Source organism: Stenotrophomonas sp. STEN056 (assembly GCF_056759635.1).
This window is the reverse complement of record NZ_JBRRDL010000031.1, coordinates 1-48,119: the sequence shown is the minus strand read 5'-3', so window position 1 is coordinate 48,119 and position 48,119 is coordinate 1. Positions and strand designations below refer to the sequence as shown.

The window sequence follows — 48,119 nt, the reverse complement described above, 5'->3', positions numbered from 1 at the left end:
CCTCACCCCAACCCTCTCCCGTGAACGGGAGAGGGGGTAAAGCTGGAGCAGAAGCAAAAGCACAAGCAAAAGCAAAAGCAGAAGCAAAAGCAGAAGCAGAAGCACAAGCAAAAGCAGAAGCAGAAGCAGAAGCACAAGCAGAAGCCAGAGCCAAAGCCAAAGCCAAAGCCAAAAACCAAAGCCAAAAACCAAAGCGACCGCGCTTCTTCCGGATCCTTCCCTGCGCTCAGCGCAAAGAAAGGAAACCCAACGTGCGGATCACACCAGATGCGCTTACTTCTTCGCGCCTTCCAATGTCACCTTGTCGCCGTCCTTCAATTCGTCCGATGGGCTGATGACCACCGTCTGCCCGGCACTCAGGCCGGACACCACCTGCTTGTCCTTGGACATCGTCTGGCCCACTTCCAACGCCTGCAGCTTCACCTTGTCGTCGGCCTGCAACACGAACGCCACTTGTTTGCCGTCGCGCTGGACGATGGCAGTCGCCGGTACACGTACACCCTTCGGTGCTTGGGCACCTGCCGGTGCGGCCTTTTCCAGGAAGCTTACGCGCACACCCATCTCCGGCACGATGCGCGGGTCCTTCAGGCCCAGTGCGACGCGCACTTTCACCGTGGCCTTGCCACGGTCAGCAGTGGGAATGATGGCAATCACTTCGCCGGGAATCTTCCAGTCCGGGTAGGCGTTGAGTACGGTTTCCACCGCCATCTTCGGCTGCACGCGGCCGATGAAGGCTTCGCCGACTTCCACTTCCACTTCCAGCGAATCCATGTCCACGATGGTGCCAATGCCGGTGCGGGTGAAGCCGCCGCCGGCCGACAACGGCGAGACGATCTCGCCCGGCTGCGCGGCCTTGGCGGTGACCACGCCGGAGAACGGCGCACGCACGATGTTGTTGTCCACGCCCAGATCGGCGATGGCCAGCGCGTCCTGCGCCACCTTGGCGTTGTGTTGGGCGGTCAGCAACTGCGCGCGCAGGCTGTCGCGGGCGGCCACGGCCTGGTCGTACTGCGAGCGTGACACCAGCTGCTGGCCGACCAGTGACTGCAGGCGCGTTGCTTCGGCCTCGGTCTGGCGCAGTTGTGCCTGCAGGCCGCCGATCTGGCTGCGCGCGGCATCCAGTTGCGCGGCGTTGAGGCTGCGCTGCGCATTGGCATCAATCGGGTCGAGTGTGGCCATCACCTGGCCTTCCTCCACGCGCATGCCTTCTTCGATCATCACCTCGCGCACCTTGCCGGTGATCTTGGCCGACACCGTGGCCATGCGCCGGGCGACCACGTAGCCGCTGGCGTCCAGCACCGCGTTGCTGCCGGCACCGGCCTGGGCCATGGCCACCACGGGCGCGGTTTCCACCGTGATGTCCGGCTTGCGGCTGGCAAGCATGCCGATCACCAGCGCCAGCAGCAGTGCCAGTACCAGTCCGATCACTACCCACAGCCAGCGGCGTGAGGGCGATGGGCCACGCGGAGGCGGGGCGGCCGAGCGGTCGATGCGGAGTTCCTTCAGCAGTTCAGCAGATGCATTCATGTGGAAGAAGACGGCGTGGGAAGGGAAATGTGACCGAAGGTATCGCAAAACTACGCTTCAGGAGGTCAGCAACAGGGCCGATGATAGGCAGGCATCGGCGTGGGCGCAGGTGACAAGCGTCACCTGCTTTGCCTGACCGGCGTGACTGCAGTGCCGTGTGCAGCGCTTCTAAGGTGGCGCCATCCCACCTGGAGGTGATCGTGATGGAGCAGCGCAATCAGGTAGTGGCCAGCCTGCGTGGCGTGTACAAACGCTACGGTATGTTGCCTGCGCTCGATGGCGTGGACCTGGATCTGCATGCAGGCCAGGTGCTGGCAGTGTTGGGCCCCAATGGCGCCGGCAAGACCACCACCATCGGCCTGTTGCTGGGCCTGCTGCAGGCCGATGCCGGGCAGGTGCAGGTGTTCGGGCGCGACCCCCAGCAGCTGGACGCGCGCCGCGGCATCGGGGTGATGCTGCAGCATGCCGAGCTGCCGCCCACGCTGAAGGTGGGCGAGCTGCTGCGGCTGACCGCCAGTTATTACCCGGCGCCACGTGCCCTGGCCGAAAGCGCGGCCATGGCCGGCATCGACGACCTGCTCGGTCGCGCCTACGGCAAGCTCTCCGGTGGCCAGCAGCGGCGCGTGCAGTTTGCGTTGGCCCTGTGCGGCCGGCCGCGTCTGTTGTTCCTGGACGAGCCCACTGTCGGCCTGGATCTGCCCGCGCGGCAGCGTCTATGGGCGACGGTGCGGCGCCTGGTGGGCGAGGGCACCGGCGTGGTGCTGACCACGCATTATCTGGAGGAGGCCGAGCATCTGGCCGACCGCGTGTGCGTGATGTTGCGCGGGCGCATCGTCAGTGACGGCAGTGTCGATGCCCTGCGCGCGCGCGTGGCCAACCGGGTGATCCGTTGCCACAGCGCGCTGGATGTCGCCCAGGTCGCGGCTTGGCCCGGGGTGCACCAGGTCGATCGCGCCGGCGCGCGCCTGCAACTGAGCAGCAATCAAGTGGAAGCGGTGGTGCGGCGCCTGCTGGATGCCGACCCGCAGTTGTCGGCCTTGGAAGTACAGCCGGCCGGCCTGGGGGAAGCCTTCACCGCGCTGACCGATGACTGCACCCCCGGCAACCAGTGCGAGGCGGCCTGATGAACCTGATGACTTCCCCGCTTGCGCCCGGCATGAGCGCCCGCCGCGTGCTCGGTGCCTATCTGCAGGAGATCCGCGCGGAGTGCCTGCGTTACCTGCGCAGCCCCTCCTTCATGCTGCCGTTGATGTTGTTCCCGGCGGTGTTCTACCTGATGTTTGCGGTAGTGCTGGGCGCGCGTCAGCCGGCTGAAACGCCGCGCTACCTGCTGGCCGCCTATGCGACGTTCGGAGTGATGGGGCCGGGGCTGTTCGGCTTTGGCATCGCGTTGGCGATGGAGCGCGAGAACGGCCTGCTCACGCTCAAGCGCGCCCTGCCGATGCCGCCGGCGGCCTACCTGATCGGCAAGATGGTGATGGCCGTACTCACCGCACTGATCATCGTGCTGTTGTTGCAGACGCTGGCCACCCGGGTGGCTGCGGTATCACTGGCGCCGCAGCAGATGCTGCAGCTCGGCCTGGTCTGCACGCTGGGCGCCGTGCCGTTCTGCGCGCTGGGCCTGCTGCTGGGCACGCTGGTCAAGGGCAACGGCGCGCCGGCGGTGGTGAACCTGCTGTATCTGCCGATGGCCTTCCTGGCCGGCCTGTGGTTTCCGCTGTCGATGATGCCGGGGGGTCTGCAGCAACTGGCACCTGTGTGGCCCAGTTATCACCTGAACGCACTGGCCCAGGCCGCGGTGGGTTTCGATACCGGCAGCCCGTGGCCGCATGTGCTGTGGCTGGCTGTGTTCACCGTGGTGGTGTGCGCCATCGCCGCGCGCCGTCTGCGCCGTCATGGGTGATGGCATCATGTGCCGCATTGAACCCGGAGCCCGTTGTTGATGAGCCCGCATCTTCCCGCCTGGCTGCAACCGGCCCCGGATTCGGTGGTGGCCGACAACATCAAGCTCGGCAAGTGGCCGTGGATTGATGCGGTGCATCTGCTGTGGACGATCTGGGTGTTCATCACCCCGATGTTCGGCAACGGCTACAGCTGGCACTGGGCATTGATCACGCTGTGGTCGTACCCGCTGTTCATCCTGTTCTATGTGATGACCCTGGTGTCGTCGCGGCGCAATGCACCGCTCTTCGCGCTGGCCATGATCGTGCTGTCGATGGCGCTGCTGCGCAGCTATCCCTCGGGCATGAACTACTTCGTGTTCGGTTGCGTGATGCTGCGCACCAACCGTTGCATCAGCATGCGCCAGTACCTGCTGGAACTGGCACTGCTGAATACCGGCTTCGTCCTGCTGGCGTGGTGGATCGGCTACCCGTGGCAGGTCACGGCCTGGATTCCCGCATTGACCGTGGTCATCGGCCTGATCGTCAACGTCGAGCGCTCCAGCAGCGAAAAGGACGCCGCCTTGCGGCTGTCGCATGAAGAAGTACGACGGCTGGCCGCCACTGCCGAGCGCGAGCGCATCGGCCGCGATCTGCACGACCTGCTCGGTCACACGCTGTCGCTGATCACGCTGAAGATGGAGCTGTCGCGCAAGTTGTTCGAGCGTGACCCGGAACGCTCGAAACGGGAGTTGTCCGAGGCCGAGCAGATCGCCCGTGATGCGCTGGCGCAGGTGCGCAGTGCCGTCACCGGCTTCCGCGCCGCCGACCTGGTCGCCGAGCTGGCCTCGGCGCACCTGTTGCTGGAATCCTCGCGGGTGCACCTGCGCTATGCGCCGCCGCCGCCGATGCCGGCATGGATCGAATCAGGGCTGTCGATGGTATTGCGCGAGGCTGCCACCAACATCGCCCGTCATGCCCAGGCCAGCGAGGCGATGATCGCCATCCACGCGCTGCCGGGCGAAGTGAAAATGGACGTCGTGGATGACGGCCGCGGCGGTGTGTCGGCCAATGGCAACGGCCTGGCGGGCATGCGTGAGCGGGTGCTGGCGATGGGCGGCAGCCTGCAAATCGACTCCCCCAGAGGCCAGGGCACGCGGCTGCAGGTGCGCATACCTGTACCGGAACCGGCGGCAGATCCGGCCGCGGCATCGCTGGCGCCGCTGGATGAGGCGCAGCCCGCACGGGAGCTGCGCGCATGATCCGCATCCTGTTGGCCGAGGACCAGGCAATGGTGCGCGGTGCGCTGTCGGCCCTGCTCAATCTGGAAACCGACCTGCAGGTGGTGGGCACCGCGGCCGATGGTGAGGTGGCATGGCGCGAACTGCAGCGGCTGGCGCCCGATGTGCTGGTCACCGACATCGAAATGCCCGGCCTGACCGGGCTGGAACTGGCCCAGCGCGTGCAGCGCCATCAACTGCCGGTGAAGGTGGTGATCGTCACCACGTTTGCGCGCAGCGGCTTCCTGCGGCGCGCGTTGGATGCCGGTGTGCAGGGTTATCTGCTCAAGGATTCGCCTGCCGAAAAACTGGCCGAGGCCTTGCGCCAGGTGCAGCGCGGTGGCCGCGCGATTGATCCGCAGCTGGCGATGGAAGCCTGGTCCGAAGCCGATCCGCTCAACGACCGCGAGCGCCAGGTGCTGCGGCTCGCCGGCGAGGGGCGTTCGGCCAATGAAATCGCCGAGCAACTCGGCCTCTCGCACGGCACGGTGCGCAACTATCTGTCCGAATGCATCGGCAAGCTCGGCGTGGCCAACCGCATCGAAGCGTATCGGCTGGCGCGGCAGAAGGGCTGGCTGTAATTCGTAGGAGCGGCCAAGGCCGCGAAGCGGGTAGAGGCTGGAAGACCCCCATAACCGGAGTCACCCAGCGTGCGGTGTGATGTTGGTGCGGATGCCCACGGGTTTGGGGCAGGGCTGCATGCTGCCTCAAGTTGCAACATGGCTGGCCGATATGCGGGATTGGCATACTGACCGATAGTCGAATCCAAGGAAGGAAGCAAAATGCGCTACCCGGGGTATGTGATCCTGCTGCCATTGTGGGCGGTAGGCCTGATTGTATTTATGGGGCCTGTCATCCTGCTCCCGATTGTGCTGGGGCTGGTTCTCTTCAGCGCTGTGGCGTATTTCATCTATTACTTGATATATCGAGACGCTCATCTCGAAATACTGGCGCGTATCGCTCTTGCGCTGTTGGTGATGCTGCTTGGGCTGATTCCGATCATTGGATGGCTGATCATTATTTGTTTCGTCATCTATAACCTTGTTCGTTCATTTCAGGGGCTGCTTTCCCTGCTGCCTGACGCCATGGTCAGCGTGGTGATCTATGCACTGTTGATGGCGCGGGTTCTGTTTGACGATCAGGCGCCGGAAGGCATGGTGCCGGCATTGACCGCTGCATATGCGCTGGTCACCTTCCTGTATGCCAACTATTTGCGTCGAGTTCCGGTTCGCGAGGCGCTCTTCAAACTGAGTGTGATGTGGTTGTCGATCCCCTTGATGGCGATCATTGTTGCGACCATCGTCTCCAGTCTGAGCAACCTCATCCGTTCGATAACTTCGGTCGTCAGTCATCCTGTGCAGCTCACAGAACATGTCCGCGGCCATACGCGGGCAGGAATTGAGGTCAGTGCATACACCCGCGAGGTCGTCCGTACCGCAAGTGAGAGCGTGACCACCTACGTGCCGGATGTGGGGGTGCTGACGTCGGCAGTTGCGCCGGCGGTGGCTGGCCTTGTCACATCCGAAAAACCTGCAACAGCAGAGAACGCGACCTCGGCCCCGCCGCAGCTGCCATCTCCCCGGCACTGAGCTTCCTTCCGCAAAAAAAAGCCCCCGCGGTATGCGGGGGCTTCGGACCAACTAAACGCTGGCTTCCTCAGCCGGCGTAACGCGTCTTCAACATTGCCCAGGCCGAACGCAGCGCCAAAGCTTCGCCACCGGCCGGGCGGCCCGGGCGTTCGCCGTCGTTCCAGGCGTAGACGTCCAGGTGCGCCCACACCTGGCCTTCGTCGATGAAACGCTCCAGGTACAGCGCAGCGGTGACCGAGCCGGCCATGCGTGAGCCGGAGTTGGCCAGGTCGGCAATGCCGCTGTTGAGGTAACGCAGGTACGGGTGCCACAGCGGCATGCGCCACAGCGGATCGCGGGTGGCATCGCCGGCCTGCAGCCACTGGTTGGCCAGCACGTCGTTGTTGGAGAACAGCGCCGGCAGGTCCGGGCCCAATGCAATGCGCGCCGCGCCGGTCAGCGTGGCGAAATCAATGATCGCTTCCGGCTTCTGCTCGCTGGCGTAGCTCAATGCGTCGCACAGGATCAAACGGCCTTCGGCGTCGGTGTTGTCGATCTCCACCGTGATGCCCTTGCGCGTGGTGATCACTTCACCCGGGCGGAAGGCATCCGGGCCGACCGCGTTTTCCACCGCCGGCACGATCAGCGTCAAACGCACCGGCAGCTGCTGCGCCATCATCAGGCCGGCCAGTGCGATGGCGTGCGCCGCGCCGCCCATGTCCTTCTTCATGTTGCGCATGCCGTCGGCCGGCTTCAGGTCCAGGCCGCCGGTGTCGAAGCACACGCCCTTGCCGACCAGCGCCAGATGCGGTGCATCTTGCTTGCCCCAGCGCAGCACGATCAGGCGCGGCGCGCGGTGCGAGGCGCGGCCAACGGCGTGGATGGTGGGGAAGTTCATTTCCAGCAGTTCATCACCGGCAATCACTTCCAGCGCGCCGCCATGGGCGTCGGCCAGTTCGCGCGCGGCGTCTTCCAGCTGCTGCGGGCCCATGTCTTCGGTGGGCGTGTTGACCCAGTCGCGCACGCGCAGGCAGGCGGTGACCACGTCCAGCACTTCCTGCGACGGGCTGGCCAGCAGCTGCGCCGGCGCCCGCGCAGGTTTGCGGTAACGGGCGAAGCGGTAGCTGCCCAGGCCCCAGCCCAGCTGCAGGTTGGTGGCGCTGACCGGGTCCAGCGGGTTGGCGAGCTTCCACGTGGTGCCGGCCGGCAGTGCAAACGGGGCGTGTGCGTAGGCGTAGGCATCGGCGCGGTCACCCACGCCGATCACCGCACCGGCAATGCCGTCGGCACCTGGCAGCAGTGCAACGGTGGTGTGCGCGGCGGTGAACTGCTGGCTGGCCAGCCACGCTTGAATGGCGGCCGGCTGCTGCGCGTTCCACGCGGCAAAGCTCTCGCGATCAAGCACGTACAGCGGCAGGGCATTGCTGGCGTCGGAGGTGAAACCGTTGAGGGGCGTCATGATCTGCATCTCGTATCTGAAAGTGACCGTGGGTTCAGCGCTGTGCCGATGCGTTGGCATCAAGCCAGTCGGCCAGCCCGGTCAGGGTGTCGAACTGCAGGTCAGGCTGCAGTGCAGGGTCGGTCCATGTGTGTGATTCGCGGTTGATCCAGCAACCACGCAGGCCCGCGCGCATCGCACCGGCCACATCCATTTCGGCATGGTCACCGACGTGCAGTACCTGCGCGTGGGCAACGCCGAGGCGCTCGCAGGCAGCGTGGAAGATGCCCGGGTCCGGCTTGGCCGCGCCGAATTCGCGCGAACCCAGCTGGAAGGCAAACAACTCGCCAATGCCAATGCGCTGCAGGTCGGCATTGCCGTTGCTCACCGCAGCCACCGGCACGCGCGCGGCGATGCGGCGCAGCGCATCCAGTGCGTCCGGGTAGAACTCCACCTGGTTGCGCGCGGCATAGAACGCCTCATACGCCGGCTCCAGCAGGTCGCTGCTTGCCCCGCTGTTTTCCAGTGCTTCGGCCAGCGTCAACCGGCGCAGTGCGCTCAGGTCGTAATGCAGGTGGGGGTTGTCGCGGAACGAACGCTCACGCAGTTCACGCATGGCCGGCACCGGGTACATCGTTGCGGTGGCGGGGCTGTGCTCGAGCATCCAGTCGTGCAGCACCTGGTCAATGCGGGCGCCGATGGGCGCGAATGGCCAGAGTGTGTCGTCCAGGTCGAGGGTGATGGCTAGGACAGGAAAATTCACCCGGGCATTTTACGGCAAGCCGCCGCCGGCCGTCGGTGCTGACCATGGCCAACGTGAACGGTGCAGGCTTATTCCAGCAGTTTGGCCCAGCCCTGCATGCCGTCCAGCCGGCTCAGTACCAGCTTCACGCAGACCAGCAACGGCACCGCCAGCAGCAGGCCGACGATGCCCCACAGCCAGCCGAACAGCATCAACGCCAGGATCAGCATCAGCGGCGATATCGCCATGCTGCGTCCCAGCACGATGGGCGTGACCAGTTGCCCCTCCAGCGTGTGCAGGGCCAGGTAGCACAGCGCCGGCAAGGTGGCGGTAAGCGGGTCGCGGAACTCGACAAAGCCCACCAGCAGCATCAATGCAATGCCGATCAACGGCCCCACGTAGGGCGCGAAGTTCAGCAGCGCCGCCACCGTGCCCCACAACAGCGCGTCGGGCAGGTCGATGCCCAGCAGCATCAGTGCCCCGGCCAGCACCAGCCCGAGTGCGGTGTTGATCACGGTGATGGTCAGCACATAGCGCGATATCTCGCGCTCCATCGAGCGCAGGATGTCGGTGGTGAAGCGCTTCTGCTGGCGGTTGGGCATCAGCGCGATCACATGCCGCTGCAGGTTTTCGCCGTAACTCATGAAGAACAGCGTCAGCAGCACCACCGCCAACACTGAGGCCGCCAGCTTGGGCGTGCGTACCAGCGCGCCATAGGGGTCGTCCAGCTGGGTACGGATTACCTGCACCTTGCGGTTGTCGTCACCGCCGGCCGCACGGGCAAAGCTCTCGGCGGCCTGATTGGCCTGCCGGACAGGTTTGACCAGAGCCTGTACCTGGCGCGATATCTGCCGCATCTGCTGCGGCGCCTGCTGCACCCATTCGGTGGCCGGCCCGGCCAGTTGCACCGCGAGCGCGGCGGATGTGGCCAGCCCGCCCGCGACCACCAGCAGGGCGGCCAGCAGGCGTGGCAGGTGCAGCTTCTGCAGCAGGCGGATGATGGGGTTGCCGACCAGCGCGAAGAACATGGCCAGCAATATCGGCAGGATCACGCTTTGCGCGGCCCACAACGTGTAACCGACAGCCAGCGTGGCCAGCACCACCAGCGCCATCGGTGCGCGCGGGCGCGGTGGCAGGGGTGCCGGTTCGCTGGGGGGCGGCGTTGTTTCAGTCAGCGGCGAGGACATGCGCAGGCGCCCCAGGGTGGGAAGGCGCATGTGCGCCGTGCTCAGGATTCTGACAGTTCCGTGGCCGCCTCGGCGGCGCGTGGCTGCACCGGCGTTGCCGCAGCGGTGCTGTGCTGCTCGGCCGCCGGCCCCGTTGTTGCTTCTTCGGCCGCGTGTTCGGCGTCATCGGCGGCTTCGTCGGCCTGGCTGGCGGCCATGCCGGCGGCCGCGGCAGCGAACGATGCCACCGACGCCTGCGCCGAGGCGACCAGCCCGGACACCGATCCGATCATCTGCAGCCAGCGGGCGCCACTGAACGCCCCGCCCGGTTCCAGCTTGCCGGCCAGAAAGCCACCGGCCAGGCCGGCGATGACGATGCGCCCGGGGGTCCAGGCGCTGCGCCATACGCTGTTGAGCGCGGTCCATTGCTGCGTGGTTTCTTCGCTGCGGATCTGCACCACGGCTTCGGCGCGGCGGACGCGGCGTTGCAGCGCGTCGAAATTCATGGCTTTTCCCGCTCTGGAATGTTCACCTCGGCATCGGGGTCTTCCGCACTGGGTTCATCGAACAACCCCAGCCGCGACAGTTGCCGCCGCGTGGCATGCATGCCGGTGTGGTGGAAGAAGTAGGACACCCGCCACACCGCATAGCCGGTGATGGCAAGGCTGGTCACCGTGGTGATCAGCAGCGCGACAAACAAGGACAGGCCGATGTACTGCAGGAAGGCGATCAACGTGGCCGCCAGCAGCAGCCATGCCGACGCGCCGAACACAATGGCCACCCCGCTCCAGGCCAATGCCCGGCCAAAAGCGCTGCGTGCCAGGGCGATGTCGGCCGAGGCCAGGCGCCGCAGCGAGCGCAGCGTGTGGCTGGCCGCGTCCAGTGTCTGCCGGCCGGCCGCGCCTACCTGGCGGATGCTCTCCTCCAGCCCCGGCGCCTGGCCGGGGTTGGTGCCTTCCTGTTCGGGCGGTGTCGCGTTTTCGCTCACGCCGATCAGTCGTTGCTGCGGGCGAGCTTGGCGATGATCCAGCCGGCCGCGAAGGCCACGCCAAACGAGGCCAGCGGACGCTCACGGATGAGGTCGGCGGCGCTGTCGATCAGGTCCTTGCTCTTGTCCATCAACGCATCCATCTGCTCCTTGGCAGCGGCACCGGACAGTTCGGCGGCAGCCAGGCCGGACAGCGCGCTGTCGGACAGTTCGGCCTTCAGGTTGGCCTTGCCCAGGCGCAGTTCGTCGGCAGCAGCGCCGGTGGCGCCCTTGACCGCACTGCCGGCGGCGGAAGCGGCGGACTTCAGGTGTGCGCCGGCCTCGCCCAGATGTTCCTTCATGTTTTCAGTGTTGGTGGGGCTCATCGAGATCTCCTGGTTTCAGCAGAGGGCGCCGAAGGGTGGCGCGGTTACAACAAGAACGACATCAATAGCAGTTGTCGGGTGTAAGGAACGTTAGAACCTGTTCACCGCATCCCTGCACCGCGTCGCCATGCCGGTGCAGCTGGCATGAACACGCAGGTGCAGGCGCGGCATCATCGCATCACCAACTGGCCGCGGGCGTTGCCGCGCAGGATGCTCAGCACCAGTTGCTGCGGGCGCGTGCCGAAGCTTGCGCGCCAGCTGGCCAGGTCGGTGAACTGCCCGCTGCTGGCGGCCAGGATCACATCACCACTGGCCAGGCCCGACTGCGCGGCGCGGCTGCCGCGTGCCACGTCGTTGACCAGCACGCCGTTGAGGCCGGCCTGGCGCAGTGATTCGGGCAGGTCGGCAAAGGTGGCGCCGCCCAGGCGCGGGTCCAGCGTGTCGCCGCTGACGGCGCGGGGTTGTTCCTTCAAGGTGGCCTTGAGCTGCAGCGGCTTGCCGTCGCGGCGCACGTCCAGGTCCACCGTGCGGCCAACCGTGGAGAGGCCTTCGTAGTTGTGCAGCGCCTGCGCGCTGTCCACGCGCTGGCCGTTGATGGCCAGCACCACGTCGCCGGCCTTGAGCCCTGCCGTTGCGGCTCCGGAGCCGGCCAGCACGCGGGTGATCAATGCGCCGCGGGTTTCGCTCAGGCCCAGGCCATTGGCCATCTGCGGGGTCAGGTTCTGGGTTTCCACGCCCAGCGTGCCACGCACCACCACGCCCTTGGTCACCAGCTGCTCCACTACGTCGCGGGCAAGGTTGGACGGAATGGCCAGGCCCAGGCCGATGTTGCCGGCCATGCTGCCCTTCGGGTTGAAGCTGGCGGTGTTGATGCCGACCAGTTGCCCGGACAGGTTGACCAGCGCGCCGCCGGAATTGCCCGGGTTGATCGAGGCGTCGGTCTGGATGAAGTTCTGGTAGCCCAGCCCGCGGATGCCGCTGCGGCCCACGGCGGACACGATTCCGGAGGTGACCGTCTGGCTGAAGCCGAACGGGTTGCCGATGGCCACCACGAAGTCGCCCACGCGCAGCTGGTCACTGTTGCCCAGCGGCAAGGCGGTGAGCTTTTCGGCTGGAATGCGGATCAGCGCGATGTCGGTGTCCGGGTCCGAGCCGATGAATTCGGCCTGCTCCGTGCGCCCGTCGGCCAGGGTCACGCGCACGTCGTCGGCGTTGTCGATGACGTGGTGGTTGGTCAGCACCAGGCCCTTGGCCGCATCAATGATGACGCCCGAGCCCAGCGACTCGTTGATGCGCTCCTGCGGCACCTGCGGGAACAGGCGGCGGAAGAACGGGTCGTCGAAGAACGGGTTGCGTACCCGCACCACCTGTTTGGTGTTGACGCTGACCACCGCCGGCATGGCCTGTTCCAGCATTGGTGCCAGCGAGGGCACCGGCTGCCCGGCCACTGAGGCCGGCAGGGCGGCAGTGGTGGGCAGCAGCGTCGAGGCATTGGTGGCGGCTTCGGCGCGGTTGTCCAGGTGGGCGTTGATGGCGCTGGCGGTAAAGCCGCCGAAGGCAGCGGCCAGGGCAAGGGTGAGCAGCGTGGGAAGCGGTCGCATAAGCCGAGAGATTCCATGCAGGGGCGCCGACGGCGGGCCGGAGGCGGGGTGGATTGCTGAACAGGAGTGTGGCCGGTGGTGCCTAAATCGACAATGAAATTCTCCTTCGCACCGCAACCCCAAGGCCGGCGCGCCCTGCACGAAATGCAATAGTCCGAAGGCAGATTTTTTGTTTGACTTCACCCCGCCGGTGGGTAAGCTTGGTCTGGCCATCACCCACTAGATGTTGGGTTGATGTGAAAAATGTCCCCAAGCAGTAGGGTTATCGCTCGGGGTGCAAGCACCCCAACGGAAGGCGTGCAATGACCGCGACAGTGATGCAGAAAACCGGCAGTCCCCGGCTTTATTCCATCCCGCCAACAGGCGCGTAAGCACGCGCCTGCGCGTCGTTGTCGTTGCAGCCCGGCCTGCCGGGGAAAGGTAAATCGCACCGTTTGGTGCCCCAGGAGAATTCCCACAAATGAGTACGGTGCGTCTGGAAGTGGTCAGCAATCAAACCAAGTCGGACCTGATTCCCCTGCAACCTGCTTCGCAGGACATCTGGGAGAAAAAGTACCGCCTGACGACCAAGGCAGGCCAGGCGCTGGATGCCGATATCGACGGCACCTACCAGCGTGTCGCGCGTGCCCTGGCCGATGCCGAAGCCACCGACGAAAAGCGCGCCTACTGGTACGAGCGCTTCGTGTGGGCGCTGCGCCGCGGGGCCATTCCCGCCGGCCGCATCACCTCCAACGCCGGCGCGCAGCAGCACAAGCCGGCCACCAGCACCATCAACTGCACCGTGTCGGGCACCATCACCGACTCGATGGACGGCATCCTGGAAAAGGTGCACGAGGCAGGCCTCACACTGAAGGCCGGCTGCGGCATCGGCTATGAGTTCAGCACCCTGCGCCCGCGCGGTGCCTTCGTGGCCGGCGCCGGTGCCTACACTTCCGGGCCGATGTCCTTCATGGATATCTACGACAAGATGTGCTTCACCGTGTCCTCGGCCGGTGGCCGCCGTGGCGCGCAGATGGGCACCTTCGACGTGTCGCATCCGGACGTGAAGGATTTCATCCGCGCCAAGCGCGAAGACGGCCGCCTGCGCCAGTTCAACCTGTCGCTGCTGATCACCGACGGCTTCATGGACGCGGTGAAGAACGACGCCGACTGGCAGTTGGTGTTCCCGATCAACACCAAGGAACAGGCCGAGGTCGACCAGAACGCCAACGACCTGGTCTGGCGCGAATGGCCGACCCACGAAAACTACATCGTCCGCGACGACGGCCTGGTGGCCTGCAAGGTGTACGGCCACATCCGTGCCCGTCACCTGTGGGACATGATCATGGTCTCCACCTATGACTATGCCGAGCCGGGTTTCATCCTGATCGACCGCGTCAACGAGATGAACAACAACTGGTGGTGCGAAAACATCCGCGCCACCAACCCGTGTGGCGAGCAGCCGCTGCCGCCGTACGGCGCCTGCCTGCTGGGTTCGGTCAACCTGACAAAGTTCGTGCGCGACCCGTTCACCGACAAGGCCTCGTTCGATTGGGACGAGTACAAGGAAGTGGTGCGCGTGTTCACCCGCATGCTGGACAACGTGGTGGAAGTGAATGGCCTGCCGCTGGAACAGCAGCGCCAGGAAATCATGCGCAAGCGCCGCCACGGCATGGGTTTCCTGGGCCTGGGCAGCACCATGACCATGCTCAAGATGAAGTACGGCTCGTCCGAGTCGTGCGAGTTCACCGAAGCCATTGCCCGCGACATGGCCGTGGCCGGCTGGGAAACCGGCCTGGAGCTGGCCCGTGAAAAGGGCGCCGCGCCGATCATGGACGAAGAGTTCAAGGTCACTGCAGCCATGCTGCGCCAGCGCCCGGAAATGAAGAAGGACGGCTGGAAGGCCGGCCAGAAGATCACCGGCAAGGTGCTGCACGCCCGCTACAGCCGCTACATGCAGCGCGTGGCCACGGTGGCCCCGGAGCTGGTTGCGGAGCTTGCCGAGGTTGGCGCGCGCTTCACCCACCACAGCTCCATCGCCCCGACCGGCACCATCAGCCTGTCGCTGGCCAACAACGCCTCCAACGGCATCGAGCCCTCGTTCGCGCACCACTACAGCCGCAACGTGATCCGCGAAGGCAAGAAGTCCAAGGAAAAGGTGGACGTGTTCTCCTTCGAGCTGCTGGCCTACCGCGCGCTGGTCAACGCCAAGGCCATGCCGTTTGCCGAAGACGCCGACGCGCAGCTGCCGGAGTACTTCATCAGCGCCGACGACATCTCGCCCAAGGAACACGTGGACGTGCAGGCCGCCGCGCAGAAGTGGGTGGACAGCTCCATTTCCAAGACGGCCAACGTCCCCACCGATTACCCGTACGAGCAGTTCAAGGACATCTACCGTTACGCCCACGAGCAGGGCCTGAAGGGCTGCACCACGTTCCGCTTCAACCCGGCCGCCTTCCAGGGCGTGCTGGTCAAGGAAGCGGACCTGGAAAACACCACCTACCGCTTCGAGCTGGAAGACGGCCAGGTGGTGGAGGTCAAGGGCAACGAGCAGATCGAGTACGACGGCGAAATGCACACCGCCGCCAACCTGTTCGATGCCCTCAAGGAAGGCTACTACGGCAAGTTCTGAGTGCCCTCATTGCCGCTCCGCAAGCTTGCGGAGTGGCAGCACGGTGGCGGCCGCCACCGGGTTGTTGTTGTGCGTTTGTTTCCTGTCGCATCCGCTTCGATATAGCATCGCCAGCATTACAGACCCGACGCCCTGAGGAGGGCACTATGAGCAATGGTAATGGTGTAACGGCGACCGTCTCCCAGGTTGCTGAAAACGCGAAAGAAACTGCAACCCATCTGGGCGAGACCCTCGCTGCCACCGCCACTGAAACCGTTGCCGTGGTCAAGACCCGCGCGCGCAAAGTGGGTGCCGACGCCAAGAAGCAGGTGGCCAAGGTGAAGAAGGCCGTCAAGAAGGCCGAGAAGGTCGTGGCCAAGAAAGCCGCCGCTGCCAAGAAAGAAGTGAAGAAGACCGTTTCCTCCGTGCGCAGCAAGCTGGAAGCCGCCAAGGCCAACGCCAAGGCCGAAGCCGCTGAGCTGAAGAAGAAGGGCGCCGGCAAGAAGGCTGCAACCAAGAAGGCCATCGCCAAGGTCGAGAAGAAGGCCGCCAGCAAGGTTGCCGCTGCGAAGAAGTCGGTCAAGGCGACCGAGAAGAAGGTGGCCAAGGCCGTCACCAAGAAGGCCGCAGCCGCCAAGAAGTCGGTGAAGGCTGCCGAGAAGAAGGTCGCCAAGGTCGTCGGCAAGAAGACCGCCGCTGCGAAGAAGTCGGTGAAGGCTGCCCAGAAGAAGGTGGCCAAGGTCATCGGCAAGAAGACCGTCGCCGCCAAAAAGGCAGTGAAGAAGGTCGAGAAGAAGGCCGGCAAGAAGGTTGCCGCCGTCAAGAAGACCGTGAAGGCCACCGAGAAGAAGGTTGCCCGCAAGGCCACCGTCGCCAAGAAGACGGTCGCCAGGAAGGCCGCTTCGGCCAAGAAGACCGTTGCCAAGAAGGCAACCGCTGTAAAGAAGGCCGTCAAGAAGGCCGCCCGCAAGTAAGCCGCACCGCGCACCCCGTCCCGCCAGGGGCGGGGTTGCTGCCGCAATCCGTACGCACCGCATAACCAGGACTCGCACCATGGCCGTCAAGATCGACAAGAAAATCAAGGGCTACTCCGTCATCACTCCGGACGACAAGGCCCGCGAAGCAGCTGCAGCGGCCAACGCCGCGCCGGCGGTGGCCCCGGTCGAATCCGCGGCGGACAACATCGTCCACATGCACGAGCGCATCGAGCGCCCGGAAATGCTGATCGGCAGCACCTACAAGATCAAATCGCCACTGGTGGAGCACGCCTTCTACGTGACCATCAACGACATCGTGCTCAACCAGGACACCGAGCACGAGCTGCGCCGCCCGTTCGAGATCTTCATCAACTCCAAGTCGATGGAGCATTTCCAGTGGATCGTTGCGCTGACCCGCATCATGTCCGCCGTGTTCCGCAAGGGCGGCGACGTCACCTTCATCGTCGATGAGATGAAGGCCGTGTTCGACCCGAAGGGCGGTTACTTCAAGGCCGGTGGCGTGTACATGCCGTCGCTGGTGGCAGAGCTGGGCTCCATTGTCGAAGACCACATGAAGTCGATCGGCCTGCTGCACGACCCGGAAATGAGCGCCCACCAGCGGGCCCTCATCGCCGAGAAGCGCAAGCAGTTTGAAGAACGCTCAAAAAAAAACAGTGAAGTAATTGCAGCCCCGGCAACCACGCCGAGCGCAGCTGCAACCCCCTCCCTTTCGCAAAGCGAAGGGGAGGGCAGGGGAGGGGTAGCTTCTGAGGTTTTCGTCCTCGAAGCCGACACCGAAACCGTCGACAACGGCAGCTTCCCGTCCGCTGCCACCATGTGCCACAAGTGCAGCACCAAGGCGCTGGTGATTATGGACGGCTGCCAGACTTGCTTGAATTGTGGGTATAGCAAGTGCGGTTGATTAAAAAATTTTTTTAGCAAAAGCCCGGCAACGCCGAGCTTTTGCTTAGGATCTTATGGGGGGAGGATGCTTAGTAATACTCAGATAGATAAGCTGGGTGGGCGGCTGAGGCGTGGAGAGGTGGATGCGGATATATTGCATAAATTGGAGCAGTACCGTGCAATGCATTCCGAAGCATACCGACATGTAGAGCGAGTCTTGGTTGAAGCAATGGGCTTGCAGATAACTGGCCGCCCTTCAAAATCTACAGTTGCGTTAGTGGAGAAGCTGAAGCGCGAGACCATTCGGCTTAACCAAGTGCAGGATGTGGCTGGTTGTCGGGTTCTAGTTGATAACCTGGCTGAACAGGATTTAGTGATTGAGAACTTGATGATTCTACTTTCCGATCTTGATCTTCAAGTCGATGATAAGCGCCGTGAGCCAACGAATGGATATCGCGCTGTGCATGTGGTTGCAAAAAAGGATGGACGGCCGGTGGAGATTCAAGTGCGTACTCGAATTCAGCACGCTTGGGCTGAGATATCTGAAAAACTCGCTGATACAGTTGGGCATTCCATCAAGTATGGGGCTGGAGATGAGGACGCATTGAGGTTTCTCAATAAACTCTCAGTCGCCACAGGTAAGCTTGAAAATGTTCGCCACGAAAAAATGGTGAACATGGCAAAAAAAAATCGCCTCGGTAGAAGTAAGGATTTGCTCGCAGATGCGAAGCTGATAAATGAACGAGAGAAGATTTCGCTCCGTGAGATTCGATCGCTTTTCCGCGGAAAATATTGAGGTCGGGAATGATTTTTCTGGTTGAGTATGATCGAGGGGCCTCTAAGTTGGTGTCGATGAAATCCTTCGATGACGCAGAACGCTTGATTGCTTCCACGAAGAAGGTTGAAAGAGAGATCGAGTTGCTCGGCTCGGAAGCTGTGGTTGAAGTGATCTTGTTGGAGGCCCCTTCCGAAGATCAGTTGCGTGCTACTCACCGTCGGTATTTCGAGACACTTAACGAGCTCAAAGGGCCGATGCCGGAAAAGTAAGGAAAAAAGGGAAATAGGGGTCAGATTCGGATTTCCGCTCTGGCCCTTCCTTATTGCGGAAGGCCAGAGGCGGCGCCTCGAAAGCACGAAGCATGAACTGATGCCGATAAGATGGGCCGCATCAGGAATTGGGAGGTGGAGATGAAGGCTGATCGTAGACAGGGATTGTCCTTCGCGGCGTTGGACCAGCGCCTGCGCGATGTGCCGGATGGGCCTGCGGGTGTATTGAACACACCGCGATGGTTGAAGGTGTCGCACATCGTCGCGTTTGCCGGAGCAGTGCTGGGATTGGCGCCGTATTTTCTGGCGAAGTGGTTGGGGCCGGCACAGTGGATGGTCGACGCCACGAAGAGCGGGCTGATTATTCTTTACGCCGCTGGACTTCCCAGCATTATCAGGAACTGCGGTGTAATGGGCTTGCAGCTCTGGCGCTGGCGGAAGGATCAGGTGCAGCAACTTGACCACGATCGCAGGTACTTTGACCACATGCTGGATTGGCTGGCTGGGTTTTCGGCCACAGAGCTGACTAAGGCTGAATGTGTTGTCCGTCTACATCTTGGGCAACTAACCGCCAAAATTGGCTTTCTTGCAGGTGGCGTCGAAAGACTCGGCATGCTGCCGGTCTTTGCGTCCATGTTTCTTTTCATCAGCCAATGGAAGGGTCTGCTGGCCATGCCGACATGGCAGGTCGTGCTTGGCGTATTCCTGGCTCTGCTGTACGTCGTCGTGAGCGTTGCCAACCTGATGCGCATCCGCTTGCAGCTCTATCAGGCGTTGTTGCTTGAGGCAGAGAAACGGAATGCGACGGCCTGATGCGGTTTGGGCGGGTAGGAATATGCGAAACAGCATGCAAAGCCGAGTTCCCCCTTCGGCCTTTTGCGTTGTTCAGAGCAGAACATCTCGTGGCGGATTGGCTCCCGGAGTGAGCTCAGCAGTTTGAGCCTCTGCGCGATGGGAACTGCATCTGTGCTCTGCGGTGGATGCGGATGCAGCGGCGCTGTATGAACTGCCAGGCAGCCTCATCTGCTCCGGTAGCCTTCGTCCAGAAGCCTGTAAAGCCAGAACGCTTCATCCCTGGGGATCCTGTCGCGCAGTTGCAGCGCCGATAAGCCGGTGACTCTTTTCACTTCGCGTCCCAGGTGGGATTGGTCGCTGTAGCCGGTACTTGCGGCGATGGCGGCGAGATCATCCCCGTGGTGGTTGGCGTATGCAAATGCCGTTTCGATGCGTGCATACAGTTCAAGGTCGCGCCGGCTTTGGCCGGTCATGCTCTTTATTCGCCGCTGTATCTGCCGCAGCCCCACACCTATACGGGTCAGCGGGGCGGGAGCCGTCAGTGAGGCAAGCCAGTCGGTTACGCCTGCGATCTGCGTTGGGGCGGGAGTGTCGGACCACAGTGATGCCAGTACTGCTTCCAGTGCATCAATCGGGGCGTCAGCGGCGGCGATGGTGGACAAGGCTTCCATCGCGTCGGCAGGAAGCACCTGCTCGGCGGGAACGACGGCATCTACGTAATCCTGCAGCCGGATGCCCCACAGCCGTGCAAGTGCATCGGGATAGAAGCTGACCATCACGGCCCGGATGGGGCCGGGCGACCAGCTTGCAGCCGGTCTGCGGAAAGGGCCGGAAAAAACAAACGGTGCGAGTGGTTTTGAGAGCGTGGGTGGCGGCGCATGTGCCTCGGCGCTGACCATATGCAGCTGCCCTTCCAGTATCCAGGACAACGACGGCAGCGGCGAAGCGGGGTATATGTTTGTCCGCTGTGCGGCGCCCAGCATCACGCCGCGGGTATCGCGCTCAACGGCGATATGGAAAAGCCGTGCCAGTGCGGGTGGGGGGAAATACAGACGGGCCGTGTTCGCTGACGGCGTTGCATGTCGCTTGTGTTCTATACCGACGCCAGTCATGCCTCTGAAGATCCGTGCTCTTTCATCGAGACGCCGAGCACGGTCACATGCCCAGAACCATATTCCAGGGGAAGTTATCACACCGACTACGCAGTGCCTGGGTGCTGACAAGCACGTTGGCGGCGGTGCTGGCGCGCAGGGCGATAGGTCGCCCCCTGGTTCCGGAATGGTCCATTCCGTTTGAAACCGGCACGCTGTTTTATCGCCGGCAGTTCAACCATGCCTTTGCGCTGGGCGATATTGCAGAAGGTCGCGCCTACTTCGACAGTTGCTTCACCACCTCCGGGGAACCCCCGGCGGTGGAGGCGAGAAGAAGCACGGCAGGGGAGCCACCCGGCGAGTGGTTTACGCCGCACGGGTATGCAGGGCCGCTCACCATGCTGTACTTCCATGGGGGTGGCTACAGCTTTCATGCCGCAGTGACGCGCAATTTCATCGCGCTGCTGTCGGAGATGCTGCAGGTTCGCATCTTCTCGCTGGATTACCGGCTTACTCCCGAGCATCCACATCCCGCACAAATTGAAGACGCACTGTCGGCGTACCGCTTCATGATCTCGCAGGCGACCAGGCCTGCGGATCTGATTTTGTGCGGCGACTCCGCGGGTGGCCACCTGGTGCTGATGACGCTGGCGGCGCTGCAGGACTTCGCGCTTCCGCAACCCTTGTTGACCATGGCGATCAGCCCCTGGACGTACATCGGCAGGATGGGCGAAAGCCAGTTTGGCAATGACCGTTACGACATGGTGCAGGGGTATCAAACCCTCCAATACGCGCAATGGCTGAAAGGTGAGACGCCCTGGACGGATGAAGAACTGTCGCCGATGGGAAAACGCTTCCTTGGTGCTTCACCTGTCTACATACAGGCCGGGGACAAGGAGATCCTGGTCGACATGATCCGCGAGTTCTCCAGGCGCGCAGCAGGCGAGGGTGCGGCCATACGCCTGGACGTATGGCCGCACATGACGCATGAATTCCACGGCTATGGCGATACGTTGCCGGAGAGCCGTCATGCCATTGCCAGAATGAGGCAGGCCATTGACTGGGCGGTCGGGCAGAGGACTGCCGGGGCGGATCACGCAGATGATGTGGAATCGCCGGCCGGCGTGGGCCGTGGGCTTGAGACGGGTGCAGGGAATGACGCCGAGGCAACGCGGGCGAGCCGGTTTCCACCCATCGATGAAACCGAAGTTGATACGCTGCCAAGTGTGGCTTGAGGCACCGAGGGCGGAGTGGGCCATAATCACCACGCGCCGCAACGGCCATTGGCGCGGGTGCATGGAAGGCCACTTTTGATCGTGTTTACCCTGCATTGCGTGCTGAGTTTGCCGGTGCCGGTGTACTGCTCGGGTCAGTTCCAGGCGGTTGTCCTGCTTGAGCAACTGCAGGCACGGGTTGGGGGCTGTATCGCCCGCTGTGATGAGCGTATGGATGGATTGCGGCGGGAGCAGTGCAATGATGGAAGAACGCGGGCTGGAGCAGGGCCCGCTAACAAGGCTGCATGGACACAACCCTTCCAATCGGAGAACTGTGATGAAAAAGATTGTCGTCGCTGCGTTGATGGCCGGCCTGGCCGGCTGTGCGACTACTCCAGCCAGCAACGCCACGGGCGAGCGCCGGGTCAGCTATACCTGCGAGGGTGGCCCTGACCTTACGGTTGTCTATGGCGATGATGTCGCGCGTGTCGTGCAGCCCGATGGCAGCCTGCTGGATTTGCCGCAGCAGGTGAGCGGCTCGGGCGTCGCCTATGGCACGGCCACGCATTCCATCCGCGGCAAGGGCAGCGAACTGACTTACACGGTTGGCCGGATGATGCCGAGGCAGTGCCGCGAAAAATAAGCAGGCTGCTCCAACACAAAGGGCCAGGGCGGGAGCACCGCGCTGGCCCTCTCATGTTTGGCAGGATGTGTTGCCTTGCCGAAGGCGTTATGCGGCTTTGGATGCCCGCTGCCAGATCGCCAGGCCAACAACGATCAACAACGCGGCCGCCGTCGCGACCACGCCGATGAAAGCCTGGTCGAACGCTGCACCGGCCAGTTGGGTGAGTTGCCTGGCTTCGGTGTGGCCGAGCTGCTCGGCGATGAGCAGGGCTTCATCGAGGCTGTCGCTGGCTTCGGCGGCGATACCCGGCGGCAACACCATCGCGTGGGTGTACAGCGCGGACATCAGGCTGCCGAGGATGGCGATGCCCAGCGCGCCGCCGAGTTCGTAGGAAACCTCTTCCACCGACGCCGCCATCCCGGCACGTCCCTCTGGTGCGGACAGCATGATGACGCTCGACGCTGCAGTCATTGCCGCGCCGATGCCGAAGCCCATGCCGGACATGGCAAGCAGCCACAACCATGCCTCACGCTGGTAACTGAGCAGGTAGGCAGTCAGCGCGATGCCGGCAATCAGCAGCGAGCACCACAGCACACGCATCGCACCAATGCGCGGCAAGGCCAGCCCGGTCAGCGGGCCGGCAACGAAGGCCGCCAGCGGAATCGGCAGGATCAGCAGGCCGGCCTGCAACGGTGAATGCCCGAGCACCAGTTGCAGGCGCTGGCTGAAGACCAGCTCCACGCCGATCAGCGAACCGGCAGCGACCAGCGCGGTGGCGACGCCGGCGGAGAAACGCGGGTTCGCGAACAACGAGAAGTCGATCAGCGGTGCGCTGCTGCGCAGCTGGCGACGCACGAAGATGATCATCGCGATCACGCCAACCACCAGCGCAAGGCTGGCAATCGCCCATGACGGATTGCGCGTGCTGACTTCCTTGATGGCGTAGGTCAGGCCGACCAGGCCGACCATCACCTGCACCGAGCCGATGAAGTCCCACGGGTGTGCGGCATTGCCCGGGCGCGTGGGCAACAGCAAGCCGCCGGCCAGCAGGGCAAGGATCACCACCGGCACGTTGATCAGGAACACCGAACCCCACCAGAAATGCTCCAGCAGCAGGCCACCGACCACCGGGCCGAAGGCCGCGCCACCGGAAGCAACGGCGGCCCAGATGCCGATTGCGAAAGAGCGCTCCTTCTCGTCGGTGAAGGTCAAGCGGATCAACGACAGCGTTGCCGGCATCATCATCGCCGCACCCACGGCGAGCAGCGCACGCGAAGCGATCAGCCATGCCGGCGTCGGCGAAAATGCGGCAGCCACCGATGCGATGCCGAACACGACCAGGCCGGCCAGGAAGATGCGCTTGTGGCCCAGCCGGTCGCCGAGCGCGCCAAGGCCGGGCAGCAGTGCTGCGGCAACCAAGGCATAGGCATTGACGATCCACAGCTTCTCCGTGGCGCTTGCCGCCAGGTCGTGGGTAAGCGAGGGAAGCGCGGTATACAGCACCGTCATGTCGATGACGATCAGGAACAGTGCACTTGAGACGATGGCCAGCACCAGCCAGCGGTTGGAGGAGGTCATTTCCATTTCCTTGGTTCACCTGCCATCGCGCGCCATCCGGGCGCAGGTTGCCGTCATGCGGAGGCGCGAAGCCTGCGCACGATAGACGGCGGTGCTGGAATATGGGTTGAATAAAGCGTTTTGTGTGTGAATCTCATTGCGCGCGTGAGACTGGAAAGCTGCGCTGTTGCATGCGCCATCAATACGCAGGGAAAGCCGCGTTATGCGGATGGGGCAATGTGGAAACAGGCTGCTTCAAGACGTTCTCGATAGCAGCACTCAGAAAGCTGCCCCTGCCCTGGTCTTTAAGAAAGAACATCTGGGGAAACCTCTCTGCTCCAGCGGCACAACCCATGGAAGCTTCCCTGAAAACCGGCGACTCACGGCCTGCCATTTCTGCCATGGCAGAAGCTTCACCGCGACCATATCCACAAACAGGTGCGCCCCGTGCCCTGGCGTGTCGGATCCCCCCTCGTGACATTCACCCCCTATCATGCGGACCACATCAAGGAGATAGGGCGTGAGGCAAAGGATGGCAGGGGAGAGCTATAAGCGTTTGTACACGGTGTTTTATGTGGTGCTGCTTCTTGCCGTCGCGTTTTCAGAGAGTGTGGTGGCCGGGCCGCCCGCCCCGCTCGATCCAGTCCCGGCCAGTACCCCTGCATCCGGGGAGGCGGCGCTCATTGCGATGCTGGAGGAGCGCAGGAAGGCTCCCGTGCATACGGTGGATAGAAGCGTTGAAAGGCAATCGGCACTGGTGATCCCGGTCGTTCTCGGGGTGACGCTTCTGCTTGTCATCGCGATCGGCTGGCTGCTGAGGGCGCGCACGCGCTCGCGGACACGGCGACAGCCATCGAAGGTGGTGCCGCGCGTTCCGGTACGGATGCACTGGTACGCCGAAACACGTCTTCCCATCGCCGACTGGGAACGTATCGACCAGGATGCGCCAGCGCAGATGGACAGCGCGTCCGTGCATGTCTACCGGACGTCGGCGGCGCGGGAATGGCTGGAGGCGATGAACCAGCAACTGGGTGAACATTACCGCGTCACCGAATCCGCCGATTTCCTGCTGCTGTCGAACCTGCAGGATCGACCCGCCGTGGTGGTCCTGGAAACCTGTCAGCGCATGCTCAAGCGCATCAGCCGAAGCTTGAGCGAACTGGCTGTCGGGCAGGGCTTTGGCAAGTACGTGGTGATGGTGTTCGCGGACACCGATGACTACTACGCCTACGTGTCACATTACTACCCGGAAGGCGGTGAGTACGCGATGTCCTCGGGCATGTTCATCAAGGCCGGCTATGGGCACTTCGTAATGCCGCTGGAAGCGATCGAGACGATGGAGCCGGTGATCGCGCACGAGCTCACGCATTGCCTGTTGCAGCATCTGCCAATACCGGCCTGGTTGAACGAAGGGCTCGCTGTGAACACCGAGCACACCCTGTTCCCGCAGTTGGCTGCACCAGGTGCGCAGCTGTATTTCCCGCATGAAATTGCTGCTCAGCATGCGGCGTACTGGAACGAGGAGAGCATCCAGACGTTCTGGTCGGGCAAGTCGTTCCTGGCGACGGATGATGGCAACCGGCTCTCCTACGACCTGGCCAAGAAGATCACCTCGCTGGCGGCAGGTGATGAGCGCGCGTTCCGCGCATTCGTGGCAGCGGCACAGATGAGTGATGGTGGCCTGTCTGCGGAGCAGCATCTGGGTTATCCCCTCGGTAATCTGCTTGAGGCAGTGTTGGGTGAGGGGGAGTGGACGCCGCGACCGCACACCTGGATGCAGGGGACAGAGCGGGGTCAGTTTTGAGCAGGCTTATGGCGATGGGGCTTCAAGGTGCGGCCTGCAGTGGGAGTGAAAATGCGATCCATTGAGACGCGGTGGGAAGCCCTGGTTCAGGCCTATTCGATAATCCCTCACTTCCACAGGCGCTTCCGGATGAGTGGCTGTGATTCCCGTGTGCTCTGTGCTGAGTACGAATCTGAGTATCTGATCCTCCGCATAAGTTGCGATCTGCTGTTGGGGGAGTTGGGTGTGCGCTGGATGAGAAGAGCGAACGATCACCCCATACCAGATCCGTTGTGGGCCATTGCCTATTTCTGTCCGCAGTTTGATCCTGCTTTCATGGCTGCGGCCGGAGATATGGACATGATCCGTTGGGCAACCTGGACAGCAGAGGTCTGCAGCAAGAATGCCTGGGTGTTTGAACGCCGGGATTGGCTTGACGATGCAGGTTTCACGAATGCAGTGAAAGCGGCGAAGCAGATGCAGTTCGCTGTGGGGTGTCGGATCAAACCGATGGCTTGCGAGGAGATGCTTTGGAAGTTGGGGCGGCAGGACGGCGCGGTGCCTGCGTGGTAGGCCGCCCAGGCAAGTGCAGCGCTTCCGGCGGCGATGAAAGGCGTGTCGATATGATGTGCAGCGTTCCTTCCCCAGTGCCATGCATGCCGAGGTCAGTCTGTTCAAGGGCATCGCTGCGCTTCAGCGGAGATGCTATTGCAGGAACAACCTGCCATCACGCAGCAAGCTTCAGTAGCTGACTTTCAAAGCGCGGAATCGTCATCATCGGCGCGTTGGTGGTCGCGCTGGCATTGATTGTCAGCTTCGCGCCCGGGTGATCAGCTTGTGATGCTTGTAATCGTTCCGCTTTGATCATTGGTGACCGGCTACGCATGCGCTCATCTGAGTGCCTGATCTGTTGTTGGCATGCATTTATGCTTGCGCCAGTTTACGCAGGCGCTTGCGCTCCTTGCGGCGGGCGCGCCAGTTGCGCCAGTGCTGCTGCAGGCACGAGAAGATCACATACAACGCCGGCGTGCTGAGCAGGGTCAGGCTCTGCGAAATCAGCAGGCCGCCGATCATCGCGATGCCGAGCGGGCGACGCAGTTCCGAGCCTTCGCCCAGGCCGATGGCCAGTGGCAACGCGGCGAGGATGGCCACCATCGTCGTCATCATGATCGGACGGAAACGCACGATGCTGGCTTCGCGCACGGCCTCGGCCGGTGACTTGCCATGCTCGCGCTGCGCCACCAGGGCGAAGTCGATCATCATGATCGCGTTCTTCTTGACGATGCCGATCAGCAACACCAGCGCGATCATCGAGATCACCGACAGATCGGTATTGGTCACCCACAGCGCCAACAACGCGCCCATGCCCGCCGCCGGCAACGTGGACAGGATGGTCACCGGATGCACGAGGTTTTCGTACAGCATGCCCAGCACGATGTAGACCGTGGCGATGGCGGCGATGATCAGCATCAGCATTGCCGAGGGATCCATGGCGCGCCCAAAACCGCCGCGCTCGGCCTGGCGAATGTCGCCGGGCATGCGCAGGCCGGCGATGGCGGCCTTGACGATGGCATCGCCTTCACCGCTGCTCACGCCCGGCGCCAGGTTGTAGCTCAGGTCCATCACTGTGTACTGGTTCTGGTGGGTCACCTGCGACGGTGCCAGCCCCGGTTCCTGATGGGCGAGTGCGGTCAGCGGGATCATCTGGCCGCTGCTTGAACGCACCTGGAGGTCTTCGATGGCGGCCGGGCTGGCGGTTTGCCCGGGCAGTGCATTGACCACCACGCCGTATTGATTGAGGTCGGCGTAGATGGTGGAGATCTGCCGTTGGCCGAACGCGCCATACAGTGCGCCGTCGATGGCGCCGATGCTCACGCCCAGGCGCGAGGCCTTGTCGCGGTCGATGACGATCTTCTGCATCAGGCCGCCCTTGTCCACGTCCGAGCCGACGTCACGCAGCTTTGGATTTTGTTTGAGGACTTCCACCAGCCTGGGCAGCCATTCGGCCAGTTGCTCGGCGTCGTTGCCCTGCAGGGTCACGCGGTTCTGCGCGCCCTGGCCGCCGCCACCGCCGCCATCGGAGGGCAGGTCCTGGATGGCGCGCAGGCGCACATCCAGATCCGGGAACTGCGCAGCCTTGGTGCTCAGGCGGGTGACGACGACATTGGTTGGTTCGTTGCGGCCTTCCTGCTGCGTGTGCAACTCGATGTTGAACTGCGCACTGCTGCCCTGGCGGCTGGAACCCAGGCGCGAGCCCACCATCTTCACCGCCGGGTCGGCCAGGAACATGTCACTGAGGCGACGCTGGCGCTCGCTCATTTCCTGGAAGGAGACGGTGGCGCTGGAACTGGCGCGGCCCCAGACCAGGCCGGTGTCCTGCTCGGGGAAGGAGCCCTTGCTGACCGAGCCGGCCAGGTAGAACGTGGCGCCGATCAACAGCAGCGGTGTCAGCGACAACAGCAGGCAATGACGCAGTGCGAAGTCCAGCGCAACGGTGTAGATGCGCAGCATGCCTTCGTGCAGGCGGTCCAGCAGCGGGCCGATGCGCGAGGGCTTCACCGGCGCCGAATGCGGCTGCAGGAAGCGCGCGCACAGGGCCGGCGTCAAGGTCAGCGAAACAACGGCCGAGACGATGATCGCGGCAACAAGCGTGAGCGTGAACTCGCGGAAGAACGCGCCGATCATGCCCTGGGCGAAGATGATCGGCAGGAACACCGCGATCAGTGATGCGGTAATCGAGACGATGGTGAAGCCGATCTCGCGCGCGCCGGCCATCGCCGCTTGCTTGCGCGGCACGCCTTCGTCCAGGTGGCGCATGATGTTCTCGATCACCACGATGGCGTCGTCCACCACGAAGCCAATGGCGATCACCAGCGCCAGCAGGGTGAGGTTGTTGAGGGTGAAGCCCAACGCGTTCATGAGCAGGGCGGCACCGGCCAGCGACAACGGCACTGTTACTGCCGCAATCAAGGTGGGTGCCAGCCGGCGCAGGAACAGCGCCATGGTCAGGATCACCATCGCCAGGCTGATCATCAGGGTGATCTGCACTTCGGCCAGCGAAGCGCGAATGGTCGGCGTGCGGTCGAAGTAGGGCGTCAACGTGGTGCCGGCATCCAGGTAGGTGGACAGGCCGGGCACGGCGTCTTTCACGCGGTCCACGGTGGCCACCAGGTTGGCGCCGCTGCGCAGGTACACGTACATCAGCACGCCGCGCTTGCCGTTGAACCAGGCTGCTTGATACGCGTCCTGCTGGCCATCGTAGACGGTGGCGATGTCCTTCAACCGCACCACCGCGCCGTCGTGCGTGGCGATGGCGACGTTGGCGAAATCCGGCGCTTTGCGGATCTGGTCGTTGAGGACGATGGCGGTCTGCGTGCTGCCATCGCTGAGGAAGCCCAGCGGTGAAGCGACGTTGGCCGCGCGCATGGCGTTGCGCAGGTCATCCGGGCTCAGGCCCAGTGCATTCATCGCGCGCAGGTTGAGGTCGATGCGCACCGCCGGCGTGGACGCACCGGCAATATCCACCTGCGATACACCGGGCAACTGCCGCAGCCGCTGCGCCAGCAGCGAGTCGGCCAGGTTGTACAGCTCGGCCACCGATTGCGTGTCCGAGGTCAGCGCCAATGCGATCACCGGATCGTCGTTGGGGTTGGCCTTCTGATACGTGGGCGTGTTGATGCCGGCCGGCAGGTCGGCCATGGCCGCATTGATCGCGGCCTGCACGTCCTGCGCGGCGGCGTCGATGTCGCGGCTGGTGTTGAACATCAAGAACACCATGCTGCGGCCGTCGCTGCTGCTCGAACGCATGGTGTCGATGCCCGGCACCTGGCCGAGGTGACGCTCCAGCGGCGCGGTCACCGTCGAGGCCATGGTGTTGGCATCGGCACCGATGTTCGACGCCTGCACGAAGATCACCGGGATGGTCAGGTTGGGCAGGGCGGCAACGCCCAGCCGCAGGTAACAGACCAGGCCGGCGAAGAACAGGCCGATGGCCAACAGGCCGATGCCGATGGGGCGTTTGATGAAGGGCGCGGAGATATTCATGCCAGCGCGTTACCGGGCCGTCTGCAGGCGCGCGGCGGCACGCTGTTCACGGCGCCTGGCGGCCCATTCGGAGAAGCGCTCGAAGTACAGGTAGATCACCGGCGTGGTGTACAGCGTGACCAGCTGCGACAACAGCAGGCCGCCGACGATGGCCACGCCGAGCGGTCGCCGCAGTTCCGAACCAATGCCGGTGCCCAGTGCCAGCGGCAACGCGCCGAGCATGGCGGCGGCGGTGGTCATCATGATCGGGCGGAAACGCAGCAGGCAGGCGCGGCGGATGGCATCGAACGCATTGGCACCGGCACGCTGCGCGTCCAGTGCGAAGTCGATCATCATGATCGCGTTCTTCTTGACGATGCCGATCAGCAGGATGATGCCGACGATGCCGTCCACCGACAGGCTCATGCCGCATAGGTACAGCGCCAGCAACGCGCCGACACCGGCCGGCGGCAGGGTGGAGATGATGGTCAACGGGTGGATCCAGCTTTCATACAGAACGCCCAGCACGATGTAGATCACCGCGATGGCTGCCAGCAGCAACAGCACCACGTCGGTCTGGCTGTTGGAGAACTCCGCCGCGGTGCCGACAAACTGCGCCTGCATCTGCTGCGGCAGTTCCAATGCGGCGACCGCTTTGTTGATCGCGTCCACGCCTTCGGACAACGAATACCCCGGTGCCAGGTTGAAGGAGATGGTGGCCGACGGCAGCTGTTGCTGGTGGCTGACGATCAACGGCGCGGTGCCCGGAATGGCAGTAGCAATGGCCGACAGCGGAATGCTGCCGCCCGCACCCAGGGCGATGCCGGTGTTGCTGTTGCCGATGCCGGTAGCGGTGGAGGAGTTGCTCGAACTCACCTGGCCCAGCATGGTGGCGTTGCTGCCGGTCAGCGTGCCGCTGCCGTTGCTGCCGATGGCCAGCTGGTTCATCAGCGCGTCGCTGTTGCGGAATTCCGGCGCCACTTCCAGCACCACACGATATTGGTTGAGCTGGGTGAAGATGGTCGAGATCTGGCGCTGGCCGTAGGCGTCGTACAGCGTGTCGTCGATGGTCTGCATCGGCACGCCGTAACGCGCGGCCTTGTCGCGGTTCACTTCCACATGCAACGCACGGCCGTGGTTGGCCAGGTTGTTGTCCACATCGGCCAGCTCGGGCAAACGGCGCAGTGCATCGGTGACGCGGTCGGTCTGCGCGGCCAGCTCGGTGCTGTCCATGTCCGAGAGCGAGAACTGGTACGCGGTGGCGGCCACGCGCGTGTCCAGGGTCACGTCCTGCACCGGCTTGAGGTACAGCGCCACGCCGGGAATATGCGCAGCAGCGGCCTGCAGGCGCGGCAGGATCACATCCAAACCGTCGCGGTCGCCACGGTCCTTGAGCACGATGCTCAGCTGGCCCTGGTTGAGCGTGGGGTTCATGCTGCCGGCACCGATGTAGGCGGCCACGCCACTCACCGCTTCATCCTGGTGCAGCGCGGCGGCCACGGCCTGGGTGCGCTGCTGCATCTGGTCGAAGGCCACGTTCTGGTCGGCCAGCACCACGCCGGTGATCATGCCGGTGTCCTGGTCGGGCAGCAGGCCCTTGGGGATGACCATGTACAGCACGACGGTCAGCGCGACCGAAGCCAGCGCAATACCCAGCGTCAGCGGCTGGTGGCGCAGCACCCAGTCCAGGCTGCGTTCGTAGGCGTGGACCAGGCGCGACCAGGCGGTGACCTTGCCTGCAGCGGCGGCACGCTCGTGGGCGTCGTCGCCTTCGGGCAGGGCGTCGGGCTTGAGCAGGTAGGCGCACATCATCGGCGTGAGCGTCAGCGAGATCAGCATCGAGATCGACACCGCAATCGTCAGCACCCAGGCAAACTCATGGAACAAGCGGCCGGTGACACCCGGCATCAGGATCAACGGCAGGAACACCGCCACCAGTGACACCGTCAACGACAGCACGGTGAAGCCGATTTCCCTTGCGCCGGTTTCCGCCGCTTCCTGGCCGTCCTTGCCCTGTTCGATGTAGCGCACGATGTTTTCGATCATCACGATCGCATCGTCCACGACGAAGCCGGTGGCCACGGTCAGCGCCATCAGCGACAGGTTGTCCAGCGACATGCCGGCAAAGGCCATCACCCCGAACGTGCCCAGCAGCGACAGCGGCACCGCCACCGAGGGGATCACCGTGGCCCACAGGCGCCGCAGGAACACGAAGATCACCGCCACCACCAGGCAGATGGTGAGGATGAGCGTGAACTGCACGTCATGCACCGAGGCGCGGATGGTGACGGTGCGGTCGGAGAACACATCCAGCGTCACGTCGGCCGGCAACATGGCCTGCAGGCTGGGCAGGATCTGGCGGATGTTCTCCACCGACTTGACGATGTTGGCACCGGGCTGGCGGCGCACTTCCAGCAGCACCGCCGGCTTGCCGTCGGCCCACGCGGCGATCTGGTCGTTCTCTACGCCATCGACCACCTTGGCCACGTCACGCAGGCGCACCGGCGCCCCGTTCTGGTAACGGATGATGATGTCGTTGTAGTCGGCCGCGTCGCTGAGCTGGTCGTTGGTGGACAGCGTGTAGCTCTGCGTCTTGCCGTTGAGCGAGCCCTTGGGCGCGTTGACGTTGGCCTGGGTCAGCGCGCTGCGCAGGTCTTCCAGGGTCATGCCCATGTTGGCCAGCTGCGCCGGGTTGGCCTGGATGCGCACGGCCGGGCGCACGTTGCCGGCAATGGAGACCAGGCCCACGCCGTCCACCTGCGACAGGCGCTGGGCCAGCACCGAATCGGCCAGGTCGTTGACCTCGCGCAGCGGGCGCGTGTCCGAGGCCAGCTTGAGGGTGAGGATTGGCGCGTCGGCCGGGTTAACGCGGTTGTAGACCGGCTGGTAGGGCAGCGAGCTGGGCAGCGTGGCCTGGCGGATCGCCGCCTGCACATCCTGCGCGGCGGTGTTGATGTCGCGCTCCATCGAGAACTGCAGCACGATGCTGGACAGCCCGGCCGAGGAGTCGGAGGTCATCATGTCCAGGCCGGAAATCTGGCCCAGTTGCCGCTCCAGCGGCGTGGTCACCAGCGAGGCCATGGTCTGTGCGCTGGCACCGGGGTACTGCGTGCTCACCACCAGGCTGGGGGCTTCGATCTCGGGCAGGGCGGCAACCGGCAGGCGCTGGTAGCCAAGGATGCCCAACAGCATCAGGCCGACCATCAACAACGATGTGGCGATCGGGCGGCGGATGAAAATGGTCGAGAAGCCCACGGGCGATTCCTGGTGCGGGGGGAGAGGGCGGGGCGGTAAGCGGCGCGTCAGCGCGGCCGTCCGCCACGGCCCTTCTGGCTGGCTGCCTTGAGCTGCTCTTCGGTGGGCGCCGGCGGCGCCTGGCCCGGAGCGAGCTGGGTGACCTTGCTGCCTTCCTTCAAACGGAACTGGCCTTCGGTGACCACCTTGTCGCCGGCCAGCAGGCCCTTGCTGATGACGACATGGCTGTCGTCCACCTGGCCGCCCTGCACCACGTCACGCAGGGTGACGGTGCTGTCGGGCGTGATCAGATAGACGAAATCGCCAGTGCTGCTGCGCTGCACGGCTTCGGCCGGCACCACCACCGCGTCGGGCAGTTCGTTGAGCTGCATGCGCACGTTGACGAACTGGCCCGGCCACAGCGCGGACTCGGTATTGGGGAATTCGGCGCGCAGGCGGAATGTGCCGCTGTTGCTGCTGATCTGGTTGTCCACCACCTGCAGCCTGCCGTCGGCGTTGGTCACCGCACCGCCCTCGCGGTCGAGCGTGGACGTCTGCAGCGGCCCGGCCTGCTGCGCGGTGCGCACCGCATCAAGCTGCTGCTCGGGCAGGTTGAACACCACATAGGCCGGCTGCAGCTGGGTGACGGTGACGATCTGGCTGCCGGCGCTGACCACATTGCCCGGGTCCACCGCACGGATGCCGGTGATGCCGTTGATCGGCGAAGTGATGCGGGTGTAATCCAGCTGCACCTTGGCCTGGTCGGCCGAGGCCTGCGACGCGGCGACCGCGGCCTGGTACTGCGCCACCTGGTTGCGCAGCGTGGTCAGGTCGGTCTGCGCGACGAACTGGCGGTATTCCGGCGAATTGGAGCGCTCGAAGTTGGATTGCGCGGTGGCCAGCAGCGCCTGGTTCTGGCGTTTGCTGGCGATGGCCTGGTCGTACTGTGCCTGGAAGGTACGCGGGTCGATCTGCGCGAGCAGGTCGCCTTTCTTCACCGCCTGGCCTTCGCGGAAATTGACGCTCAACAGTTCTCCGCCCACCTGTGGACTGACGGTGACGGTGTTGTAGGCGGCCACGGTGCCCTGTGCGGTGACATAGACCGGCACGTTCCTGCGCTCGGCTGCGACCACGGTGACCGGCACCGGCGCGTTGTCCCTGCCTGCCCCCGCGCCGGTCATGCCTGCTGCCGGTGCGTCCGCCTTCTGCTTGCCGCCCCCCATCACCCGATAGCCAATCCCGGCCACGAGCAGTACTGCGATGACCAGCAGCACGATCTTCCAGAAACGCGACATGCGAAAACTCCTGAGGAACCGAGGGGGGGGAAACGGCGAAGCCATAGAGGATACCGCCGTGGTGTACGGCGCCGGCTCATGACCGATGGGCCACGCGCTCAGACCGCGACAAGTGATGAACGTTCCACAGGGGATTGGGTTGACGTGGGTTTTGGGGTGTTCAAAAGGCGCCCCTCTCCCCAACCCCCGCTCCGCGCCCCGGCCCTTGCGCTGGCGCAAGGTCGTTCAAGGAGCAGCGAACCAGTGGTTCGCAAGCTGCTCCTTTCACCCCGCAAGGGGAGAGGGGCTTTGAAGCTGCAGTTGCCGATATTGCTTCAGCTCGCATGACACAGAGCCCCTCTCCCTTGACGGGAGAGGGGTTGGGGAGAGGGTGAGAGAGCCAAGCCCCCCCCCCCGGCACCCCAAACCCAGAATCCTCCCATCGGATTCCCCGGCCAACTGCCCTACAGTCACTCCAACATCCCCGTCCCAAGGAGAGTTGCCGATGGCCCGCAAGACCGTGTTGCTGTCCGCGCTGCTGTGCGCCCTGTCGCCGCTGGCGCAGGCCCAGGAGGCCCAGCGCCCCGAGGTGGCCGCTGCGGCCACGCGCCTGCAGCAGAAAGTGGTGGACTGGCGCCGTGATTTCCACCAGCACCCGGAGCTGTCCAACCGCGAGGAACGTACCGCCGCCAAGGTCGCCGAGCGCCTGCGTGCGATGGGCCTGCAGCCGCAGACCGGCGTTGCCGTGCACGGGGTGGTCGCGATCATCAAGGGCGGCCTGCCCGGCCCGAAGATCGCGCTGCGGGCGGATATGGATGCGCTGCCGGTCACTGAACAAACCGGGCTACCGTTTGCCTCCAAGGCCACTGCTGAATACCGCGGTGAGCAGGTTGGAGTGATGCACGCCTGCGGTCACGATGCACACACGGCCACCCTGCTCGGTGTAGCCGATGCGCTGGTGGCCATGCGCGACAAGCTGCCCGGCGAGGTGATGTTGATCTTCCAGCCGGCCGAAGAAGGCGCGCCGCCGCCGGAACAGGGCGGTGCCGATCTCATGCTCAAGGAAGGGTTGTTCAAGGATTTCAAGCCGGAGGCGGTGTTCGGCCTGCATGTGTTTTCCAGTGTGCAGGCCGGGCAGATCGCCGTGCGCGGTGGCCCGCTGATGGCCGCGTCCGATCGCTTCGGCATCACCGTGCATGGCCGCCAGACGCATGGTTCGGCGCCGTGGAATGGGGTTGACCCGATTGTTGCCGCGTCCGATCTGATCGGCACCGCGCAGACCATCGTCAGCCGCCGCGCCAACCTGTCCAAGCAGCCGGCCGTGGTCACCTTTGGCGCGATCAAGGGCGGCATCCGCTACAACATCATTCCCGATTCGGTGGAGATGGTCGGCACCATCCGTACCTTTGATCCGGACATGCGCCAGCAGATATTCGCCGACCTGCGCAATGTTGCCGAACACACCACCGCCGCGCATGGCGCCACGGCGACCACGGAAATCTACGAGAAGGACGGCAACCCGGCCACGGTCAACGACCCGGCACTGACCGCGCGCATGCTGCCCAGCCTGCAGGCGGTGGTGGGCAAGGCCAATGTCTACGAGCCGCCGCTGCAGATGGGTTCGGAAGATTTTTCGCTGTACGCGCAGCAGGTGCCGTCGATGTTTTTCTTCGTCGGTTCAACGGCGCAGGGCATCGACCCGGCCACCGCGCCCAGCAACCACTCGCCCAAATTCCTGCTCGACGAAAAGGCACTGGACGTGGGCCTGCGCGCGCTGTTGCAGGTATCGCTGGATTACCTGCACGGCGGTACCACTCAGTAACGCCGCAAACAATGTAGTGCCGAGCCATGTTCGGCAGCGGCCTTACCGGCAAGGCCGCAGCGGAGCATGGCTCCGCTCTACAAAGAAAGCGCACCAGCGAAGCATCACTCCGCACCACGCAACAACAGAAAACCCGGCAATCATGCCGGGTTTTCTGTTTGCAGCACTGCGCCGTTTCAGGCCTTCATGTTGCCGGTATCGATGTAACGCTGGTGCCAGGAAAGGGCTTCGGGCAGCAGGTGCGGGGTGTGCTTGCCGTAGCTGTCGCGGCAGGCGCGGTCGAAGTAATCGTTGAGCTGGTCGCGGAAATCCGGGTGCGAGCAGTTGTCGATCACCACACGTGCACGGGCGCGCGGCGGCAGGCCACGCAGGTCGGCCAGGCCTTGCTCGGTGACGATGATCGACACGTCGTGCTCGGTGTGATCAACGTGGCTGACCATCGGCACGATCGAGGAAATGGCGCCGTTCTTGGCCGTGGATGGGCTCAGGAACGTGGACAGGAAACCATTGCGGGTGAAGTCGCCCGAACCGCCGATGCCGTTCATGATGCGGCTGCCCATCACGTGCGTGGAGTTCACGTTGCCGTAGATATCTACCTCGATCATGCCGTTCATGCCGATGCAGCCCAGGCGGCGCACCAGCTCCGGATGGTTGGACATCTCCTGCGTGCGCATGATGATGCGGTCACGATAGAAATGGATGTTGCGCTTGAACTCCTCGTTGGCCTCCGGGCTCAACGCAAAGCCGGTGCACGAGGCGTATTCAAGGACACCGGATTTGAGCAGGTCGAGCATGCCGTCCTGGATCACCTCGGTGAACGCCGTCAGCCCGCGCAGGCCGCTGTCGGCCAGCCCGGCCAGCACCGCATTGGGGATGTTGCCCACGCCCGACTGCAGCGGCAGCAGGTTCTGCGGCAGGCGGCCCTTGGCCACTTCGTGCTTGAGGAATTCGATCAGGTGGCCGGCGATCAGCTTGCTTTCCGCGTCGATCGGCTTGAACGGACTGTTGCGGTCCGGGCCATTGGTGCGCACCACCGCCACGATCTTGGCCGGATCAATGTCCAGCGTGGTCTGGCCGATGCGGTCGTTGGCGTGGACCAGCGGGATCGGCTTGCGGTGCGGCGGCAGCGCGGTGCCGTAATAGATGTCGTGCATGCCCTCGATGCCCTCGGGCTGCCACTCATTGACCTCGATGATCACTTTCTTGGCCAGGTCCAGCCAGGTCTTGTTGTTGCCGACCGAGGTGGACGGCACCAGCGCACCGTCCTCGCGGATGGCCGACACCTCGATCACCGCGGTATCGATCTCGCCGTAGAAACCAAACCACACATGCTGGGCAACGTGCGAGAGATGGATGTCGATGTAGTCCAGCTTGCCGTCGTTGATGCGCTTGCGGGCATCGGGGTCGCTCTGGAACGGCATGCGCATGGCCAGGCCGTCGGCCTTGGCCAGCGCGCCATCGAGTTCCGGCGCGGTGGAGGCGCCGGTCATCAGCTTGATCTGGAACGGCAGGCCCTGCGCGTGCACCGCTTCGATGCGCTGCGCCAGTGCCAGCGGCACGGCCTTGGGGTAGCCGGAACCAGTGAAACCGCTCATGGCGACGGTCTCACCCGGCTGGATGAAAGCGGCCGCTTGTTCAGCGGAAACGATGCGGTCGCGCAGGCGCGCGTCCAGGATGCGTTCGACAGACATACGACGACGGATTCTTGTGGGGAATGGCCGATTATCGCCGTTCGCCGTGAACAGGGGTGTTCTACCTTGGTGGGATGGTCTTTGCCGATCCGGGGCTCTTGTACCGGCAAGTACTGTTTTGCACTGCAGCGTGCAACTTGTCCGAACTCCCCGCACGATCGCCCTGCATCCCGACGTGGGGGAGGGAGCAAAGCCCGCTGGCAGTTCGCTGTCAGCGGGCTTTTTTATTGCCCGTCTTCTGCACGGGGCGACCGCAGCCCCGGCCAGATGCCAGAATCGGCGGCATGAATCTGCCCGCCCCCGCATTGCCTGAATACGTCACGCCGGTCGTTGACCGCGCCATCGCCCGCCTCACGCTTGCCGTGCCGGACCCGGCGCAATGGCCGCAATCCCCGGATTTCGACGCCACCCTGCGGCAGCTGGCGGTCACCAGCGACTTCGCCATCGACACCCTGTGCCGGCAGCCCGAGCTGCTGGCCTTGCTGGCCCAGCCCGATCCCACGCCGCTGCCCAGGCCCGAACTGGACCCGCTGCAGCCCAGCGCCTGGCCAACCCAGTTGCGCCGCTACCGCGCGGCGGCGTCCACGCGGCTGATCTGGCGTGACCTGACCGGCGCCGACGATGTGGACGCCACCTTGGCCGGTGCCACGTCGCTGGCCGAGGACTGCCTGCAGCTGGCGCTGGCCGCGCTGGAACAGGAGTTCGCCGGCCGCCACGGCGTGGTGCGTGATGCCGACGGCAACGCACAACAGCTGGTGGTGTTCGGCCTGGGCAAGCTGGGCGGCGGTGAACTGAACTTCTCCTCCGACATCGATCTGGTCTACGCCTATCCGCACAACGGCGACTCCGACGGCGCCCGCCCGCTGGCGGCCGAGGAATATTTCGCGCGGCTGGGCCAGCGGCTGGCACGGCTGTTGGACGAAACCACCGCCGAAGGCTTCAGTCACCGCGTTGATCTGCGCCTGCGTCCGTTCGGCACGGCCGGGCGGGTAGCGCTGTCCTTCGCCGGCATGGACCAGTATTTCCAGCGTGAAGGCCGCGACTGGGAACGCTATGCGTGGATCAAGGCGCGTGCGGTGGCCGGCGATATCGCCGCCGGTGAGGCCTGGCTGGAGACGCTGCGGCCGTTTGTCTACCGCCGCTACCTGGATTTCACCGCGCTCGATGGCCTGCGCGAAATGAAGGCGGCGATCACCGCCGAGGTCGCGCGCAAGGACCGGCTGGATGACATCAAGCGCGGCCCGGGCGGCATTCGTGAAATCGAGTTTCTTGCCCAGGCATTGCAGCTGATCCGTGGCGGGCGTGAAGCCGCGTTGCGCGAACGCCGCTTGCTGCCGGCACTGTGCGCGCTGGTCGCCGCCGGGCAGATGGCGCCTGCCGATGGTGATGACCTGACCACCGCGTACCGTTTCCTGCGCCGGGTGGAAAACCGCCTGCAGATGCTGCGTGATGCGCAGACACATTGCCTGCCCACCGACCCGCTGGACCGCGCGCGCATTGCACTGGGATTGGGTTACGCCGATTGGGATGCGCTGCTGCACGCGCTGGATCAACAGCGTGAGCGCGTGAGCACCGAGTTCGGCGCGCTGCTGGCACCGCGAAAGGGCCAGGCCGCGCCCGATGCGCTGGCCAGTTACTGGCGCGTGCTGCCCGGTGGCGGCAGTGCCGAGGTGCTGGCCGAAGCCGGTTTCGCCGACGCCAACGGTGCCGACCAGTCGCTGCGCGAATTTGCGCAGTCACTCGGCGTGAAGTCGCTGTCGGACAACGCGCGCGCGCGGCTGGACCGCGTATTGCCGGCGCTGCTGCTGGCGGCGACGCGCTCACCGCAACCGGACGCCGCACTGCGCCGCGTGCTCGGCCTGCTGCAGTCCATCCTGCGCCGCACCAGCTATCTGGCCCTGCTCGACGAGCAACCCAGCGCGCTGACCCGGCTGGTCAACGTGCTGGCGCGTAGCGCGCTGTTGTCCGAACGTCTGGTCGCTTTCCCGTTGTTGCTGGACGAACTGCTGGACACGCGTGTGGCCGGGCCCATGCCCGACGCGCAGGAGATGCATGACGCCTGTGCCACCGCATTGCACATCGACGATCCGGAAGCGGCGCTGCGCGCGCTCAACGAAGTGCGCCTGGCGTTGAGCTTCCGCATGGCACTGGCGTTCCACGATGGCCGGCAACGTGCGGTGGATTGCACCCGGCAACTCGCCCAGCTTGCCGATGCCGTGGTGGTGACGGTGCTGGAAATGGCGCGCGCCGACATGGCCCATGCCCATGGCGAAGTCCCTGGCGGGCGCTTCGCGATCATTGGTTACGGCAGCCTCGGCGGCTTGGAATTGGGGTTCGGTTCGGATCTGGACCTGGTGTTTTTGTACGCGCATCCGCCCGAAGCCGAGGCCAGCGACGGCCCGCGTCCGTTGGAGAGCGGCCGCTGGTTCGCGCGGCTGGCGCAGAAGGTGATGGCGTTGTTGGCGGCAGTCACCGCCGCGGGCCGCCTGTACGACATCGACGTGCGCCTGCGCCCGGATGGCGGCAAGGGCGCGCTGGTGTCGTCACTGGCCAGCTACACCGAGTACCAGCGCGAGCGTGCCTGGACCTGGGAACACCAGGCCTTGGTGCGTGCGCGCGGCGTGGCCGGTGAGGCGTCGCTGCTGGCCGACTTCGAGCAGGTGCGCGCGGCCACGCTTGGCCGCGAACGCGACCACGACACCTTGTTCGGCGACGTGCTGAAAATGCGCGCACGCATGCGCGCCGAACTGGACCGCAGCGATGCGGCGCGGCTGGATCTCAAGCAGGGGGCCGGTGGTCTGGTTGATCTGGAATTCGTGCTGCAGACCGGCGTGCTGGCCGGTGCATCGCGCAATCCCGCGTTGTCCGAGCCGCGCGAAACGCCGTTCCTGATCGCCGCATTGGCCGCATCCGGTTGGCTGCCCAGCGACACCGCCATGGCCCTGCACGACGCACACGCCACGCTGTTGGATGTCGGGTTGTCCTGCACCCTGGACCGACGCGCGCGCATGGCCGTGCCCACGCCGGAGATTGAAGCGGCATGCGCGGCAATCACCGCGGCGGCCATCGCCAAGGGCCTGCCGTTCGAGCCCGGCAAGCACGCGTAAGTAGTCAATGGGAATCAGCGCCGAACCCGGCGCTGAAGGTCAGCGCGCCGGCGCCATCTTCCACAGCAAGGCGCGGAACGGTGCCAGCAGGCAGACGCCGATGGCCAGCTTCACCGCCAGGTCGCCCAGCCCCCAGCTGATCCACGGCAGCGACGAACCGGCGAAGGCGATGGACCAGAAGATCGCGGTGTCCACGGTGGCGCTGCAGGTGGTGGCCACCATCGGCGCGCGCCACCAGTTGCCGGCGCGCAGGCGGTCGAACACGGTGATGTCCAGCAACTGCGCGACGATGAACGCCGAGCACGAGGCCACCGCGATACGCGGCGTGGCAATCCAGATCGACAGCACCACGGCCACCGCAAAACCGGCCCATGCCACGCGCCGTGCGGCCTGCGGCCCGAAGCGGCGGTTGATCAGGTTGCTGACCAGAAAGGCGATGGGATAACTGAACGCGCCCCAGGTCAGCCAGTCATTGATGGGGTACTGCACCAGCACGTTCGAGCCCAGCACCACCGCGCCCATCGCCAGCACGGCGAGCAGCAGCGAAGTGGGGGTGAGCGGCGCGAAGCGGGTGGACGGATGCGAGGACATGGACGGCACAGGCAGCACTGCAAGGTGCCGCAGAAGAAGAGAAAGAAGGGCGGCCAAGCCGGAACCGGCAGGCGCGCAGGGCGAAATTGTACCCGGCCAAGCCTGTCGGGCATGTCAACGCGCGGAAACAGCGCGTTCTGTGAGGGTGGACCCGTGCGGGGAGCTTGGTAAAAAAGTGGGCGGGGCTTGAAAAAAAAGCGGAAGGCGGTGCGTCCCGCTTTAGCCCCTCTCCCCCCGCGGGGTGAAAGGAGCAGCTTGCGAACCACTGGTTCGCTGCTCCTTGAACGACCTTGCGCCAGCGCAAGGGCCGGGGCGCGGAGCGGGGGTTGGGGAGAGGGTGGCTATTGAGCTTGTTGCTCCCAAAGCAGCCTCATCCGCCCCCCGCCTTCGCGGGGGCAGGCTCTGTGGGCACCTGTATTCGGCACATCCATGTGCCTCACCCTTCGGGCGGCTTCGCCGTACAACTCGGCAATCCTGCCGAGTTGTCGTCCCGCAAGCGGGAGAAGGGAGTAATTGGCATCTTGGCAATCCCAAAGCCCCTCTCCCTTTACGGGAGAGGGGTTGGGGAGAGGGTGCTTTGGGCTTCTGGCATCCGCCCCCACCTACGCCGGCCGATCTGCTGCTTCAGCAACTCACAGCGTCGACGTGCGGCTCTGCTCCATTGCCTGGATTGTCGGTACGAAGGTCAGCACCGCGCCGTCCTCGGCACGCAGCATCCAGCCGGCACCCTGTGGGCTGGGGGTGAAGGCCACGGTCTGGCCGACGACGAAGTTTTCCGCCGGGTTGTCCTCGCGCTGCGGCCATTGCAGTTGTGCGGTGTTTTCGGTGTTGGCCGGGTCTTCCAGTGCCACGGTGCGGCCACCCTCGGCCGTTGCGGTGATCGACTTGACCTGCATGTCCGGCAGCGGGCCGGCGGTCAGGCGCCGTGCCTGACGGTCATTGCGTGCCTGGGTGGACGACTCGCCGGCCTTGCTGCTCACCCCGGCGGCCAGGAACAACGGCGCCGACACCAGCATTGATGCGCCGGCCGATACCACCAGCGTGCTGACCTCGGATGTGTTCATGCCTTCGCCGGCGCGCGCCGGTGCCACCGCCAGCAGGCAGGTCACGGCGAGGCTGGCGGCAAGCAGGGTAAGCGGGTTCTTCATGGACATGCCTGGGTAACGGGAAACGGCGGGTTTACAGGGTGCGGGTACGGCTTTCATCCACCGCCTCGATGGTCGGGACAAAGGCCAGTGCCGTGCCCTCGGTATTGCGCAGCATCCAGCCCGCGCCCTGCGGGCTGGGCTGGAAGGCGACCATCGCGCCCACGGTGAATCCGGCGGCGGGATCATCCTCGCGCTTGGGCCATTCCAGCGTGGCCCGGTTCTCCGGATTGGCGGGGTCTTCCAGGGCCACGCGGCGGCCGCCGTCGGCCGCGGTTTCGATCGACTTGACCTCCAGGTCCGGCAGCTGCCCCGCGCTGAGGCGGCGCTTCTCCTGGCGGCGTTCGCTTGATTCCTTGGACATGTCGGCCGCGCCGCGCACGCCGGCGGCGGACAGGAACATCGGCCCGGACACCACCATCACCGCGCTGAAGCCGGCCACCAGCACCGAACCCTGCGAGCCGTTGAGGTTCAGCCCATCGGCCTGTGCGGGGGTGCTGGCAAGGCCAAGGCTGGCGACCACGGCGAAGGCCAGCGCGCTGCTGCGGATCAGATGCTTCATGGGGAGGACTCCTGTGATGGGGATGCCGCGCCGGTCACGGCCGGCACGGGGGTCTGGTGGGGGATGGACAACTCGCGCTCCAGGGCGCCGCTGCGGTGCAGGAAGTCGAACACCGACTCCACCGTCACCACCGAATAGTTGCCGGAAATACGCTCGCTGGCCGGGTGGTCGGTGACCGCCACGTTGTCGGCGAAGAACCGCGCGCCCAGGCGTTTGCCGATGCCGATATGCATGCGGCTGGGCGTGTAGCCATGTTGCTTGAGCCACTCCAGCGTGTGCTTGCGGTCGTCCAGCACCGTGCCGTCACCCGACTGCGCCATCGCTGCGGCGGTGACTTCCAGGATCCACTGGTTGGAGTTCTGGTAGTCGGTGCTGCCGGGGTAGGCCAGCATGCTGTAGCGCGGCTCGTGCAGCGCCCGGGCCTGCGGCGCTGCGCCGGCCAGCAGGGTCTTCAATGCGGTGCGCACGGCGGCAGTGGGGATGCCCACGCGCAGGTCGGTGGTGATCGAGCTTTCGCCGACCAGGTTCACCAGGCCTTCGCGGTACAGGTCCGATGCGTCGGTCTTGCAGCGGTTGAGCAGGTGCACCACGTCCCAGCTGCCCTGGTCATTGCGGACCAGAAAGGCGAGGTGGCTGTGGCGCAGGCCGTATTTGCTCAGGTCCTGGCCACCGCGCGCGGCAACGGCCACATCCACATCGGGCAGGGCATCGAGGGTGTCGGCGGTAACCGCGGCCATGTCGAACATTGCTGCGATGGTGGTCGGCGGCGGATAGCGCGGTGCGCACACAGGCTGTGCGAAGGCGGTGCTGGTCAGTATCGCCAGGCCGAGGCCAGCGATCAGTGCATGTGTCGTGCGATGTTTCATCGGCGCGCATCCTTGCATGGAGATTGCGAAAGATTCGTTAGGTGGCGGGGGAGCTTGCGCTGCGTTTGTCTTTGCCGTCATTTCCGCGAAGGCGGGAATGACGATGCGGAAGTTGCGCCGGCTTCGCGGCCAAGGCCGCTCCTGCAGCGGTTCCTCACAACCCCAGCCGCAGCTTCACCTCGGCGGCGATGCGCTCGGTCTCGCGCAGTGGCTCAATGGTCTGCGAGGAACCGGCATCCAGGGCATCCAGCCCGTCCTGCAGCCGGTCACGCGCCCGCAGCGATGCCTGGAAGCGTGCCATCCGCCCCTGCGCGCGCTGGCCCAGCAGCACGCCCACCGGCACCCGGGTGGCGCAGGCTTCGGACAGCAGGTTCACCGAATCGGGGGTGCAGATGATGCGGTCGGCCCAGCCGAGCAGGCCGGCATAGGGGTTGGAGCCATCGCCACCATCGCTCCAGATCACTCCCGGCACATCGTCAAAGGCGCGCAGCAGGGCATCGGTGACCGGGCGCGGTGTACGGCGCGAGGTGGTGGCCAGCACGCTGCCGCCGTCGGCGCGGATGCGCGCGGCCAGTTGTTGCAGCAGCGCCTGCATCTCCGGTTCCCGCCAGGGCGCATGTTCGGTGGGGCCGCCGACCAGCAGGGCGGTGCGCGGCCCGGGCAACTGCTCGAAGCTGGAAAATGCCGCCCGGCCCCAGGCCAGCCAGTCGTCGCTGACCGGATTCAGGCTGCCCAGCAGCGTCAGCACGTTCTCGCCACGCAGGCGGTCATGGTCCGGCACCACCAGCACGTCCCAATGGCGCGAGCCGATGCGCGGGTCCAGGATCTGCACCGTGCGCGTGCCGTGCTGGCCCAGCAGCCGCAGGGCGCCGGCCGCCTGGCGGCCGCAGCCGATCGCCAGCCCCGGCGGCTGGCTGGCAAGTTGCAGGAACGCGGGGCCAAAGGCCTGTCGTGCGCCCGGGACAAGGCGCGGCGTGAACCAACGCCAGGGCGCACGCGGAAGCAGCTGCAGACGTTGCTGCCCGCCCAGGCGCAGTGCAGCGGCCAGCGCCACGGCCTGCCGTACATTGCCGGCGCGGCCGTCAGTGATCGTCCAGGGAAGCGTCGATCGTTTCGCGTATGGCATTAATTCGTTTCAAAAAGTCCGGGTGTTGCAACAGTCGCTGGCGCCTACACTGCGCCCTGCACATTGGCTCTGCCATTGTCCGGGGCTTCCCGAGGGAATGCCACGACCGTAGCCCACTCATCACGGAGTTTCCATGTCCGACGTCTTCACCGATGCCGCGCTTGACCAGCTGTTCCGCACCGCCCGTACCCAGAATGCGTTCCTGGACCGCCCGGTCGAAGACAGCCAGTTGCGCGCGTTGTACGACCTGCTGAAGTGGGGCCCGACCTCGGCCAACGCCAGCCCGGCGCGCTTTGTGTTCGTCAAATCCGCTGAAGCCAAGCAGAAGCTGGCGCCGGCGTTGTCCGAAGGCAACCTGGCCAAGACCCTGGCCGCGCCGGTCACGGTGATCATTGGTTTTGACCAGGATTTCCACGAAAAACTGCCGTACCTGTTCCCGCATGCCGATGCCAAGTCGTGGTTTGACGGCCCGCGCGAAGGCCGTCACGAAGCGGCATTCCGCAACGGCACGCTGCAGGGGGCCTACCTGATCCTGGCGGCACGCACCCTGGGCCTGGATGCCGGCCCGATGTCCGGGTTCGATCCGGCCAAGGTGGATGAAGCGTTCTTTGCCGGCACCGCCATCAAGTCCAATTTCCTCGTCAACCTGGGCTATGGCGACCCTGCCGGCGTTTTCCCGCGTTTGCCGCGTCTGTCTTTCGACGAAGCCGCGCGCATCGACTGAAGTGTTCCACCGGCGGCTTTCGTCACATCGGCTGAAGCTGGCCCTGCTGAAACTCATCCCGTTCTGATTACCTCATTCAAGGAGATTCCCATGTCCAACCTGTCCAAGCTGCTGCTCCCGCTGGCGCTGACCGCCGCCATCACCGCCTGCTCCAAGCCGGCCGATCAGGCTGCCGCACCGGCCGCCGCCCCGGCTGAAACCGCCGCTCCGGCCGACGCCGCTGCCGCTGCTCCGGCTGCCCCGGAAGCTGCTGCCATCCAGGTTGCCGCCGGCACCTACACGCTCGACCCGACCCACACCGACGTGCTGGTGCAGTGGAACCACCTGGGCTTCTCCAACCCGACCGCCCACTTCGGCAACGCCGCCGGCACCCTGGTGTACGACGCCGCCGACGTGACCAAGTCGACCGTGGAAGTGACCCTGCCGCTGTCGGGCCTGAACAGCTTCACCGCCAAGTTCGACGAGCACCTGCGCAGCGCCGATTTCTTTGACGCGGCCAAGTTCCCGACCGCCACCTTCAAGAGCACCAAGGTGGAAGCGGCCGGCACCAACAAGCTGACCGTCACCGGCGATCTGACCGTCAAGGGCGTCACCAAGCCGGTGGTGCTGGATGTGACCGTCAACGGTGCCGGCGAGCACCCGATGATGAAGGTGCCGTCGGTGGGCTTTGACGCCACCACCAGCTTCAAGCGCAGCGAGTTCGGCATGGGCGCCTATGCCCCGAACGTCAGCGATGACGTCAAGGTCCGCATCACCACCGAAGCCATCATCCCGAAGGCTGAGGAAGCCAAGGCCGAGTAATCGGGCCTTGCCGGCCCAGCGCCGGCAGCAGTTGCAACAAACAAAGGCCCGCCAGCAATGGCGGGCCTTTGCGTTGCCGCGCAGGCCAGGGGAACAGTCGCACGGCGTTGCCATAAATCCGGCGCTCAACAATGCCCACTTACAATGGCGCCGATGAACAGCCCACAAGAATCCAGCCTCGGCCGCGAGGTCGCCTATCCCCAGCAGTACGACGCCAGCCTGTTGTTCCCGATTCCGCGTGCCAGCGCACGGGCCGAGATCGGGCTGCACGGTACTGCCTTGCCCTTTGACGGTGAAGACCGTTGGCATGCCTATGAACTGGGATGGCTGGACGCACGTGGCAAGCCCTGCGTGGACACCGCCACGCTGTGGGTGCCGGGCAGCTCGCCGAACCTGGTCGAATCCAAGTCGCTCAAGCTGTACCTGAACTCGCTCAACAGTGCCCGCTTCAACCGCGCCGAGGCCGTGCGCGAGCGCATTGCCACCGATCTGTCCGCCTGTGCCGGCGCCGATGTCCGGGTCGAGTTTGGCCTGCCGGTGTTTGCCGACGCGCCGGGGACAACCATCGACCACCTGGACGTGGACATCGACTGCTATGGCCCGCCGAACGCGGATTTCCTGTCCGCCGATGCAGGCGACATCGTCAGCGAAACCCTGACCTCGGCCCTGCTCAAATCCAACTGCCCGGTCACCGGCCAGCCGGACTGGGCCAGCGTCAGCCTGCGCTACCACGGCCCGCGCATCGACCGCGAAGGCCTGCTGCGCTACCTGGTCAGCTACCGTGACCACGCCGAGTTCCACGAACAGTGCGTGGAGCGCATCTTCCTGGAAGTCATGCGCCGCTGTACCCCTGCATGGCTGGACGTGGAAGCCCGCTATACCCGCCGTGGTGGCCTGGACATCAACCCGCGTCGCTACACCCCGGGGCACGCCGGCCAGGCCGCTCCAATCCGCGAACTGCGTCAATAAACCAAACCGAGGCTGTCTCCGCACGCTGGCTTTACGCCAGCGCGATGAATCCTTAACAGGCGGCGTGCAATCGTGGTCGCCAGTCAAGAAGCGGAGTGGCTTGGATGGGTACCGATAAGAAGGCCGATTTTTCCGACGTCAGTTCCAGCGTTTCCAGCACCGAGCAGATCGTGCCGAAGGCCGACTTCTCCGATGTGTCCGCCACGGTGACCAGCACCGAAGAGATCGTCGGCGAGCAGCAGTACACGGTCCAGAAGGACGACAACCTTTCCACCATCGCCAAGCGCTTGCTGGGCGATGGGAACGCGTGGAAGAAGATCTACGACGCCAACCGTGACGTCCTCGACAACCCGGACCGGATCAAGCCCGGCCAGGTACTGAAGATCCCCGCGCGCCAGGGCTGATGCCCGCGCCGTTGTGTTGTCCATTCCCAAATACGTCCCGGAGCAATCCATGAAGAAGACTTCGCTCAGCAGTGCCCTGATGATCGCCGTGGTAGGTACCGTCGCCCTGGTTGGCTGCAAGAAGAAGGAAGCCGAAGAAGTCGTTCCGCCGCCGGCGGCAACCACGCCTGCACCGGCCCCGGCTCCGATGGCCGAACCCGCGCCGGCTGCGGTCAGCGTCACCTCGGTGACCGTGGGCAACGCGGTGGGCGCCGACCAGTCGGTGGCCCCGGTTGCGATGCTTGGCACCAAGGACAAGATCATTGTCTCGGTCAAGACCAGCGGCACCGCCAACAACGTCAACGTGGCGGCAAAGTTGACCTATCAGGATGGCCAGGTGGCCGGCGAGCAGAGCGCAGCGCTGAACACCACCGACGCCGGCACCACCAACATCGAGTTCACCAAGGCCAGTGGCTGGCCGGCGGGCAAGTACACCGCTGAGGTTACCGTTGATGGCAAGGCGGCAGGCATGCCGCAGCAGTTCGAGGTGAAGTGAGGCAGGGGCGTTCGCCGACGCCTCTCTCCCGCCGGTGAACGCATGGGCGCAGCCAGTTGGCTGCGCCTTTTTTGTGGGGGGGATTGGGAGTTGGGGAATCGGGAAGCG

Annotated in this window: 43 protein-coding genes; 23 read left to right on the top strand and 20 right to left on the bottom strand. The window is 64.7% G+C overall.

The annotated features are described in order from the left end of the window. The coding region (locus ACVOLO_RS14755; protein WP_481571070.1) for a hypothetical protein at positions 1 to 335 on the top strand (335 nt) is incomplete at its 5' end. Here ACVOLO_RS14755 and ACVOLO_RS14750 read toward each other — a convergent pair. Further along, on the bottom strand, positions 274 to 1,527 hold the full coding sequence (locus ACVOLO_RS14750) for an efflux RND transporter periplasmic adaptor subunit (protein WP_481571069.1): 1,254 nt from the start codon (positions 1,525 to 1,527) through the stop codon (positions 274 to 276). The genes ACVOLO_RS14755 and ACVOLO_RS14750 overlap by 62 nt on opposite strands. Positions 1,528 to 1,730: 203 nt before the next feature. Here ACVOLO_RS14750 and ACVOLO_RS14745 point away from each other — a divergent pair, with 203 nt between their 5' ends. The 5 genes from ACVOLO_RS14745 (at position 1,731) to ACVOLO_RS14725 (ending at position 6,276) form a co-directional block, all read left to right on the top strand. Then, positions 1,731 to 2,651 carry an ABC transporter ATP-binding protein gene (locus ACVOLO_RS14745; RefSeq protein ID WP_481571068.1) on the top strand — a complete coding sequence of 307 codons (921 nt, stop codon included), beginning with the start codon at positions 1,731 to 1,733 and terminating at the stop codon, positions 2,649 to 2,651. Further along, the gene (locus ACVOLO_RS14740) at positions 2,651 to 3,430 is read left to right on the top strand and encodes an ABC transporter permease (protein WP_481571067.1); all 780 of its coding nucleotides are present in this window, start codon (positions 2,651 to 2,653) and stop codon (positions 3,428 to 3,430) included. Before ACVOLO_RS14745 ends, ACVOLO_RS14740 begins: the two co-directional genes overlap by 1 nt. A gap of 39 nt (positions 3,431 to 3,469) precedes the next feature. Beyond that, the gene (locus ACVOLO_RS14735; RefSeq protein ID WP_481571066.1) at positions 3,470 to 4,669 is read left to right on the top strand and encodes a sensor histidine kinase; all 1,200 of its coding nucleotides are present in this window, start codon (positions 3,470 to 3,472) and stop codon (positions 4,667 to 4,669) included. Then, on the top strand, positions 4,666 to 5,268 hold the full coding sequence (locus ACVOLO_RS14730; RefSeq protein ID WP_481571065.1) for a response regulator: 603 nt from the start codon (positions 4,666 to 4,668) through the stop codon (positions 5,266 to 5,268). Before ACVOLO_RS14735 ends, ACVOLO_RS14730 begins: the two co-directional genes overlap by 4 nt. Positions 5,269 to 5,469: 201 nt before the next feature. Beyond that, complete coding sequence (locus tag ACVOLO_RS14725; RefSeq protein ID WP_481571064.1) at positions 5,470 to 6,276, top strand: hypothetical protein; 807 nt, start codon at positions 5,470 to 5,472, stop codon at positions 6,274 to 6,276. Positions 6,277 to 6,343: 67 nt separating this feature from the next. Here the strand turns inward: ACVOLO_RS14725 and ACVOLO_RS14720 are convergent, their stop codons facing one another. The 7 genes from ACVOLO_RS14720 to ACVOLO_RS14690 all read right to left on the bottom strand — a co-directional run bounded on the left by ACVOLO_RS14720 (position 6,344) and on the right by ACVOLO_RS14690 (position 12,555). Beyond that, positions 6,344 to 7,714 (bottom strand): leucyl aminopeptidase family protein, encoded by a 1,371-nt coding sequence (locus tag ACVOLO_RS14720; protein ID WP_481571063.1) that lies wholly within the window; start codon positions 7,712 to 7,714, stop codon positions 6,344 to 6,346. A 34-nt stretch (positions 7,715 to 7,748) separates the two neighbouring features. Beyond that, positions 7,749 to 8,456, bottom strand: coding sequence for an HAD family hydrolase (locus ACVOLO_RS14715; protein ID WP_481571062.1), 708 nt, complete (start codon positions 8,454 to 8,456; stop codon positions 7,749 to 7,751). A gap of 68 nt (positions 8,457 to 8,524) precedes the next feature. Continuing rightward, positions 8,525 to 9,622, bottom strand: coding sequence for an AI-2E family transporter (locus ACVOLO_RS14710; protein WP_481571071.1), 1,098 nt, complete (start codon positions 9,620 to 9,622; stop codon positions 8,525 to 8,527). 41 nt (positions 9,623 to 9,663) lie between these two features. Next, on the bottom strand, positions 9,664 to 10,107 hold the full coding sequence (locus ACVOLO_RS14705) for a protein sip-5 (RefSeq protein ID WP_481571061.1): 444 nt from the start codon (positions 10,105 to 10,107) through the stop codon (positions 9,664 to 9,666). Continuing rightward, a complete protein-coding gene (locus ACVOLO_RS14700; RefSeq protein WP_481571060.1) occupies positions 10,104 to 10,589 on the bottom strand; it encodes a phage holin family protein in 486 nt (161 codons plus the stop codon). The genes ACVOLO_RS14705 and ACVOLO_RS14700 overlap by 4 nt, the downstream gene beginning before the upstream one ends. 5 nt (positions 10,590 to 10,594) lie before the next feature. Further along, positions 10,595 to 10,954: a hypothetical protein gene (locus tag ACVOLO_RS14695; protein ID WP_481571059.1), complete on the bottom strand. Its 360-nt coding sequence runs from the start codon at positions 10,952 to 10,954 to the stop codon at positions 10,595 to 10,597. 170 nt (positions 10,955 to 11,124) lie between these two features. Beyond that, on the bottom strand, positions 11,125 to 12,555 hold the full coding sequence (locus ACVOLO_RS14690) for a Do family serine endopeptidase (RefSeq protein ID WP_481571058.1): 1,431 nt from the start codon (positions 12,553 to 12,555) through the stop codon (positions 11,125 to 11,127). Positions 12,556 to 13,015: 460 nt separating this feature from the next. On the opposite strand from ACVOLO_RS14690, the gene ACVOLO_RS14685 reads away from it, so the two are divergent. The 6 genes from ACVOLO_RS14685 to ACVOLO_RS14660 all read left to right on the top strand — a co-directional run bounded on the left by ACVOLO_RS14685 (position 13,016) and on the right by ACVOLO_RS14660 (position 18,885). Further along, positions 13,016 to 15,166 (top strand): adenosylcobalamin-dependent ribonucleoside-diphosphate reductase, encoded by a 2,151-nt coding sequence (locus tag ACVOLO_RS14685; RefSeq protein WP_481571057.1) that lies wholly within the window; start codon positions 13,016 to 13,018, stop codon positions 15,164 to 15,166. Between the two features lie 146 nt (positions 15,167 to 15,312). Next, on the top strand, positions 15,313 to 16,119 hold the full coding sequence (locus tag ACVOLO_RS14680) for a hypothetical protein (protein ID WP_481571056.1): 807 nt from the start codon (positions 15,313 to 15,315) through the stop codon (positions 16,117 to 16,119). Positions 16,120 to 16,198: 79 nt separating this feature from the next. Next, a complete protein-coding gene (locus ACVOLO_RS14675) occupies positions 16,199 to 17,044 on the top strand; it encodes a TSCPD domain-containing protein (protein ID WP_481571055.1) in 846 nt (281 codons plus the stop codon). Between the two features lie 162 nt (positions 17,045 to 17,206). Next, positions 17,207 to 17,821, top strand: coding sequence for a hypothetical protein (locus ACVOLO_RS14670; protein WP_481571054.1), 615 nt, complete (start codon positions 17,207 to 17,209; stop codon positions 17,819 to 17,821). Between the two features lie 8 nt (positions 17,822 to 17,829). Continuing rightward, the gene (locus ACVOLO_RS14665) at positions 17,830 to 18,072 is read left to right on the top strand and encodes a hypothetical protein (protein WP_481571053.1); all 243 of its coding nucleotides are present in this window, start codon (positions 17,830 to 17,832) and stop codon (positions 18,070 to 18,072) included. A 141-nt stretch (positions 18,073 to 18,213) separates the two neighbouring features. Continuing rightward, positions 18,214 to 18,885, top strand: coding sequence for a hypothetical protein (locus ACVOLO_RS14660; protein ID WP_481571052.1), 672 nt, complete (start codon positions 18,214 to 18,216; stop codon positions 18,883 to 18,885). Between the two features lie 206 nt (positions 18,886 to 19,091). On the opposite strand, the gene ACVOLO_RS14655 is transcribed toward ACVOLO_RS14660, so the two are convergent. Then, positions 19,092 to 19,979, bottom strand: a complete 888-nt coding sequence (locus tag ACVOLO_RS14655; protein ID WP_481571051.1) for an AraC family transcriptional regulator — start codon at positions 19,977 to 19,979, stop codon at positions 19,092 to 19,094. A 47-nt stretch (positions 19,980 to 20,026) separates the two neighbouring features. Here ACVOLO_RS14655 and ACVOLO_RS14650 point away from each other — a divergent pair, with 47 nt between their 5' ends. Both ACVOLO_RS14650 and ACVOLO_RS14645 read left to right on the top strand, forming a co-directional pair. Further along, positions 20,027 to 21,193 (top strand): alpha/beta hydrolase, encoded by a 1,167-nt coding sequence (locus tag ACVOLO_RS14650; protein WP_481571050.1) that lies wholly within the window; start codon positions 20,027 to 20,029, stop codon positions 21,191 to 21,193. Between the two features lie 316 nt (positions 21,194 to 21,509). Further along, complete coding sequence (locus tag ACVOLO_RS14645) at positions 21,510 to 21,815, top strand: MliC family protein (protein WP_481571049.1); 306 nt, start codon at positions 21,510 to 21,512, stop codon at positions 21,813 to 21,815. A gap of 87 nt (positions 21,816 to 21,902) precedes the next feature. Here ACVOLO_RS14645 and ACVOLO_RS14640 read toward each other — a convergent pair whose 3' ends face one another. Beyond that, entirely contained in the window at positions 21,903 to 23,375 is a 1,473-nt protein-coding gene (locus tag ACVOLO_RS14640) for an MFS transporter (RefSeq protein WP_481571048.1), read from the bottom strand. Between the two features lie 511 nt (positions 23,376 to 23,886). Between ACVOLO_RS14640 and ACVOLO_RS14635 the strand changes: the two genes are divergently transcribed. Together ACVOLO_RS14635 and ACVOLO_RS14630 are read left to right on the top strand one after the other, a co-directional pair. Continuing rightward, positions 23,887 to 25,158 carry a hypothetical protein gene (locus ACVOLO_RS14635; protein ID WP_481571047.1) on the top strand — a complete coding sequence of 424 codons (1,272 nt, stop codon included), beginning with the start codon at positions 23,887 to 23,889 and terminating at the stop codon, positions 25,156 to 25,158. A gap of 51 nt (positions 25,159 to 25,209) precedes the next feature. After that, a complete protein-coding gene (locus ACVOLO_RS14630) occupies positions 25,210 to 25,710 on the top strand; it encodes a hypothetical protein (protein ID WP_481571046.1) in 501 nt (166 codons plus the stop codon). A gap of 154 nt (positions 25,711 to 25,864) precedes the next feature. Here ACVOLO_RS14630 and ACVOLO_RS14625 read toward each other — a convergent pair whose 3' ends face one another. Genes ACVOLO_RS14625 through ACVOLO_RS14610 form a run of 4 tightly spaced genes read right to left on the bottom strand, consistent with a single transcriptional unit; the run spans position 25,865 to position 33,689 of the window. Continuing rightward, entirely contained in the window at positions 25,865 to 26,005 is a 141-nt protein-coding gene (locus ACVOLO_RS14625; RefSeq protein ID WP_481571045.1) for a hypothetical protein, read from the bottom strand. Positions 26,006 to 26,061: 56 nt separating this feature from the next. After that, the gene (locus tag ACVOLO_RS14620) at positions 26,062 to 29,181 is read right to left on the bottom strand and encodes an efflux RND transporter permease subunit (protein WP_481571044.1); all 3,120 of its coding nucleotides are present in this window, start codon (positions 29,179 to 29,181) and stop codon (positions 26,062 to 26,064) included. 9 nt (positions 29,182 to 29,190) lie between these two features. Next, positions 29,191 to 32,415: an efflux RND transporter permease subunit gene (locus tag ACVOLO_RS14615; protein ID WP_481571043.1), complete on the bottom strand. Its 3,225-nt coding sequence runs from the start codon at positions 32,413 to 32,415 to the stop codon at positions 29,191 to 29,193. 47 nt (positions 32,416 to 32,462) lie between these two features. Continuing rightward, positions 32,463 to 33,689, bottom strand: a complete 1,227-nt coding sequence (locus ACVOLO_RS14610; RefSeq protein ID WP_481571042.1) for an efflux RND transporter periplasmic adaptor subunit — start codon at positions 33,687 to 33,689, stop codon at positions 32,463 to 32,465. 484 nt (positions 33,690 to 34,173) lie between these two features. On the opposite strand from ACVOLO_RS14610, the gene ACVOLO_RS14605 reads away from it, so the two are divergent. Further along, positions 34,174 to 35,490 carry a M20 family metallopeptidase gene (locus tag ACVOLO_RS14605; RefSeq protein ID WP_481571041.1) on the top strand — a complete coding sequence of 439 codons (1,317 nt, stop codon included), beginning with the start codon at positions 34,174 to 34,176 and terminating at the stop codon, positions 35,488 to 35,490. 176 nt (positions 35,491 to 35,666) lie between these two features. Here ACVOLO_RS14605 and ACVOLO_RS14600 read toward each other — a convergent pair whose 3' ends face one another. After that, positions 35,667 to 37,181, bottom strand: coding sequence for an acetyl-CoA hydrolase/transferase family protein (locus ACVOLO_RS14600; RefSeq protein ID WP_481571040.1), 1,515 nt, complete (start codon positions 37,179 to 37,181; stop codon positions 35,667 to 35,669). Between the two features lie 284 nt (positions 37,182 to 37,465). Here ACVOLO_RS14600 and glnE point away from each other — a divergent pair, with 284 nt between their 5' ends. Next, positions 37,466 to 40,288: a bifunctional [glutamate--ammonia ligase]-adenylyl-L-tyrosine phosphorylase/[glutamate--ammonia-ligase] adenylyltransferase gene (gene glnE, locus ACVOLO_RS14595; RefSeq protein ID WP_481571039.1), complete on the top strand. Its 2,823-nt coding sequence runs from the start codon at positions 37,466 to 37,468 to the stop codon at positions 40,286 to 40,288. A 39-nt stretch (positions 40,289 to 40,327) separates the two neighbouring features. Here glnE and ACVOLO_RS14590 read toward each other — a convergent pair whose 3' ends face one another. The 5 genes from ACVOLO_RS14590 to ACVOLO_RS14570 form a co-directional block, all read right to left on the bottom strand. Further along, a complete protein-coding gene (locus ACVOLO_RS14590) occupies positions 40,328 to 40,879 on the bottom strand; it encodes a queuosine precursor transporter (RefSeq protein ID WP_481571038.1) in 552 nt (183 codons plus the stop codon). Between the two features lie 632 nt (positions 40,880 to 41,511). Beyond that, positions 41,512 to 42,027: a hypothetical protein gene (locus ACVOLO_RS14585; RefSeq protein ID WP_481571037.1), complete on the bottom strand. Its 516-nt coding sequence runs from the start codon at positions 42,025 to 42,027 to the stop codon at positions 41,512 to 41,514. Positions 42,028 to 42,058: 31 nt separating this feature from the next. Next, complete coding sequence (locus ACVOLO_RS14580; protein WP_481571036.1) at positions 42,059 to 42,586, bottom strand: hypothetical protein; 528 nt, start codon at positions 42,584 to 42,586, stop codon at positions 42,059 to 42,061. Further along, the gene (locus tag ACVOLO_RS14575; protein WP_481571035.1) at positions 42,583 to 43,452 is read right to left on the bottom strand and encodes a DUF2145 domain-containing protein; all 870 of its coding nucleotides are present in this window, start codon (positions 43,450 to 43,452) and stop codon (positions 42,583 to 42,585) included. The genes ACVOLO_RS14580 and ACVOLO_RS14575 overlap by 4 nt, the downstream gene beginning before the upstream one ends. A gap of 154 nt (positions 43,453 to 43,606) precedes the next feature. Then, positions 43,607 to 44,578, bottom strand: coding sequence for a mitochondrial fission ELM1 family protein (locus ACVOLO_RS14570; protein WP_481571034.1), 972 nt, complete (start codon positions 44,576 to 44,578; stop codon positions 43,607 to 43,609). A gap of 133 nt (positions 44,579 to 44,711) precedes the next feature. On the opposite strand from ACVOLO_RS14570, the gene ACVOLO_RS14565 reads away from it, so the two are divergent. From ACVOLO_RS14565 to ACVOLO_RS14545, 5 genes are all read left to right on the top strand, one after another. Continuing rightward, positions 44,712 to 45,302: a malonic semialdehyde reductase gene (locus ACVOLO_RS14565; protein ID WP_481571033.1), complete on the top strand. Its 591-nt coding sequence runs from the start codon at positions 44,712 to 44,714 to the stop codon at positions 45,300 to 45,302. A gap of 90 nt (positions 45,303 to 45,392) precedes the next feature. After that, positions 45,393 to 46,103, top strand: coding sequence for a YceI family protein (locus ACVOLO_RS14560; RefSeq protein WP_481571032.1), 711 nt, complete (start codon positions 45,393 to 45,395; stop codon positions 46,101 to 46,103). Between the two features lie 153 nt (positions 46,104 to 46,256). Beyond that, positions 46,257 to 47,072, top strand: a complete 816-nt coding sequence (gene queF, locus ACVOLO_RS14555) for an NADPH-dependent 7-cyano-7-deazaguanine reductase QueF (protein WP_481571031.1) — start codon at positions 46,257 to 46,259, stop codon at positions 47,070 to 47,072. A 104-nt stretch (positions 47,073 to 47,176) separates the two neighbouring features. Continuing rightward, a complete protein-coding gene (locus ACVOLO_RS14550) occupies positions 47,177 to 47,476 on the top strand; it encodes a LysM peptidoglycan-binding domain-containing protein (protein ID WP_481571030.1) in 300 nt (99 codons plus the stop codon). Positions 47,477 to 47,525: 49 nt separating this feature from the next. Beyond that, positions 47,526 to 48,011: a hypothetical protein gene (locus ACVOLO_RS14545; protein ID WP_481571029.1), complete on the top strand. Its 486-nt coding sequence runs from the start codon at positions 47,526 to 47,528 to the stop codon at positions 48,009 to 48,011. Positions 48,012 to 48,119: the final 108 nt, after the last annotated feature.

What these genes read in the sequence shown, in the direction of transcription:
- ACVOLO_RS14750 (WP_481571069.1), bottom strand. Translation starts at nt 1,527, where the DNA reads ATGAATGCATCTGCTGAACTGCTGAAGGAACTCCGCATCGACCGCTCG.
- ACVOLO_RS14745 (WP_481571068.1), top strand. Translation starts at nt 1,731, where the DNA reads ATGGAGCAGCGCAATCAGGTAGTGGCCAGCCTGCGTGGCGTGTACAAA.
- ACVOLO_RS14740 (WP_481571067.1), top strand. Translation starts at nt 2,651, where the DNA reads ATGAACCTGATGACTTCCCCGCTTGCGCCCGGCATGAGCGCCCGCCGC.
- ACVOLO_RS14735 (WP_481571066.1), top strand. Translation starts at nt 3,470, where the DNA reads ATGAGCCCGCATCTTCCCGCCTGGCTGCAACCGGCCCCGGATTCGGTG.
- ACVOLO_RS14730 (WP_481571065.1), top strand. Translation starts at nt 4,666, where the DNA reads ATGATCCGCATCCTGTTGGCCGAGGACCAGGCAATGGTGCGCGGTGCG.
- ACVOLO_RS14725 (WP_481571064.1), top strand. Translation starts at nt 5,470, where the DNA reads ATGCGCTACCCGGGGTATGTGATCCTGCTGCCATTGTGGGCGGTAGGC.
- ACVOLO_RS14720 (WP_481571063.1), bottom strand. Translation starts at nt 7,714, where the DNA reads ATGACGCCCCTCAACGGTTTCACCTCCGACGCCAGCAATGCCCTGCCG.
- ACVOLO_RS14710 (WP_481571071.1), bottom strand. Translation starts at nt 9,622, where the DNA reads ATGTCCTCGCCGCTGACTGAAACAACGCCGCCCCCCAGCGAACCGGCA.
- ACVOLO_RS14705 (WP_481571061.1), bottom strand. Translation starts at nt 10,107, where the DNA reads ATGAATTTCGACGCGCTGCAACGCCGCGTCCGCCGCGCCGAAGCCGTG.
- ACVOLO_RS14695 (WP_481571059.1), bottom strand. Translation starts at nt 10,954, where the DNA reads ATGAGCCCCACCAACACTGAAAACATGAAGGAACATCTGGGCGAGGCC.
- ACVOLO_RS14690 (WP_481571058.1), bottom strand. Translation starts at nt 12,555, where the DNA reads ATGCGACCGCTTCCCACGCTGCTCACCCTTGCCCTGGCCGCTGCCTTC.
- ACVOLO_RS14685 (WP_481571057.1), top strand. Translation starts at nt 13,016, where the DNA reads ATGAGTACGGTGCGTCTGGAAGTGGTCAGCAATCAAACCAAGTCGGAC.
- ACVOLO_RS14680 (WP_481571056.1), top strand. Translation starts at nt 15,313, where the DNA reads ATGAGCAATGGTAATGGTGTAACGGCGACCGTCTCCCAGGTTGCTGAA.
- ACVOLO_RS14675 (WP_481571055.1), top strand. Translation starts at nt 16,199, where the DNA reads ATGGCCGTCAAGATCGACAAGAAAATCAAGGGCTACTCCGTCATCACT.
- ACVOLO_RS14670 (WP_481571054.1), top strand. Translation starts at nt 17,207, where the DNA reads ATGCATTCCGAAGCATACCGACATGTAGAGCGAGTCTTGGTTGAAGCA.
- ACVOLO_RS14665 (WP_481571053.1), top strand. Translation starts at nt 17,830, where the DNA reads ATGATTTTTCTGGTTGAGTATGATCGAGGGGCCTCTAAGTTGGTGTCG.
- ACVOLO_RS14660 (WP_481571052.1), top strand. Translation starts at nt 18,214, where the DNA reads ATGAAGGCTGATCGTAGACAGGGATTGTCCTTCGCGGCGTTGGACCAG.
- ACVOLO_RS14655 (WP_481571051.1), bottom strand. Translation starts at nt 19,979, where the DNA reads ATGACTGGCGTCGGTATAGAACACAAGCGACATGCAACGCCGTCAGCG.
- ACVOLO_RS14650 (WP_481571050.1), top strand. Translation starts at nt 20,027, where the DNA reads ATGCCCAGAACCATATTCCAGGGGAAGTTATCACACCGACTACGCAGT.
- ACVOLO_RS14645 (WP_481571049.1), top strand. Translation starts at nt 21,510, where the DNA reads ATGAAAAAGATTGTCGTCGCTGCGTTGATGGCCGGCCTGGCCGGCTGT.
- ACVOLO_RS14640 (WP_481571048.1), bottom strand. Translation starts at nt 23,375, where the DNA reads ATGACCTCCTCCAACCGCTGGCTGGTGCTGGCCATCGTCTCAAGTGCA.
- ACVOLO_RS14635 (WP_481571047.1), top strand. Translation starts at nt 23,887, where the DNA reads ATGGCAGGGGAGAGCTATAAGCGTTTGTACACGGTGTTTTATGTGGTG.
- ACVOLO_RS14630 (WP_481571046.1), top strand. Translation starts at nt 25,210, where the DNA reads ATGCGATCCATTGAGACGCGGTGGGAAGCCCTGGTTCAGGCCTATTCG.
- ACVOLO_RS14625 (WP_481571045.1), bottom strand. Translation starts at nt 26,005, where the DNA reads ATGATCAAAGCGGAACGATTACAAGCATCACAAGCTGATCACCCGGGC.
- ACVOLO_RS14620 (WP_481571044.1), bottom strand. Translation starts at nt 29,181, where the DNA reads ATGAATATCTCCGCGCCCTTCATCAAACGCCCCATCGGCATCGGCCTG.
- ACVOLO_RS14610 (WP_481571042.1), bottom strand. Translation starts at nt 33,689, where the DNA reads ATGTCGCGTTTCTGGAAGATCGTGCTGCTGGTCATCGCAGTACTGCTC.
- ACVOLO_RS14605 (WP_481571041.1), top strand. Translation starts at nt 34,174, where the DNA reads ATGGCCCGCAAGACCGTGTTGCTGTCCGCGCTGCTGTGCGCCCTGTCG.
- ACVOLO_RS14600 (WP_481571040.1), bottom strand. Translation starts at nt 37,181, where the DNA reads ATGTCTGTCGAACGCATCCTGGACGCGCGCCTGCGCGACCGCATCGTT.
- glnE (WP_481571039.1), top strand. Translation starts at nt 37,466, where the DNA reads ATGAATCTGCCCGCCCCCGCATTGCCTGAATACGTCACGCCGGTCGTT.
- ACVOLO_RS14590 (WP_481571038.1), bottom strand. Translation starts at nt 40,879, where the DNA reads ATGTCCTCGCATCCGTCCACCCGCTTCGCGCCGCTCACCCCCACTTCG.
- ACVOLO_RS14585 (WP_481571037.1), bottom strand. Translation starts at nt 42,027, where the DNA reads ATGAAGAACCCGCTTACCCTGCTTGCCGCCAGCCTCGCCGTGACCTGC.
- ACVOLO_RS14580 (WP_481571036.1), bottom strand. Translation starts at nt 42,586, where the DNA reads ATGAAGCATCTGATCCGCAGCAGCGCGCTGGCCTTCGCCGTGGTCGCC.
- ACVOLO_RS14575 (WP_481571035.1), bottom strand. Translation starts at nt 43,452, where the DNA reads ATGAAACATCGCACGACACATGCACTGATCGCTGGCCTCGGCCTGGCG.
- ACVOLO_RS14570 (WP_481571034.1), bottom strand. Translation starts at nt 44,578, where the DNA reads ATGCCATACGCGAAACGATCGACGCTTCCCTGGACGATCACTGACGGC.
- ACVOLO_RS14565 (WP_481571033.1), top strand. Translation starts at nt 44,712, where the DNA reads ATGTCCGACGTCTTCACCGATGCCGCGCTTGACCAGCTGTTCCGCACC.
- ACVOLO_RS14560 (WP_481571032.1), top strand. Translation starts at nt 45,393, where the DNA reads ATGTCCAACCTGTCCAAGCTGCTGCTCCCGCTGGCGCTGACCGCCGCC.
- queF (WP_481571031.1), top strand. Translation starts at nt 46,257, where the DNA reads ATGAACAGCCCACAAGAATCCAGCCTCGGCCGCGAGGTCGCCTATCCC.
- ACVOLO_RS14550 (WP_481571030.1), top strand. Translation starts at nt 47,177, where the DNA reads ATGGGTACCGATAAGAAGGCCGATTTTTCCGACGTCAGTTCCAGCGTT.
- ACVOLO_RS14545 (WP_481571029.1), top strand. Translation starts at nt 47,526, where the DNA reads ATGAAGAAGACTTCGCTCAGCAGTGCCCTGATGATCGCCGTGGTAGGT.